Genomic DNA, 57,671 nt, shown 5'->3' with positions numbered 1-57,671 from the left:
GCCAAAGCAATGTACACGCGATTTGAGCAACTCAAGATAGATGCAAAGCCTGCTTTGGTGATGCTCGAGCCTGATTCAACGAACACGGTAGAAAACGTTGAGAACGCCGCACTGAAGATGATTAATTCGAATAGATTCAACCTTAATGAGTGCTTAGACGTCTTTTTCGTGAGTAATGATTATCACCTAGAGCGAATTTTCCAAATCCAAACATTGATGGACGAGCAGGGGCTACTAAAGGTGTTGCGCGATCGCTGCCTAAAGGCGGGGCTATCTCTAAAAATTTCGCCAGATCTGTTTGCGCACGGCCTAGTGCCATATCCTCATAAGAATGATGCCGGAATTCGGTTTCTGGCGATTGATGAGCTCACGGTTTACAGAGTCTACTTAGAGGGGGTAGTGCAGGGCGCGTTTAATCGTTCGTTAGCAGAGGTAAGAGCCGAGCCTTATTGCATTGCGAAACTTGCGCTCGAAAAGCTGGCACAATCACTCGAATGCAAACATGACCTAGCGCTGGTCAACGAGCTATCTAATATAGTGGAGTCGACGACCGAGCAATGCCCAGTGGAAACTGTACGCACTCAACTTGCTCGGTTTCATCAAATATTGACAGGTTTGAATCGAAAGTACGACCCTGAGAGCCTTCAATAGAGACTATGAATCGCTCTCTTTAGTGTGGTTGTTGCGATAGTACTCCCACTGTTCGACGCGATCCTTGTTTGGAAGTAGACAGTAGGTCACGCGTTGATCATTTTCACTGACGGTTTCTAGCTCTCCGCCCTGTTGAACGCAATACACCGCTGCTGGATTCGCCAACGACGTGTATTCTTTTACTTCATATTCATCAGGTTCACTTGCACAACCAGCCAACAATAACGAACTTGCGATTGCGCACAAGAGTGGTGTTTTATTCATTCTAATTCTCCAATGGGAACAACAACTCGATTTGGAGTATAGGATAAGCGTGAAAAAACATTGTCTTAAGTTTGTTAAAACAAAGACTAATACTAAAATAATAAGAGACCGATCATACTTACCGATTGTTTTATTGATGAATGATTAGTACTGGTTATGGTAGGGTAATCAGTATAACTAAACGTGTATTAGCATAGGACGTGCAAGATGTCGGAGCAAAAACATCGACTTGTAACCCGCAGTGATTTTGATGGCCTCGTTTGTGCCGTGTTACTCAAACAACTAAACCTTATTGATGACATTAAGTTTGTCCACCCGAAAGACATGCAAGATGGTGTTGTCGAGATTACTTCTAGAGATATTGTCACCAACCTTCCTTATGTGGCGGATGCGCATCTTGTATTTGACCACCACCTTTCAGAGACGATTCGCAATGAGGGCGAGCGTGAGAATCATATTATCGATCCGAATGCACCATCAGCTGCACGCGTCGTTTGGGAGCATTATGGTGGTGAAGCAACGTTCCCATCTCAATGGCTTGATATGATGGAAGCGGTGGATAAGGGGGATTCAGCGCAGTTCACCCGTGATGAAGTATTAGATTCTAACGGCTGGAACTTGCTGAACTTCTTGATGGATGCACGCACTGGGTTGGGGCGTTTCCGTAACTTCCGCATTTCGAACTACAACTTAATGATGGATTTGATTGAGTACTGCAAAAACCACACAATCGATGAAATCCTTCAGCTTGATGACGTCAAAGAACGCATCAATTTATACCGAGAGCATGAAGTGTTGTTCAAAGACCAGATTCAACGTTGTGCAACGGTTCATGGTAATCTGGTACTGCTCGATTTAACCAACGAAGAAACCATTTATGCGGGCAACCGTTTTATGATTTACGCGTTGTTCCCTCAATGCAACATCTCTATTCATAAGATGTGGGGTTTCCAAAAACAGAACACCGTATTTGCAACCGGAAAATCCATTTTTGATCGTAGTTCTAAAACGAACGTTGGGGAACTGATGCTCAAGTACGGTGGTGGTGGTCACAAAGCTGCGGGAACCTGTCAAATTGATAATGACAAAGCTGAGCAAGTACAGCAGGAGCTTATCGCGACCATTACTGCTGATGGCTAGTAAGAGATTTCATTAGATTCAAAGTAAAAGCCCTAGCATTTTGTGCTAGGGCTTTTTAGATCGAATGAGCGCTATAACGGCATAACTCTATTTCTGCCGAGTTGCTTGGCTTCGTAGAGCAGTTTATCTGCTCTCTCGATCAAAGACTCTGCACTTTCATTTTCTTCAAGCTCAGCCACTCCAAATGACGCCGTAATATTTGCGACCAAGCTTCCGGAACGTTTGTCTTTAATCGACAGTTTTTCAATAGAACGACGCAAGCTATCAGCGTACTGGCGAGCAATTCGTAACTGCTTGTTTGGAACGATTAGGGCAAACTCTTCTCCACCAAAACGGTAAGCATGAACGCCATCACGTGCGTTGATATGGAGTCGTTTGGCAATGCCTTTGATGACCGCATCACCAAATAGGTGGCCATAGTTGTCGTTATAGCTCTTGAAGTGATCAATATCTGCCAATACTAGGCAGATTTTTTGTCCTGTTTGGCAGAGCGTTTGAATATCGTTGTCGAAAGAGCGGCGGTTATACAAACTGGTCAGGCTATCAAACAGCGCGTCTTGTTGCACTTCAGCGAGCTCAGTCTTTAGGCGCTGAATTTCTTCACTCGCGGATTCCAACTGGTTGTTTAAAAACTTGGTGGAGTGGCGAATTTCTTTTGATTCGTCGACAAGCTGGCGCACAACCGTCATCACTTCTTCCAACGACATGTTGTCGTCATTTACTTTCTCTAAACTAGAGAAGCTCTTGTCAATCATGCTTGAGAAAGTGGAGGTGTCGGCGAGCGTATCGGTAACCGATGAAGCAACTTGGCCAACCAACAGTTCGATGTTTGCTCGAAGATCGCTGATGTTGGTTTCTGCACGTGAGGCAACGTAGTTTTTATACAACTGCTCTCCCGAAGCTGGTGGACAGACACCATAGCTTTCCAGCACAGTGTCGAGCTCCCTATTAAGCTGCGGGATCGCGTTATCAACGTAGGTGTACCATAGCGCATAGTTTGCAGGTGTGGCCGCTACGTGATTTTTCATCATTAGAGGGACGGCTTTTTTTAAATTTGCCGTCGATCTTTTGTAATCGTCGTCGGTCATTCGTTATTAGGATCTTAATGTACTTACCAATTAACTTAAGATTAGCGGATTTGCTAACGAGATGCTTGAGTTAATATCAATTAAATACGAATTATTGATGATTATTATGTGCTTAAGCGATTAATTGAACAATTAAGTAGCAATTATTCATACTAAGCCTAAAGTTTAGGCATGTAACCGATGACTCCATATCGTTTTCAGTCTGCTTTAAGCTAAACATCAACTTCTATTCGCTCTGTAATATTCGTGCCTTCTTCAAGTTTACTTGCTCCCCTCAACATTGCTTTGATTAGGTCACCAGCGTTGAACTTTTCTAGTGCTTCATGGGCACCGACTTGCTGAGCACGGTCTACACATATCTCACTCGACAAGGAGGTGTGCAAGATGATGTAGGCGTTGCTCAATCGACTGTCACTTTGAGTTTCAAAAGCGAGCTCATAGCCGTCTAGACCAGGCATCTCGATGTCACTCACTAGCAAGTCAATAGTCGTATTGTTATCGGCTTGATCTCGCATCGCTTGTAAGGCATCGAGTCCATTATTGCGAATCTGATAGGGGATGTTGATGCTGTCTAATGCGTCAGAGAGTTGTTTACGAGCGATGGACGAATCGTCAACCAAGAGAATGTTCAGAGCCTTGAGCTTTTCACGCTCGATGTCAGTCAACATAGGGATGTTTGTTGATTCGTATTGCGGATAAATTTTGGAGAGCAGCAATTCTACATCGAGCATTTGCACAATTTTATCTTCAAATCGTGTGATACCAGTAACAAACACATTATTACCCGCTGAACGAGGCGCAGATTCGATCGCTTTCCAGTCACACTCGATGATTTTCTCTATCGAACGTACCATAAAGGCGACAACCGTTCTTAAGCAGTCTGTCACGATCAAGTAGCAAGAGTCGTACTCTTCAGGTTGGATTGGTCTAAAGCCAATCGCGGCCGGCATGTTGATTACGGGTATGGTCATATTTCGTATCGTCACCGTACCTACGACGTGATGATGCGAATAGGGAATCTGCGTGGTGGGCATGAAGGGTACGATTTCGCGAACTTTTAAGGTTCCGATAGCAAACAGCTGTTGCTTTGCTGTTAACGTAAACATCAACATGCCTTGCGATTGATTAGCTTTGCTTGCGATTTTTGCCATGGGGTATCCAACTGCACATAAACTTAAGGGTTATTTTTATAGTAACGAAATTAGCGTGTTGTTCAATTAGGATAGTCCAAATCTACCGTTAATAGCCTAGATAATCGTCAGTCAATCTCGATTAGATCAATTGCTGGGATGAACAATAAGGGTGTTTCGGCTACAATCCCGTCAAATTCAGGTTTCGAGGTTTACACTATGGCAAACACCGCAGCTGCTCTCCACATTCTGGTTAAGCATAAAGAGCAGGCAGAAGACATTATTAAACAGCTCAAGAAAGGGGCGAAATTCCAAACGTTAGCGAAGAAATATTCGACGTGCCCTTCGGGTAAAAAGGGCGGTGATTTAGGTGAATTTCGCCGCGGTCAAATGGTGCCTCAGTTTGACAAGGTCTGTTTCTCAGGTGAGACCCTCGTACCACATCTTGTAAAAACCAAGTTTGGTTGGCACGTTGTGAAAGTGCTCTACCGTACCTAACTAGGTTGTTCGGATTTATGCTAACTAAAGCAAATGCCTGTTCGCCTATTTTACGCGGATGGACTTAGGTGGTTTTGAAAAATGGCCAAGGCAATTTCCTTGGCCATTTTATTAGCGCTTAGTTTGAGCGTGGTGTGAAGGTTTGGGTACTGCGGTCTTCTTCTGCAACCGCTTCGATCTTCTCACCATTTGCAGCCAGATCACGAACATAATCGATAAAGGTCTCTGTGTAGAGCTTCAGCGTGTTTTCGTACTTTGACTTATCAGCAGAGACTTTTCCAAAAGTAATATAGCCATCCTTGCCACCAGCAATGTAATCGTTGGTAACGACGATCAACTCTCTGTCGTCGCTCAGTTTAGACCAACTGCCGTCGCCTTTCGCTTTAACTTCGACATTGTGAACTCGTTGTCCCTCTGGGCGATTGAAATCAACGTCATAACGAATTCCCGCAGCGTAAGGGTAGGCTCCGTCAGAGCCTTTCGCACTATTTTCGACATATTCGGCGTAGGCTTTGTCCACCGCTTCATTGAGCACTTTCTTAACTTGTGCTCCTGTCATTTGCAGATTGACCATAGTGTTGCTAAATGGGAGCACCTTTGTCGCTCCCGCAACAGTGAATTTGCCTTGAGTGATGTTTGCACGTGCACCACCACCGTTTTGAATCGCGACATCCGCACGTTTGGTTTGTGCTAGGAACGCTTGTGCAACTAGGTCTGCAACTTGAGAACCGTGAAGATTAGTATGCGTATCACAGCCATCTGCACCATTGTGTTTTTGCTGACCCGGAACGCGCTCGTAACAAAGTAGTTCTGAAGATTGTGCGATCTCTTGATCTTTCATCACATCAAGCTTTTGGGTAAACGCTGACAAAGTTTCTTGTGTCGCAGGGTCTGGTGTCACTTGAACAAGGTTAGGTTGTGCTTCCACATCGGCCAAAACGGCGGCCAGTTCTGCACCTTCTAGAGTCTGCTTTTTACCATTTTCGTCTTTGCGTTTGAACTCTGAACCAATCAATAGATGAGGCGTACCGTTACATGCCGCGACTTTGCCGTTGCCATCGAAAGAAACAGACAGTTCTCCAAGGATTTGCGAGTATTGCCAAGCTTGAGCGACACACACTTGATCGCCATCTTCGTTCTTCATCAGTGTTGGGTAAGCACCTTCACTCTTTAACCCTACAGCTTCGAAATCGCCCAGTAGGGTATGCGAGTCACCGCCGATGATCACATCAACGTCGGTCAGCGCTTGAGCGAGTTGTAGATCATTCGAGTATTGGTAGTGTGTCAACAAAACGATATTAGGAACACCTTTAGCAACCAACTCATCGATGTATTTTTGTGCCGTTTCAACTTCGTTCAAGAACTGAGTCGTTTCATCTGGATTTGATGAGTTCATGGTTTTGTCAGCAATATCAATACCAATGATACCGATTTGATGTTGACCGTATTGCTTTACAGTATATGGCTTGAAGTAGTCGTTGGCAGAGTTCATTGCAAGAGGTGAGACGCCTTGTTTCGGAATTACGTTAGCCGCTAGTACTTCAGTCTCTTTCGAACATTCACCTTCGTTCATCCAATCTAAGAATTGCGCTAATCCAGCATCTCCGTCATCAAACTCATGGTTGCCCAGTGCAAAAGCATCAAAGCAAGCATGATTCATCATTGCGGCATCCGCTTCTCCTTTGAATAGTGCATAGTACAGAGTGCCAGAGATGGCGTCACCAGCATGAAGCTTTAACACGTTCTCATTCGCTTTAGTGCGCTGATTTAGAGCAGTAACCAGTGATGGAAATCCACCCACTTCGGTGTATGTCGATTGACCTGCGAGTTTGAGCTTTTGTGTGGAGGGCTCCAAATGAGAGTGATGGTCGTTGATGTGTAAGATGGTTAGATCGAATGGTGCTAAATTCGACGTTTGCGTTGTACATCCTGAAGCAACCACTGCTGACAGGAGGGCTAGTGCGATTGGGCTATATTTCATCGTTCATCCCTATAAATGAGTGTATTGGAAGAAAACTTGATCTTTGGCTTACGATTATAGGAATTAAATGAAATACATCTTATCTTGCATGAAATTATGCGAATGATATCGTTTGGTTATGTTATAACGTATCAATATTCGTGACATTCATCATTATTGCGTTTCTCTGAGTCGCATCATTGGTTCGCGTAGTACGCGGCAATATCTTTTAAATCTTGCTCATTGAGTCGAGATAGCTGCGCGGCCATCATTTCAGCAAGTGGACCAGAACGATTACCACTTTTGTAATCCAGCATCGATTGATACAGATATTGTGCGTTTTGGCCGTTGAGGTTGGGATAACTCTTATTTACCGCAACGCCGGTTGCGCCATGGCAAAACACACAGCTTGGTGATTTGATCTTACCCTGCTCGGGATCGCCAAATTGAGTCGCATGTAAGTGAGAAGCAAAAAGCAGGGCAAATAAGGTAAGTACTGGCTTCATCGCGTGGAATTGAGTTGTTGAAATTAGCCTAAAGAATAAAGCTTCCCCTAAGGGGAAGCTCAATGGTCCAGAACAACAAATCGTGATGCGTTACAAGTACGCGCTGATTTTCTCGATCAAAGTATCGATATCTTGCTTGGTGATATCTTTGTGTGTCACGAAGCGGATCGGATTTCCGGGTGTAATGGTAATGCCGTCTTGGGCGAGTTGCTTGGCAATACCATGAATATCAACGCTCTCATCCAATTTCGCGAATACGATATTGGTCTGTACAAATTCAGTTGCCACAGTAAATCCATCCAACTTATTCAACTTTTCAGCTAGATGCTTTGCGTTTTGGTGGTCGACTTTCAATTGTTCTACTTGCTCTGTTAGTGCCAGTTTACCCGCAGCAGCAAGAATCCCGGCTTGACGCATACCACCGCCAACCATTTTACGCAGACGACGCGCTCTTTCGATAAAGGCTTTGTCACCAAGGAGTAAAGAGCCAATAGGGGCAGCGAGTCCTTTTGACAAACAAATTGTCATCGAGTCAAAGTATTGAGCGATCTCTTTAACATCAATCTCAAGTGCCACCGCTGCGTTGTAGACGCGTGCGCCATCAAGGTGAAGCAATAGGTCGTTTTGGTCAACAAACTCACGAGCTTGTTTAAGATACGCCATCGGTAACACTTTGCCATTGATGGTGTTTTCCAAGCTCAGCAGCTTCGTTCTGGCAAAGTGGGAGTCATCTGGCTTAATTGCGGCCTTAAGTTTGGCGAAGTCGAGTGTACCGTCTGGATTGTTTTCGATAGGCTGAGGTTGAATCGAGCCCAAAACCGCAGCGCCACCGGCTTCATATTTATAGTTGTGGGCTTGCTGACCGCACAAGTACTCATCACCGCGCTGACAATGTGCCATTAGCCCTAGCAAATTGGCTTGCGTACCAGAGGTTGTAAATAGCGCTGCTTCGAAACCATGACGCTGCGCGACCCATTGCTCAAGTTCATTGACGGTCGGGTCATCACCGTAGACGTCATCACCCACAGGGGCTTCTGCCATTGCTTTTCGCATCGCAACAGTTGGTTTAGTCACGGTATCTGAACGAAAATCCATTTTATTATCTCCTAGAGGTATCCACATAATTTCGCTTTGCTAAGACACGCTATGGTTTTCGCATCGCTCACTTCGCCACGAATGATCTTTTGTTCTAATTCTTCAATGGTTAGGGTAATGACTTCGATTACTTCATCGTCATCACATTCGTATCGGCAGGTTTTGTCCAACTCCTTTGCGACAAACAGGTACTGTATCTCGTCACAAAATCCAGCCAAAGGGGTCACTTGGCCGAGCGAGATCATTTGTTTTGCGCTGTATCCCGTCTCTTCTTCTAACTCTCTTCTGGCACACTCTTCGATCTCTTCCGCGTTTTCAATGGTGCCTGCTGGAAGCTCTAATAACCACTTCTTTAGCGAAGGACGAAACTGATTGATAAGAATGATATGACCATCTTGAGTTATCGGTAAGATCACCGTCGCTCCGGGGTGAACAATCGTTGTGTGTTGAATATTTTTGCCATTTGGGAGGGTGACGGACTCTTCGACCAAAGAGATTCGTTTCCAGCTATGGAGGGTTTTACTTGTTTCGGAAGGTATCATGATTATTTTCTTTACAACTAACGCTGACGTTACCTTATCCGCTTCTTCTCTCGAATGAAAGAATTAACCTGTTATCGTTTGCGTCTCGCTGAAGCATTTTTGCGACTCAAGCTACATTAATGCAAACATTGATTTCAATGGCTTACAGACAACCCTGATTTGATATAAAGATTTGCCCTATCTACAAAATGCACTTGTAACAAAGTGATAACAAATGTATAAACTTATACATAAGTCTGCTCATAATCAGAGGTAAGCATGATAAACCCAACAAGAGCCTCCCACTCACAAAAAGCATTACTCTCTGAAAGGATCAATAAGCTAGCTCAAGCCTTATCTGACGGGGTATACGAGCGAGAAGAAACTATTAAACTTTGCCTGTTAGCCGCCCTGTCTGGGGAGAGCGTTTTCCTACTTGGCCCCCCTGGTATTGCAAAAAGTTTAATCGCCAAGCGCCTGATCCAGGCATTTGACAATTCCTCTTATTTCGAATACCTGATGACTCGCTTCTCAACACCTGAAGAAGTGTTTGGTCCGCTTAGTATCCAAGAATTGAAAGATAACGGCCGCTACGTCCGTCTAACGGAAGGGTATTTGCCAACCGCACAAGTCGTCTTCCTCGATGAAATTTGGAAGGCTGGACCTGCGATACTCAACACGCTTCTCACTGTGGTGAATGAAAAAACCTTTAAAAACGGCAATGAAATTGAGCGCGTCCCGATGCGCTTGTTGGTTTCTGCATCTAACGAGTTGCCAGATGAAGACAGCGGTTTGGAAGCGCTCTATGACCGAATGCTGGTGCGTGTGTTTGTCAATCGTATTCAAAATAAGCAGAATTTTAAGTCTATGCTCACTGTGGGAACGCCACAAGAAGCAAAACTCCCTGAGGGTTTGGCCATTACGGATGAAGAGTATCACCAGTGGCAATCACAGCTAGATACGCTAGAGCTATCTGATTCTGTGTTTGAAAAACTCTACGAACTCAAAACCATGTTGGAAAACGCAGCGCAAGAGTCAACGGGCGTCGACATTGCTGATACCGACATGTATGTCTCTGACCGTCGCTGGAAGAAAGCCGTCCGATTGCTGAAAGCGAGCGCATTTTTCAATGGCCGTGATGAAATCAACCCGCTCGATCTGTTACTGCTACAAGACTGTTTGTGGAACAGTCCAGATTCACGTGAGGTGGTTCGTAAGGTCATCAAAGAGTTTGCCTTGATGCGAGCGTTTGATCAGCAAGACGTTGAGCAGCAAATTACCCTGTGCCGTGAAGAACTTGCAGAGATTCAAGAAGAACTCGAATCTGAGTTTGGCGTGATGCTTTCAATGGAATCAACAACGGGTCTACTCAAGAAGCAGATCCACAGCTACGACATCTCCGATGCGAAAAGCTATCAGGTGGGCAGCGCTTACGACCTCGTTAAATTGGTCTTACTCCAAAGTAACATGTCAGTCACTGAGTCTGAAAAAGGTGACAGTCGCTGGGTATACGTCCCTAAGAACGAACTAGAGCGAGTGATCAAAGAAGGTCACGGTGACGTTTATGGATACGTGAACACCAATACAAATCTGGTTAGATTGCGTTTTGATGTCGATGGTGCGAACAACTTGGTGATCAAAGACATCGCTAATCGTGCCGTCTTAGTTTCCATCGTGACCAACAAAGGCCTAGATCAAACGCTTTATCAAGAGTGGTTTGCGAAAGCTGAGAAAGCAATGGCGCAGCTAGAACATGCTGAACACCACTTGCTGAGAGTGCGTTCGAATTTCCACGGAGCCTTGCCACATAGCTTTGTCGAACAAGAAATTCCAAGGGCAATGGAAGCGAGCTTACAACACCTTCAACAAGTACTGGAATCGACCAAAACCGAGTGTGAACGTACGGTTTTCCGTTTCAAGACCTTAAATCAATTCTTTGAATAGGAGAAATGAATGTTAGGCGCAGATGGATTAAACCTCGCACTGATGATTGCCGACTCTGGCATCATAGACACGGCTGTGAACGACTTAATGGCTCGCTCTCAGATGATGGCGGTAGCGGAAAACCGCGGCGTTAAGTCCTCGGTAAAAAACCATCTATTGAAATGGCGTGGAAGCGTTAAGAAGCGCATAACTAAGGTGTGTGAGACGGAACGTTTTCAACAAGAACTCGCGCTCTACCAAGAGGTGATCTATTGGGATGAAGCGCAGTTTTTTGAGCAGATACCAGAAGTCATCAAAAAGCTAGAATGGCACTCTGCGTTTTACTTGCAGGCACGTCGCTTAATGGAGAAGAACAAAGGGGTAAACAACCCAATGTTCCCGCACTATTTCTGTGATCAATGGTATGAGAGCCTTTCCGACGCCATTCGACAAGCGCAATTGACCGAGCTTGAAGCCAACAAAGAGAAAGTGCTCAAAGATCTTTACCAACGCATGGAAACCATGAAGAACATGGATAAAGTGACGGAAGAGGGAGATGAAGGCAGTGTTGGCCGTCTGTGGGACATGGCGTCTGCTCGATTGAGCAAAACTGATCTTACCGTAATGAAGCGCCATGCAGAGTTTTTGAAAAAGAACCAAGGCCTTCAAGAGATCGCAGAGAAGCTTGGCCGAATGGCGAGCCAAGTTGACGACCCTGATTTGAACAAAGCGCCTTTGGAAGAGCCTCAAATTGTTGAAGAAAAATCTGACAAAGCCACCGACGATATCGTTGGTATTCATGAAGGCGACGATCTCAATAAGCTGTTACCCAACGAAACCATGTTCTTGGCGTATCCTGAACTCGAAGTGGTGTTCTACAAGCACCTAGTTGATAAGCGTCTCATGAACTACAAAATGCAAGGTAAGTCCCGCACTTTGCGCAAAGTACGCGCGCAAAAGCCAGACAATGCCCAAGTTGATGTAGAGAAAGGGCCATTTATCATTTGTGTCGATGCATCTGGTTCAATGAGTGGCTTTCCTGAGCAGTGTGCCAAAGCGATGGCGTATGCGCTGATGCAAATAGCGCTGGCTGAAGATCGTGACTGTTATGTCATTCTCTTTTCTTCAGAGCAAATTACCTATGAGCTGACGAAGCAAGATGGCTTAAGAGAAGCGAGTGATTTTCTCACCTACAGCTTTCACGGTGGGACAGATTTAGAGCCCGTGCTTATGAAGTCAATCGACTTAATGACCGGAGACAAATACCGAAACGCGGATATGGTGGTGATCTCGGACTTTATTGCGCCTAAACAGTCAGAAGAGATGATCGCCAAGGTTGATGAACTGAAAGAGCATAAAAACCGCTTTCATGCGATCAGCCTGTCTAAATATGGCAATCCTGAGTTAATGACAATGTTCGATCACTGCTGGTCTTATCATCCCAACCTGATGGGACGAATCATGAAAAAATGGTAGTGGAAAGACAAAGAAAAGGAGCTCAGTGAGCTCCTTTGTTTTAGATAGCCAATGGCATTTGATCATTAGATTGGTCGTGTTTACGGTAAACGCGAATAAGACCAATCAGCGCGAGTAATGACATGATCAACATCAATGCACCTAAAGGCATCTGATTGGTGGTTGGAATCATGGATGCTCCTAACGTTGCTAAGCCAGCACCGAGGTTTTGCATGCCACCAAGAACCGCACCGCCAGTCCCTGCATGATAGGGCAGTGGAGAGAGCGCACCTGTCGTGGCCGCAGGGAAAAGAATGCCCGCACCCAAGAAATAAATGGTTGCTCCGCCGACTAATGTCAACGCTGTAGTTTGCCCCATCAAACCAGGAATCAATACAATCAAAGAGCCAGCCATAATGGCAAACAAACCGAACATCAGCGCACTTTTTTCGTTCTTCTTCGCAGCAATAATGCTTGAAAGTGCGGCACCGACCAAGTAACCCGGAATTGGCATTACAAATAGTAAACTGACGGTGGTTGCCGGAAGTTGTAACACCCCACCGAGCAGCACACCTGCCGCCGCTTCAAAAATAGCGACACCAGAAAACGTTGCCACCAAGCAAATTAGGTAGCCTTGGAAGCGTCGGTCCGACAATACGTAGCGATAGCTGTCGGTGACTTTCTCATAGCGACGTTTCTCTTTTGGCAGTGTTTCCATAAAGCTTGTCATCATGGTAATAACGACCGCGATACCAAATAGCGCGAGGAACATGTAGCTAGAACGCCAACCGAACACTTCTGTGAGATAGCCTCCTAGAACAGGTGCGATAAGAGGCGAAAAAATCACACACATGCTGATTAAGCTATTGACCTTATGGAGCTCTGCGCCCGAGAACACGTCTCTCGTTAAGGTGCGTGACATAGCGCCACCACAGCCTATACCAAGACCTTGAATAAAGCTTCCCGCTAAGAACCATTCATATTGATGGGCAAACAACGCCATGATTGTACCTAGGATATAAATCACCAATCCAACAATGATGATGGGTTTACGGCCTAAGCGATCGGAAAGAGGCCCATAAATGAATTGAGAAAAACCATAGGGGATTAAGTAACAAGCCATGACCGCCTGCAATGCTGCCGGTGAGACTAAGAACTCATTCGCCATGTGACCGATTGACGCTACGTACATGGTTTGAGTCATTTGGCCAACAGCGGTCAAAATCGCAATTAAAAACGTGAGTTTAATAACTTGTGAAGACGCGGACATTTCCTATTTTACCTAAATTCAAAACGCAAGAAACCAATAGCTTTGCCGTAGCTAAGCTAATTTAAATAACGAGAAAGGGAACTTTCAGGCGCGAGATATTAGAGCGAGTTAGAAGAGCGAGCAACGAAAAAGTGTGATCTTAAGCAAGATAAAAATCTATGATTTGGATTAGAAAATCTAATCCAAATTATAATCTATGAAAACAAGAATTTTTATGCGATGGGTAAGTTTGTTAGGCAAGAACGGCATAGGCAAGAATCGTTACTCTGTAGTGAGCTTGTATCGCGTCTTTCCAAACTAAAGCACCAACATGTGGCCTTGCCTTCACTAAGATCGCAGCTTGCTGGTTTACCGCATTGAGGACACTGATGGGTTGATGTCTTGCCACGTAAACGCTCCATTACAGACTCTCTTTGCTCATCGGTCATCATTCGCCACGTTGCGATCTCTTCAACAGTGCGATGACACCCAAGGCATATTCCACCTTCATTTTTACATGCAGCGATACACGGTGTTTTCACAAACTTATTCCAACAATGATTTAGAGCCGATGACTATAAAGGTTTTAGCAGAGAACCACCATAGTAAAGAACACACACAAATTTCTTGCTATTAATTGCAAATGACAATCATTATCATTATCATAGTTTGCAGTTGAATAAAAAATAATGTTTACAATGATTCCTTCTCTTGCTGCCGGAGTCTTTATTGCCGCGTTGGGTAAGAAGATCCATTTACAAAACGTTGAACTGCTGGTCTGGCTTATCTGGTTAGTCGTGCTCGAAACATGGCTTTCACACGGTGCAGTCTCGTTACTTATCGCACTTTTTGTGTTGGCTCCCTTCATCATTAAATGCAAGCCTTATGCAAAACCACTGTTCCGCGCTGCTATCGTTGCCAGTTCTCTAATGATTTATTTGAACTTTGGTGGTTGGTAGAGCATGGAGCTATCTTGCTTCATAAAAATATTGCTCGCGATAAGGCTACCAATACAAATCAGCGACAGAGCCACCCAACCAAGAAGTGAAGGCTGCTCATTGAAGATTGGGATGGCTAAAAATGTCGCTATTGCTGGCGTTGCTGCGCCAAATGCAGCTGTTCTTTCTGCGCCCAGAACGGAAATAGCATGTAGATAAGTAAAGGCGGCAATCACGCCTGCACCAATCCCTTGTAGCATGATGTGACCAATTAGTTCTTTCCATGGCCATTCATTTACCGCTGTGGTGGCTAAGTGGCTAGGCAACCAGCCAAGATGAATCGAAAGTGCGAGTGTGAATGTCGAGAGGAGTGATATAAAGCCCGCCGTTACCAACGGATTTAGGCTCGATACGCGAGCACAAATAGTGAACATTGCCCACATGATACTTCCCGTTAGGAACAGCAGATGCCCTTGCATACGCTCACCGTTGAGCTCCATCAAGTTGTGCGACATAAAAGCGGCAATACCAATGATGACCAATACCAAACCAGCAATCCGATGCTGGCTTAACGGCTGCTTAAACAGTAAAACAGCAATCCCAGAGACAAATAGGGGCAGTGTGCCTGGTATCAAGGCGCTGCCATCAGAAACCGGTGCAAACTGCATCCCTGAGCCTGCAACTAGCAAATAAGGCAGACCGCAGCCAATGAACATGCCAAGTAAATAGCGTGGCGGAACTGCTTTAATGCTCAGCCGAGATCGAATCACGAGTGGAAGTAAAATCAGACAAGGGATGACGAAGCGTGTCAAAGCGATATCAGCGGTGGTGAGATCGGAATGCGCGCCGCTTCTCAGCGATAGAAAAAAACCAGACCAGAGCAGTAACGTGGCAATCATTGCCAAATATCCTGAAATCATAATGATGTTATCAAGTTGTATTTGTTTGCGTTAATTATGAGTCGTAACCGTTGGCGTTATATGGCAAACTTCGCTAAGTTTTTCTCATTGCTTGGTGGAACGCATCAAATCTATCGTAATAATTGATAGAAAAAGTTAAGGATAAGTATGGATAGAATTGATAAGCATATTCTGTCGCTACTGCAGAAGGATGCAAGGTTATCCACTGCGGACATTGCGGATAGGGTTGGACTTTCGGCTTCACCGTGTGCGCGGCGAATCAAAAAATTGGAAGAAGAAGGTGTGATCGCAGGATACCAAGCCAAATTGAGCAAACCTGCGATTGGAGTCGGGATGACGGTTTTTGTTGAAGTGAGTTTAAACAACCACCAAGCCGCGTCTATTGATGCATTTGAACAGGCGATTTTGGAAATGGGCGAGGTGACAAACTGCCACGTTGTGTCAGGTGCCTATGACTACTTGTTGGAGGTTGTTAGCCAAGATCTCACCGGATATGAATCGTTTACTCGAAAGTTACAGAGGTTGGATAATGTCAAAGACATTCATACCCACCTTGCAATCCGTCAAGTGAAAGAGTCGAGTGAGCTGCCTGTTTTCACTTAACGGTTTGTTTGCCAGACTCTTTTTGATAATCAACATCTTCATATTGAGAAAGCGTCGAGTCGCAGTAGACAGAAACCCGATTTCGACCAAGCGATTTGGCTTGATACAAGGCTAAATCGGCACGCTTGATCCAAGCTTGGCTTGTTTCAAAGGGTACCGATTCAGCGACGCCACAACTGAGCGTGACTTTAACATCATGTGGGTAGGCTTGCTCTGAGATATTCCTTCCGATCAGATTCATAATCGTTTCTACCGCATACTTATCGACACCGTGAAACAGCAACAAAAACTCGTCTCCTCCGACTCTAAAGAGCAAGTCATTCGCTCTGGTGTTACTGTTGATGGTTGCAACCGCTTGTTTGAGGACCGTGTCGCCCATGTCATGCCCATAGTTGTCATTAATGGTCTTAAAATTATCGACATCGATCATCACAATGGTTGAGTAGCCATACTGCTCAATGGCTCTGTCGAGGTAACTATGCAGTTGATGGCGATTTAATGCCCCCGTCATCGCGTCTCTTTCTAGCAGGTGTCTTAGTTCACTTTGCAATTTATGCACTTCCTTGACCACCACATGGACAATCGTAAGGGTTGCAACAAGGGAAAACGTGTATCGAGCGGTCACTTCCGGATCTTGCTGAGGGTAAATCGCAGCGGTCACACCGATAATGATGAGCACGTTTGACAAAAGAGCCGCTCGCTCTGAAAACAAGAAGACAATTGCTATCACGATAGGGAACACCCAGTAGGTCGCGAGTGTACCGAAAATGTCAATTGCCATAATGATTGAGGTGCCGAGCAATGTCAGTGGGATCAAATTGCCGATTACTCGTTGTTCATTGTAAATGATGGCAGCGACTTCAAGCAGTAAGGTGATTTCGAAAGCAAGTAGGACGATGGCAAGGACAGTTTCACCAATGAGGATGTTTTTAACCGCTAGCGGAACAAAAATAACCAGCGTGATGATGGCGATAAGTTTGAGGACACGCTTCTTTTGGTTGACGTCTAGAATGGTATCGTCTGAGTGGAGTTCAAAACTTGTCTTTTTAACCATCCGACCCCTTTGCACTGGTTAATCAAAGTAGCTTTTGCGCGACGAAAAGCTACTAAGACGCGTTGTTTCACTTATTACAACTTTAGACCAATGCCCGGATAGTTCAATTCAGATGAGGTTATTCAGGTTTAGTGATGCTGCCCAGTTCAAGCACTGGCGCCACTTCAATATCTTCAGCGTTCATCATAGATGAAATACGTTGTACCGACGATAGCAGCAGAGATTGCTCCCACTCTTCGAGCCTTTGAAACTTATTGATGAAATTCTGTTGCAGAGGCATAGGAGCTTGGCTTAGCACCTCTAAACCTTTATCAGTGATGTACGCATGAACTTTACGTTTGTCTTGATTACTGCGCACACGCTTAACAAGCTCGTTTCTTTCTAAGCGGTCAAGGATTGTGGTCGCAGTTGCTTGACTCATATTGGTGTGATTCGACAACTCGCGTATGGTCACTTCACCTAACTCTTTGATTGAACGCATTAGAATCAACTGAGGGCCTGTTAAACCAGACTCTTTGCTCAAGCGTTTGGAGTGTAAATCGATCGCGCGAATTATTTGGCGAATTGAAACGAGGACTTCTTCGTGCTTTTCCAATGTTCATCCTTAGTCAGCAAGCGTTTTAAGGCGTGAAAATACATGATATTGACGCCTAATTGAAGAGCAAAAATAAATAACAAGCTCATTTAGAGATGCGGGTTGTTTAATTATGTTAGAAGACGGGTGAATAATTGCACATCTAATGTTTAGAATTCAAAGTTAATGGCGCTTTGAGTTGAGCGCGATCACAGTTAATTTTTAAACAAAACAGCCTTTTTGTGGTGGATTTGTGAGCGGTTAAGCGCGTTTTACTGGCAACTTACACTGGAAGGCGTACAATAATGCCGGTTCGATCAAGTCTTGAAATAAGATAAAATTACTTTCATCACTAATGAATTTTAGTTTTAGACTTTGATTAGGGAAAGATAATTATCGAGAGAGGAAAAATGACGAAAGGTATCGATAAGTACAGTATCGACAGTACCGATTACACCATCGGTCAAGATAACGTACAAAAGTGGGGGTTCGATGTTCATAACCCTGTCTTTGGAGTCAGTGCAGGATTTATCGCCCTGTTCCTAATTGGCGCTCTAGTTATGGATGCGGAAACGGCTAAATCCGCGTTAGATGGCCTGAAGTGGCAGATCATTGGAAGCTTCGATTGGCTGTTTATCTGGTCTGGCAACATCTTTGTTGTCTTCTGCTTAGCGCTTATCGTATCGCCTTTGGGTAAAATTCGCCTTGGCGGTCAAGATGCTACCGCAGATTACTCATTCATCTCTTGGCTCTCTATGCTTTTTGCCGCCGGTATGGGTATCGGCTTGATGTTCTGGAGTGTGGCTGAACCTGTCGCTTACTTTACTGGTTGGTATGAGACTCCGCTCGGCGTTGAAGCCAATACCGCAGAAGCGGCGAAACTGGCCATGGGCGCCACGATGTTCCACTGGGGTCTTCACCCGTGGGCTATTTACGGTGTTGTAGCGCTATCGCTCGCGTTTTTTGCATACAACAAAGGCTTGCCTCTATCTATCCGTTCCATTTTCTATCCGCTACTAGGCGATCGCGCTTGGGGCTGGGCTGGGCACATCGTTGATATCTTGGCTGTTGTAGCAACCCTGTTTGGTCTTGCGACGTCTCTAGGTTTAGGCGCGCAACAAGCGGCGAGTGGTATTCAACATGTGTTTGGCATCGATGCAGGCTTAGGTTTGCAAGTGGTTGTGATTACTGTCGTAACTTTACTTGCGGTAGTCTCTGTTATTCGTGGTATTGATGGTGGCGTTAAGGTCATCAGTAACATCAACATGGTGGTCGCATTCGTTCTGCTGATCCTAGTTGCGTTGATTGGTTACGCTGTGACTTTTGGTAATATCGGCACTACCTTAATGGCGTATGTTGAAAACATCATTCCTTTGAGTAACCCGCACGGTCGTGAAGATGAAGCATGGTTCCAAGGTTGGACTGTGTTCTACTGGGCATGGTGGATTTCATGGTCACCATTCGTAGGTATGTTCATTGCGCGCGTATCGAGAGGTCGAACAGTCAGAGAGTTTATGACTGCAGTACTGCTAGTCCCAACGGCAGTGACGCTTCTTTGGATGTCGGTGTTTGGCGGTATTGCGATTGATCAGGTCGTTAATAATATTGGTGAGCTGGGTGCAAACGGTCTGACTGACGTTTCTCTGGCGATGTTCCAAATGTTCGATGTTCTGCCAATGGGCACCTTGCTCTCTGTTATTGCTGTTGTATTGGTACTGGTGTTCTTTATTACCTCTTCGGATTCAGGTTCACTGGTTATCGATAGCATTACCGCAGGTGGTAAAGTCGATGCACCTGTCCTACAACGTGTTTTCTGGGCGTTTATGGAAGGGGCTATTGCGGTTGCTCTACTTTGGATTGGTGGTACAGAAGCGATTCAAGCGCTACAAGCAGGTGCTATCTCTACCGCACTGCCGTTTACCATCGTCTTGTTACTGATGTGTGTCAGCTTACTAATGGGCATGCGCACAGAGAAGTACCAAAATTAAGGTTACGTTTGTTGATTAAAAGGGCGCTCGGCGCCCTTTTTTTGTACCTGCTCTCGAATAAAAGTGAGTTTTGTGATCTGAGCAAGTTCGGTGGCAAAGCTCCACTGTGTATCTACTCAATAAGTTAAAATAACCTTTTTGTTATTAACGAAATTTCATCGAGTTTTTCTCCAAAATTCATAAAGTTCGTCACTATTAGCTGCTACATTTTTATTTATTAAAACTATCAAATTTATAAAAGTGCCGAATGCTTTCTTTCGAAGGTCTTGGCACTTGAACAATGTTTAGAGCTAGGGATCGGAATTATGAATATAGAAAGATTATCGAAGGTGTCCATTGCGACACGGGCTTGGTCAATATTAGCGTTGTTCGCAATAGGCTTGTTGTTGAACACCTATTTGAATATCGACAAATCGCGTGAGCACATGCGTGAAAACTACGAGCGCGGCGTCATGACGATAGTGGAGTCTGCGCACGGTGTTGTGGAGCACTATTACGATCTTTATCGTGCCGGTGAAATGAGCGAGAAAGAGGCGCAAGCGAGTGCCTTAAAAGCAGTTTCCGCTATGCGCTTTGACGGCGACAACTACATCTTTGTTGGTGACAATACGGGTATCCAACTCGCGACGGGTGTGAGCTCGTTGTTGGGCAAAAACATCATGGGATTGCAAGACAGTTCTGGGGAGTACTTTGTTCAGAGACTCTATCAAACTGCGCGCAGTGGAGGAGGGTTTGTTGACTATACTTGGCGCAATCCAGACAAAGGAACAACAGACCCTAAAACCAGTTATGCACTGATGTTTCAGCCTTGGCGATGGATGATAGGTTCGGGAATGAATATGGTTGCGTTGCAAGCGGCGACTGAGCGTTCAGAAATGGCGTCACTCGGTTACGCGGTCGCAATTTTGTCGGTTCTCTCTCTCATGATTGCGTTCTTCATTAAAACCATTACGTCCCCCCTCAAACGCTCTGTGCGCGCGATGCAGGCGTTGTCGAAGGGCGAGGGAGATCTTACTCAGCGGTTACCCGAAGAGGGCAGCTCTGAGCTGATTCAGCTTGCGCGCTACTTCAACCAATTCGTCGCTTCTGTGCAGTCAATTATGCTGAACATTAGCGATGCGGGTAGCCAGGTATCGAGCGCGGCAAATCAGTTGTCGACGTCTGTTCACCATATTGATGACAGTTTGAATCAGCAGCAGTCTGATGTGGATATGCTGGCCACCGCGATGACACAAATGCTTGCAACGGTAGAGGAAGTGGCGAGCCGGACGGTTGAAGCGAATGATGCCAGCCGTCTAGCGGCCAATGAAACGAATAGCAGCCATCAGATCATAAGCCAAAACGTCAATGAAGCGAATCAACTAGCGCAGCAAATGGATTCGGCCAGTCATGTGGTTGAGCAGTTGGCGAGTGACGCAAAAAATGTCGACACTGTGCTGGAAGTGATTCGTGGGGTAGCTGAGCAAACTAACTTACTCGCGCTAAACGCTGCTATTGAAGCTGCACGGGCGGGTGAGCAAGGACGTGGATTCGCGGTGGTGGCTGATGAAGTGAGAAGCCTGTCGTTACGCACTCACGAATCGACGCTGGAAATTCAAAATATTGTTGAAAAGCTGCAAAATGGCGCCGGCAATATCGTTACGGTTATGGAGCAGGGCGCTGCCAAAGCCGTCAATGCGTCGAGCTTGTCTTCGCAAGCCGGTGAGGCGCTAACACGAATCAACAAAGAAGTTCACACGATTGAAGAGATGAATCAACACATCGCGACCGCCGCAGAGGAACAAACGGTCACGGTCAACGACATAAATCGAAATGTGGTGAGCTTAAATGACATGGCATCGAGTGTCTCCGAGGAATCAGCACAGATGGCGAGCGCCAGTAAAGAGCTGCGCAATGTGTCGGAAAACCTGATGTCGATGATCAACCGCTTCAAATTGGCGTAACTTGAGGAGACAGGGTGATGTGGTAGAATCGGCACAAATTTTTTTGCTGAGCTGTAAATGAGACATTTAAACACCACCGTTCACCCTGACATCGACCATCTAGACGATAAAGTCATCTATCAACGAAACGCGGCTCGTGCCATTGTGGTTGATGGAGAAGACATCTTACTGCTCTACACGGAGCGCTATCACGACTACACGATTCCAGGTGGCGGCTTGGATGATGGTGAAGACGTTATCGCAGGTATGGTTAGAGAGCTAGAGGAAGAGACCGGAGCGCAGAACATTCACTCTATCAAGCCTTACGGAATCTATGAAGAGTTTCGCCCTTGGTACAAAGACGATGCAGACATTGTCCATATGATCTCTTATTGCTATACCTGTAAAATTGACCGCCAGTTGGGTGAAACCTCATACGAGGATTATGAGATAAAAAACGGCATGAAAGCCGTATGGATGAACATCCATGACGCGATTGCTCATAATGAAAAAACAATGGCAGAGAGCCCGAAAAAAGGCATGAGCATAGAGCGAGAAACCTTTTTGCTCCATTTAGTCGCCAAAGAAATGCTCTAACAGTGAGTCCGCAAAATGCGGACTCTTTTTTAACCCAACCCTACTTGTTCTAGGAACACTTTCAGTGGCTTCGCGTACACTTTCCTTCAAGAACTGTTTTGCTTCACAATGATCCCCAGTCCTAACGAAATCGTTTACATAAACATTGTTCCGCTTCTATACTGATCCAAGTAATTGAATTATTAATATTAATTATTCGTACTGTAGAGCGTATAAACCAGATTATTAAAGGATGAGTATATGGGGAAAGTACGTCATTTCGCGGTGGGTTGCTCACTGCTGTTGTCTGCTCAAATGAGTTTCGCTGATGTGATTGAAACGCAAGTTCTTGTCGGGTTTGGCGAGGCGAAGTATGGGTCGGATTTTACGCACTTTGATTACGTTAATCCAGATGCACCAAAATACGGCTCGGTGACCTTTGGTCAGGTTGGCACCTATGACAGCTTTAACCGATTTGGGTCTCGAGGTGTTTCCGCGGCAGGCATTGGCGAAATCTACGATACCTTAATGTTTTCCCCAAGTGACGAAATAGACGCTTACTATCCCCTTATCGCGGAGCGAGTCCGCTACTCAGACGACTATCAGTGGATTGAAATCGATATCAATCCTAAAGCCAAGTTCCATGATGGTAAACCTATTACCGCGCATGATGTCGCGTTCACTTTCGACAAGTTTGTCAAAGAAGGTGTGCCGCAGTACAAAGTCTATTATCAAGATATAAAATCCGTCACGGCTAAAAATGATCGTACGGTTCGCGTAGACATGGTTAAGCCGAACCGAGAGAAAATGTTCCGCTTTGCGCAGAACACTCAAGTTTTACCCAAGCACTATTGGCAAGACAAAAACCTCGCAGAGCCGCTATCGACTCCGCCAGTGGGAAGCGCGGCTTACAAAGTGGTGGATTATAAGTCTGGGCAAAGCGTCACTTACCAACTTGTTGACGATTATTGGGCTAAAGATCTCCCGGTGAATGTAGGGCGAGATAATTTCAAAACCATCACCTACGATTACTATCGAGACGAAACCGTCATGCTTGAAGCGTTCAAAGCGGGCGAGTTTGATTTTCGGATTGAAAACGTAGCCAAGTTTTGGGCGAACTCCTACACAGGCGTCAATTTTGACAAAGGATTCATCGTCAAAGAAGAGATCGCTCACGAGCGTCCAGCCAATGCGCAAGCGTTTGTGTTTAACACTCAACAAGCCATTTTTAAAGACCCGAAAGTTCGTCAGGCGCTGAACTATGCGATGGACTTCGAGTGGATGAACAACAACCTGTTCTACAACCAATATACCCGTACTCGGAGCTATTTCCAAAACACGGAATATGAGGCCAAAGGTACGCCACAAGGCGATGAACTCGCCCTGCTGACCAAGTACAAAAATCAACTGCCTCCAAGTTTGTTTACTGAAGAGTTTCAGCCGCCAGTTACCGATGGCTCTGGTCGTATTCGTAGTCAGATGAGAAGTGCGTTCAAACTGCTCAAAGAAGCGGGGTGGGAGCTAAAAGACAAGGTGATGACCAGCACCGAAACCGGTGAACCGTTTAGCTTTGAGCTGCTGATTTATAGCCCGACCACAGAGCGGATTGCGATACCCGTACAGAAAAACTTAAAGCGAATGGGCATAGAGATGAAGATTCGAACGGTGGATACCACGCAATACATCAAACGACTTCGAGATCGTGATTTTGATATGGTCTCTTCATCCTATCGCGCGAATCCATACCCAGGACCAAACTTGCTGATCGTTTGGAACTCCAATTACATCGATTCCACCTACAACACGGCAGGAGTGATGGATCCGATTGTCGATGAGTTGACTGAGCAAATCGCGAAAAGCCAACAGAGCCCAGAAAAACTGCTTACGCTTGGTAAAGCGCTTGACCGTGTATTGCAATGGAACTACTACGTCATTCCACAGTGGCACTTAAGCAAATACCGCGTCGCGATGTGGGATAAGTTTGAGCGCCCGGCGATTATGCCGAAGTATGACCTTGGCCAAGACACTTGGTGGGTCTCTAAAGAGAAAGCGCAAAAACTGCCTGAGAAACGTCAATAGTGATTGTCTAATTCACATGGCTACTATGCTGTAGCGCTATCACAAGATGCGAACCAGAAGGTGACGCGTTACAGCAGTAATAGCTAAGAGACCAGAGCGCATTGCTTCGCGGCTCTGAAATACGCAGAGGGAAACATGGCTGCCTATATATTTCGCCGACTACTTTTGGTGATTCCCACCTTGTGGGCGATCATTACCATTAACTTCTTTATCATTCAGATTGCGCCCGGTGGGCCGGTAGAGCAAGCGATCGCCCAGATGGAAGGGCATACCTCTGGCATTATGGAGCGTTTTACTGGCGGTGGTGCCGAAGTGGAACTCGCTGACGACCAAAATGGTGCCTCTGGCTATAAAGGCTCGAGAGGTTTGGACCCAGAAGTGGTTGAGGCGATAAAAAAGCAGTTTGGTTTTGATAAGCCACTACTTGAGCGCTATGTAGAGATGCTCAAAAATTACGCTACATTCAACTTTGGTGAAAGCTTGTTCAAAGGCGGCAATGTCATTGACTTGATCGTTGAGCGCCTCCCTGTCTCCATCTCACTTGGCTTGTGGAGTACTCTGATTATCTATTTGATCTCCATCCCTCTTGGCATTTTAAAAGCAATCCATCATGGCTCTCGATTTGATGTCTGGTCGAGTGCGGTCGTGATCGTGGGTTACGCCATACCGGGGTTTCTCTTCGCGATCATTTTGATCATTCTGTTCGCCAGTGGCAACTATTTCAGTTGGTTTCCACTAAGGGGCTTGGTGTCGAGTAACTTTGAACAGTTAGTCTGGTATGAACAGGTGATGGACTACTTTTGGCATTTAACCTTGCCGATATTGGCGATGGTGATTGGTGGGTTTGCGACCTTAAGCATGCTGACCAAAAACTCCTTTCTGGATGAGATCAACAAACAGTATGTCGTGACCGCAAGAGCGAAAGGGCTCGATGAGCGCGCCATTCTCTACAAGCATGCGTTTCGCAACGCCATGTTGATTATAATCGCTGGCTTTCCAGCCGCTTTTATCAGTATCTTTTTTACCGGGTCAATGCTCATTGAAGTGATGTTTTCACTCGAAGGGATCGGGCTGCTTGGGTTTGAATCGACCATCCAGCGTGATTACCCCGTCGTATTCAGTTCTTTGTACATCATGACCTTACTCGGATTACTGCTCAGTATCATCTCCGACTTGACCTACACCTGGGTGGATCCACGCATTGATTTTGAGGCTCGTTAACTGTGATTGAAAAAAGACGCAACCCACTCAATCAAGCTCGTTGGTTACGATTTAAAGCCAATCGCCGCGGTTTTTGGTCGCTTTGGGTCTTTGCCTTGCTCTTCTTTATCAGCCTGTTTGCAGAACTGATCGCCAACGACAAACCGTTATGGATAACGTACGACAATCAATGGTATTTCCCGATCGTTTCGCAGTATGCAGAAACCGAGTTTGGCGGAGAGTTTGAAACAGAAGCCGATTACAAAGACCCGTTTGTGGTTGAACTCATTGAAGAAAAAGGAACCATTGTTTGGCCGCTCATTCCGTTTAGTTACGACACGATTAATTTTGATATTCAAGGCTCGGTTCCGTCGGCGCCTGATGCGGTGAACTGGCTCGGCACAGATGACAAAGGAAGAGATGTGTTGGCGCGAATTATTTACGGCTTTAGAATTTCGGTGTTGTTTGGTTTTGTATTGACCATTATCTCAAGCGTCATTGGCGTGGTTGTGGGGGCGACACAGGGCTACTACGGAGGTTGGCTTGATTTGCTTGGTCAGCGCTTTATCGAAGTGTGGTCTGGTATGCCTACCTTGTTTTTGTTGATTATCCTTTCCAGCTTCGTTGAGCCAAATTTCTGGTGGCTACTGGGTATTATGGTCGCATTTAGCTGGATGAGTCTGGTAGGGGTTGTTCGCGCTGAGTTTCTTCGTTGTCGTAATTTTGATTACGTACGAGCCGCGCTGGCAATGGGCGTCAGTGACAATCGCATTATGTTAAGGCACATGTTGCCCAATGCGATGGTAGCGTCACTTACCATGATGCCGTTTATCTTGTCGGGTTCGGTGACGACTTTAACCTCATTGGACTTTCTTGGCTTTGGTTTACCCGCGGGTTCACCGTCGTTAGGTGAACTCTTGGCGCAAGGAAAGGCAAACTTACAGGCGCCGTGGCTAGGGTTTTCGGCATTTATTGTCTTGTCACTCATGCTGACACTGCTCGTGTTTATCGGTGAAGCCGTGCGCGATGCTTTCGACCCGCATCATCAAGGGAGATAGCCATGACTCATCCGATACTAACCATGGAAAATCTGTCTGTTGGCTTTGGCCGACAGGCGAACATAGAACAGGTGACCCATCAGGTTTCGTTGTCGATTTGTAAGGGGGAAACATTAGCGCTTGTCGGCGAGAGTGGCTCTGGAAAGTCGGTGACTGCAAACTCAATTCTAAAGCTACTACCCAAAGGCTCCGCGCATTACTTGGAAGGTAAAATTACCTTTGATGATATCGACATACTGCAATGTTCTGAGCGGCAGCTGAGAGGCATCAGAGGGGGAAGAATCGGAATGATCTTTCAAGAGCCTATGGTCTCTTTAAACCCGCTGCATAAAATTGGCAAGCAGCTGGTGGAAACTCTCTCTATTCACCGTGGCGTTAGACAAAGTAAAGCGGAAACCATCGCCATCGAATGGTTGGAAAAAGTAGGTATTCGCCACCCAAGCGTCAAAATCAACGCCTATCCTCACGAGTTGTCAGGAGGCGAGCGGCAGCGCGTAATGATTGCGATGGCGTTGATTAATGAACCAGAGCTTCTGATTGCCGATGAGCCAACAACAGCGCTCGATGTGTCAGTTCAGGCGCAAATCCTCGACTTGCTCAAACAATTGCAGCAAGAGCTCGGTATGGCAATGCTGTTTATTACCCATGACTTAAGCATTGTGCGCCGTATCGCGGATCGCGTTGCCGTAATGCAAGAGGGGCATCTTGTCGAAGTGGGCGAGTGTCAACAAGTCTTCCAGTCACCTAGTCACGCTTATACCCAGTTACTCATTAATTCAGACCCTAGGGGGACACCGGTTGTTGTCAGTGAGCCGAGCGAACCAATACTGGATGTCGAGCAACTTAGGGTTTGGTTTCCAATCACTGGCGGCGTGTTCAAACGGGTGGTTTCGCACATAAAAGCTGTCACCGATATGCAAATCAGTTTGTCTCGTGGTCAATCCATCGGGTTAGTCGGAGAAAGCGGGTCTGGTAAGTCGACAACAGGTATGGCGATTCTCAAGTTGGTCAACTCCGAAGGGTCTATTCGCTACCAAGGTAATGAGCTTCAAGGACTTGACCGCAAGGCGATGCTGCCATATCGGCGTCGCATGCAAGTGGTGTTTCAAGACCCGTTTTCAGCACTTAACCCTAGGATGTCCGTTGCGCAAGTGATAGGGGAGGGATTGCGTGTTCATGAACAGCTGAGCGATGAAGAGATCGATGAAATGATTGTTAAAGTGATGCGAGAAGTGGACTTGGATCCGGATTCCCGCCATCGCTATCCAAATGAGTTCTCCGGAGGTCAGAGACAACGTATTGCGATTGCACGGGCGCTTATCCTAAAGCCTGAATTTATATTGCTCGATGAGCCAACCTCATCCTTAGATCGAACGGTTCAAGCGCAAGTGCTCGATTTGCTTAAATCCCTGCAACAGAAGTACGGGCTAAGTTATCTATTCATTAGCCATGACCTGAATGTCGTTAAGTCTTTGTGTCACTACACCATTGTGCTCAAGCAAGGAGAAATTGTGGAGCAAGGCGAAACGAAAGGGCTATTTACTGCTCCTCGGCACCCCTATACCAAGGAGCTTGTTACACTGTCGAGTCTATAGAAAAAGAAACGCCGTCTAAGTAGACGGCGTTTTCGATTCAATGAGTGCTAATTAGCTGTTTGGAATGATGATCAGCTCCATAGGGCTTTTCCACACGCTCTCAAACTCATTGCTGATGTCGTACTCGTTCATATGAGCGACATGGAAGTTCATTAGATCTAAGTCGTAAGAAGGGGAGGTGTAGACTCGGCCTTCATCGATCGCCTTAATCAACTGGTCAGCTTGGTGAGCGGTGTATGCCTCATCATGTGGGCGAGTTTGCCCCTCAAGCTCTTTGCGAAGTTGCGACACCACCATTTCGTACTCTACTTGGCTAAAACCGCTTGAGCGCGCACGGTTGATCTCTTGCTCGATGATTTGCTGTGCGGCTTTCGCCTGCTCGCTGTCTTCACTCGTGAGTGAAACTTGAGAAACCAAGCTAGATTGCGCCAAAATCTGATTTGAAACCTCGACTTTAACATCTTGATTAGCAAACGCTTCTTCCAAGCGTTTCTCTAGAATTTTGTTTGCAATTGTGACAGTAAGTAGCTTTTTGCGTTGTTGCTTACTGTTTGCCGTATCAACAAGTGGTGTGTGTGCAGAATAAGACACCGTTGGTTTTTCGGATTTAGGAGCGTCAGAAACACTTTTCGGCATTAGGCTTAGCTGAGCAGGTGCAGAAAACGCTTCGCTTGATTTCCAGTCAGAAAGATTGTCGCTAATTAACTCTGCCGCAGTACGGTTTTTAAAGTTGCCAGCAATAACCAAATCGGTTTGTGATGGCAAGAAAACCCCTTTCGCTTCCTCGCTCTTAAATAGCGCTGCGAGCTGCGAGATTGCCTCTGCTAAGGTTTCTTCTTTATTGTCAGCGAAGTCGCGTTTGAGCACACTTTTGCCATTAAATTCAACCAACTCCCAACCATTGTCTTGCGTCAACGTCTGAGCGACAGACGCATATTTAATTGGAAGGTCAGTCAAACGAACACGGATAGAAAGCGCTTGTGTATTGCGGCTAGTCGGTAACAACACGTAGCGCATGGCATTGCTAAGTTTACCTGCTTTCGTGCCTTTAGGTAGCGTGATGTCGCTTTGTTCAAACCAGTTAAAATGATTTTGCTCTGCACTTACTGATAGGGAGAAAAAAGGGGAAAGCAGTAAGCTCGCTGAAAGGGTTGCAGTGACGATTTGGCGTAATGGTTTAAACACAAAGTTCTCCTAAAACAAGTTTATTATGACTTTCCTTGTTTCAAGCGCTGTTGATGACGGTGTGTGATCTGACAGGCGGTAACGAATCGAATCCTTGATTGCGTTAATTTGAGAGGTTACACGGAGCTTTTGAATGCGTGTCATATCTCAAAAATCGTGCAAATTTTCTACAACTTAAGTGACATAGTCAATCACTAAATATTGATATGTTAAATATGTCTTATTTTTGAGAGGGTTAGATCGCAGTATAGTGGCTAGCACTTGCGAATGAAAGGGGTTTAGAGAACCAATACCCTTGTAAATAGGAGGCTCCGAGGTCAGTAAACGCTTGGGCCATTTGCGCGTTTTCTATGCCTTCTATGACAATATCAACATCGTAGGCTTGGCATAACTTAATCACGAAAGAGAGATACTCAAAGGTTGCAGGGTTGGTGAAAGATCGCCAAGCGATGGATTTGTCGATCTTAATTTGTTGTAGCGGAAAATCAAAAAAGCTGTTTAACGAGCTGTAACCCGCGCCAAAGTCATCCAAAGAAAGTTGAAACCCGAGCGCGCTGAGCTTGTTAAGTTGGTCGGCGGCGTTCTTGTTGCCATCCAAAATCATGGTTTCGGTTAACTCGAGTACGATGTGTTTTGGATCAATTAGGTATTCGTCAGCGACCTTTTTTACTCGCTCAGGAAAGGAATGATTGAGCAGTTGCAGCACAGACACATTGACGTTAACGCGTACCGAGTTGTTATGCGTGGCTTGATATTGCTGGATAAAATGACATGCTTTGGATAGCACCAGATAACCTAAATCAACGATAAGCCCTTTCTTTTCCGCAACAGAGATAAACTCGTCTGGAAATATTTCCCCCATATCTTTGCACTTCCAGCGTACCAGCGCTTCAAAGCTCGCAATGGCGTTTCGTTTGGTGCAAATAATCGGCTGAAACTTAATCGAGAGTAGGCCTTGTTTAATGGCGTTGCCTAACTCGCGTTCGATATAAAAATGGCGGTCTACGCGTGATTTGGTCTTACTGGCATAAACGCTGATGTGGCTGTCTTTTTGTTCGCTAGCGAACTGGCTAGTACGGCTTGCGATTTTTATCGCTTCTTCGGCGTCAAGCTCTGCTGGTATCGAAGGATAAATACCGATACTGATTTCGGTGCCATACAGATAGCCGAACGTTTTTACCGCTTCGTTATACTTCTCGGAGATGCGCTCACCAAGTTGCGTCAGTTGCTCGTCACTGCAATCCCCTTTAACCAAGATTGCGAAGTCATCTGAGCGTATACGATAGAAGTCAACCAAGTCTTCCGGGAAATGATTAAGCGCTTCAATGATGTGATTAAGCACATCACGCATGATTTGAGGACCATAGAGTGATAAGTAGGAACGAATATTAGCGACTTGGATGTAAAGCAAGCTATGCGGTTCACGAAGTGGGTCTATGTTGTCAATATCCATGACCAATCTGTGCTCGTTGGAAAGCCCAGACGCCCCATCTTTGAAAGAGGTTTGCTGTACAAACGCCTCCATCAGCTTTTTGTCGGAAATATCTTTGTGGCAACCAATCATAAACCGTTTACCGTTAACAGTTTTGGTTATCGCCGTTCCTTCTAGCCAAACGTATTGCCCATTGGTGCAACGTACACGATATTGGGTCGCCATTTTGAAATCGTCTTCGGCGATATGCTCGTCAACTTTGCTTTGCAGCATCAAACGATCCATCGGGTGAACGAGATCAAGCCATGTTTCTAGGCAGGTATGACCGGATTGGATGCCGAATCTTTGATAAAAGCTTGGGTTGTAGAAGCAAACATGCTCAGTATCAGACATATAAAAAATGCCATCGTTAAGCACATCGATCATATGCTTAAAATGGTCATCCATGAGCTCATCTAACTCTGCGCCAGTCAGAGAGTGAGCAAGGTCTTGTGGTACTGATTCGACCGCCACGCCACACTCTGAGACCAAAGTGATTTTAGGGCGAGGGACGATACTTTTAATAGTTTGCGACATAAGATTGGGACATACCTTAACAACGATCGGTAGGTCTATTATTCATCTCAATTATTACGACAATTCGTGCGACTTGTTAATGGGCTGCCGACTACTAAACGAAATTACGTCGGACATTTCAAACGTAATTAATGCTTATTGTGAGGTTTGTCGTTAAACGGTGATCAATAGTTGGAGGGCTATCAAACGTCTGACCCGATTCTTAACCGAAGTTAGGAGGCCAGCGACAATGAAATGCTTACTTTACGGGGTGTTATGCTAACAAAATGAGTATCTACTTGTTAATTTTGCGCATTCGTTGTTTCGCGTATGTTATTTGTAAGCATCTAAATAGTCGACAACAAGTCTGTCAATCGTGCCATCTTGCTTTAACCGTTTTAAATGGCGGTTGAACTGCGTAATGAAGTCTTGCTTATAGGGATAGAGCTCAGGCTGTTGGTTGGTAAACCCTAAGTAACCTTGCTCGCTACTCACCACGGAGCCGAGTTTCAATTGCCAATCTCGGTCAATCTGGCCATCTTTGATCATTTGATTGATGTACCATCGAATAGATATTCGGTCATTGATGTAACAATCTGTGCGCCGTTTGTATAGATTTAGCAAGCTGGATTCATTACCTTTTGACGGCCGCAGTGTCAATTTCCCTTGAGTTACGGCATCCCAGAATGCTTGCCCGCCTAATGCAAAACCTTCGTTAATACCAATCGTTAATCCCAGATAGTCGTCGGGCCAGGTATCAAGTTGACGATCCGCCACCTTGTCAGGGCGACAAAACACGACGACTTGCTCATCGAGAATCGGCTCTGAGTAGGGCGATATATAGAGTCGTTGATTGGCGTAGTAATAGGGCGGATAAAGTGCAAAGCCTTTACCTAACTCCAACATTTTTAATCCCCGCTTCCAAGGGATCGGTTTGATTTTGACGTCGTAATCCTCCATTTGGGCGAAAATGATTTGGAGTATTTCTGTGTAGATGCCCTTTGTTTCTCCATTGATCGCGTAGCTGTATGGCGGGTAGGAGTCATCCGCATACACAGTGACAGGTGTAGGTGGCTCGTATGCATTGGCATAGCTTGACCATAGGGCAATAGCGGCGAGTAGCCATCGAAACACATTGATACCTTTGGAGTTAGAACACTTATTAGTAACTTTAGTTTATTTCTATACTTATTGGCATTAGACTCTCCGAATTGACAAAACACACTACAGAGTTCGTTATGACTGAAGAGTACCAAGAAGGCGAAGAGATCGAGATTGAAGCGATTGGTATCGAAGTGTCTTCTCATCCCATTGAGTTATATAAGGTATTCAAAATCGCTAACTTGGTTGGCGGTGGTGGAGAAGCAAAACACCTGATTGCCGAAGGATATGTCGCTGTTAACGGTGAGTTGGAAACACGAAAACGTCGCAAAATGTATGATGGTGACTTTTTTGAGTTCAATCAGGAATATTACGTTGTCGTTTGTGATGCGCCAGTGACAGAGCCAGAAGAGAAAGCGGTAAAATCAAAGGCCAAAGAGCGCTCAAACGCAAATCAACCTAAGCGCGACAACCGTTCTTCGTCATCTAAAAAGGGCAAGTCGAAGAAGAGTAGTGAAGCGAAGGGTAAGGAATCTAAACCATCGCAAGGCAGTAAAAACAAAAGTAACGGCCGATCTTCCATCGATTTCTTCTAACTACAAGCTGGGGCTATGGTCCCAGCGATCTTTTTCTCTTCTCACTTTTCTTCCCATCCTCTTAATACAAACGCCAACTTCCTCCGAGTCAACTGATTACAAGATCATCACTTAGCCACATTTTTATTGTTTGAATAGTGACAATAATACAAATCTAAATGATAATGCGTTGCATTAAAACATCGAGGATGGACAAAATGAAACGTAAAGTTGTGGCACTAGCACTGGCGATGACCGCTCTTAATGCGAATGCAAAAATCATCGAAATTGAACATGCACAAGGGAAGACAGCGTTAGAGAGCAAGCCCGAGCGTGTTGTGGTCATTGGATTAGGGCCTTTGGATACCGTTAAGGCGCTTGGCATTGAGCCGGTTGCAGTCTCGACAGTAAGTATGTTCCCTGACTATCTGTCACAATACCGAAGCGGTGAGTTTGTCTCGGCAGGCAGCTTATTTGAACCAGATTTTGAGACTATCTACAGCCAAAAACCGGATTTGATCATCGTAGGTCCTCGTGGCGCCGAGAAATACAAAGAGCTTTCTGAAATTGCTCCAACCATTGTATATGCGCTAGATAAGAGCAAAGGGTACTGGGAAGCGACTCAGGAGGAGTGGCGCAAGTTAGGTGAAGTATTCGAGAAGCAAGATTTTGTTGAAGAGAAAATCGCGCAGGTAGATAAAGACTTCAAACAAGTTCAAAGCTACAACCAAACAAACAATGTTGATGCGCTGACAGTGATGAGTGCCGGTGGCAACATTACAACGTTTGGGGCCAAGTCACGTTTTGGCTCCATTTACAAAGATTTCGGGTTCTCTGAAACGGTGAAAGGCATCAAAGAGAGTCGACATGGTGATCTAATTTCTTATGAGTTTATTCGCGAACATAACCCATCAACCTTGCTGATCGTCGATAAAGATATCTTGATCAACAAAGGCAAAGGCAGCACGGTTCAGCGCGATTTTGAGAACGATTTGGTGAAGGCGACCAGTGCTTACCAAAACAAAAAAATGGCGTACTTAGACATCAACGCTTGGTACCTGTCTATCGCGGGCATGCGTGCGACTGAACAAATGTTGAGTGACGTTAAGTCGGCTACAGGCCTTAACTAATTATTGAGTAAGTATGAAGAACCTCAAGTTCACGCTTGAGGTTTTTTAGGTTCAAGAGGTTATAGACTTTTGAAGATGTTATCTTGGGTGCTCTTAGTTTTGAGTGTCTTGTCTCTATTTGTTGGTATTGGTCAGCTTAATGTCGCACAACTGTTGGCTGGCGATCCTCAAAGTTGGGATCTGTTATTTACCAGTCGCATTCCCCGTTTAGCGGCCGTGCTCTTAGCTGGCGCAGGCCTTAGTATCGCTGGTCTTATCATGCAGCAAATCAGTCAAAACCGATTTGCTTCTCCATCGACATCGGGAACAATTGAGTGCGCGATGTTAGGCTATGTTTTGAGTTTGGTTTTGTTTGGCAACGGCAACCAACTTTGGCTGATATTTTCAGTTTCTATGCTAGGCACGCTGGCGTTCGTTCAGTTTATCAATCGTATTCAATTTAAAAACGCGGTGTTTGTCCCTCTGGTTGGGATCATTTTTGGCAATGTGGTGCAATCGGTCGCGACGTTCTTCGCTTACAAATACGATGCAATCCAAAACTTGTCGAGCTGGGCAGTGGCGAATTTCGCTAACTTGTTGCAAGGCGATTACGAACTGCTCTATGTTGCGATTCCGTTTGCCATTTTCAGCTTGTTGTACGCAACACGTATTTCAGCGGTGGGATTGGGAAAAGATTTTGCGGTCAACTTGGGATTAAACTACCAGCAAGTGTTGGTTGTTGGGGTGTTGCTGGTTTCGGTCATGTCAGCATCTGTTGTGATGATTGTTGGTAAGCTCCCTTTTTTAGGATTGATTGTTCCTAACCTCGTGAGTCGTTTTTATGGCGACAACTTAAGGCGCAACATCCCGCTTACCGCGCTCCTTGGGGCGCTCATCGTCTTAGTCTGCGACCTGGCAGGACGTTTAATTATCTTCCCGTATGAGCTGCCGATTTCAAACATCATCAGCTTACTGGGTGGTGCAGTGTTCATTTACTTCATTCTACAAGGTGAGAAAAATGCACGATCGTCATAAGTTGGTTTGTTTGGCGTTGGTGTCTGTCGTTTTTGCTGGTCTCTTCATCGGTATTGGGCTTAATGCGGATAACTACGAGTACTTCTTGTCTCGCCGCGTACCAAAAGTTCTTGCGATGGTTATAGCGGGCGTCGCGATTGGTTTGTCGTCGCTTTCATTTCAGACCATTACCCACAATCGGATATTAACACCAAGTATCATGGGCTTTGACTCGCTCTACTTGTTCACCAAGGTTCTGATGGTGGTGATGTTTGGTGGGTTAAGCGGCATTGCGATGAACAGCTACTTCAACTTTACTGTTTCAGTGACGGCAATGTTGGGCTTTTCTGTGCTGCTGTTTGGCTTCTACTTCCGTGGCGCACGACAAAACTTGCTTGTGCTGTTGTTGCTCGGCGTCATATTAGGGCAGGTTTTTGATAGTGGTTCATCATTTTTGATTATGCTCATGGACCCTAACGACTTTGCGACTGTTCAGGCAAACATGTTTGCGAGCTTCAACAACATCAATGTAGATTTGGTCTATTTGAGCGCGCCGTTACTGTGTTTCATTTCGTGGCGACTCTACACCCTTCATCGACTGCTGGACGTCTTCTGGCTGGATAAAGACAACGCCATCAGCTTAGGGGTTGATGTGAAAAGCGTGACCTTGCAGATCTTACTGCTGTCTGCGGTTTTGATTTCGATCTCGACGGCATTGATCGGGCCTCTGCTGTTCTTTGGCTTGCTCGTAACGAACTTAACGAGAGAAATGTTTGCCAGTTATCGCCACAAAGTTCTCTTTGGTGCGGTGTCGCTGTTATCTATTGCTTCGCTGCTGGCAGGGCAATGGATTGTTGAGAATCTGTTTGGTTTTACGACGACGCTCAGTGTCGTGATTAACTTTGTCGGTGGTATGTACTTCTTGTCGATGCTGCTGCGCAATAAGATTATTTAGGTTGAATATGATTACTTTAAAAAGCCTTAACAAGGTATTTGGCCAATCTGCGGTTGTTGATAATGCGAGCGCAGAGTTCGAGAAAGGCAAAGTGACCGCAATCATTGGGCCAAATGGAGCGGGCAAGAGTACGCTTCTCTCTATGGCGAGCCGCCTAGTTTCTCGTGACTCAGGGGAAGTCTACATTGATTGCCAAGAGCTTTCTGAGTGGGATAACAAAGAACTCGCGAAACGACTTGCGGTGCTTCGCCAAGCTAACACCATTACGATGCGTTTTACCGTGCGTGAAATGGTCTCATTTGGCCGATTCCCTTATTCACAAGGTAACCTAGATGACAACGACCAATCGGTGATCGATATGGCGATCCGCTATTTGGACCTCGACTCTATTCAACACAAATATCTGGATGAGTTGAGTGGCGGACAGCGTCAACTTGCCTTTATTGCGATGGTGATGGCACAAGATACCGACTACGTTTTTTTAGACGAGCCGTTGAATAATCTGGACATCAAACACTCGTTACAGATTATGCGAAATGTCGGCAAACTGGCCCATGAAATGAACAAAGCCGTTGTGGTTGTTATCCATGACATCAACTTCGCGGCTTGTTATTCGGATAAGATCATCGCGTTGAAAAAGGGAAAAGTGGTTGCGCAAGGCAGTGTTGAAGCGGTGATTCAAGCGGATATTCTTGAGAGTATCTACGAAACGCCGTTTAACATCGTTGAAGTGGACGGAAAGCGCATGTGTACCTACTACTAGCACCCAGAAGTGAGTGAAGCCGCCACTGGATGGCTTCACTCACTACAGCGTTTACTTTGTGAGATCCTCGATGATAGGGCATTTGCTCCCTTCATCACCTGGGCAAGTTGACACCCATTGCTTCAATTGCTTTTCAATCTCTTTGAGTTCGCGAAGTTTAATTTCAACTTCAAGGAGTTTTTCTTGTGCTTTCGCTTTGACTTCACGGCTCTTTCGGTTTGGGTTTTGCGCGAGTTCGACAAACTCTTTGCATTCAAGTAAGGAAAATCCGGCGTTCTTAGCCCGCGAGATTAGATTGAGCTCTTGAACATGCTGATCGCTGTATTCTCGGTATCCCGCATCGCTGCGACAAGGCGGCGTGATTAAGCCTTTTTCCTCGTATAAGCGAATAGATTTACTAGACAAATTTGTCAATTTAGCGACCGCACCTATGTTCATGTTTTCCTCACTCCTAACGTCTGAGTGTTATCTCCGTTTGTCGTTAAAGATGTTTTACTACTTTTGCTGGTGGAACGCCAAACTCTTTTTTAAACGCATTGGTAAAGTTCGCAGGGTGGTTGTAGCCTGCCTCGTAGGCGGCTTCTGTCACCGTCAGCACACCGCGTTCTAATCCAGTTTTGGCGACGTGAAGCCGTCTCTGGCGAATGTAGCTCTTTACGGTAACGCCTAACTCATCTTTAAAAACGCGCTGCAGGTTGGATGTACTCATCGAGAAACGGGCAGCCAAGCCATCTAAGCTCATCGGCGCGTCGAGGTGGGTTTCAATAAAATGCAAAATGCGTTTGATGCGTTCAGATTGCGGCGTGTCTTTTGACGCTTTGTGTGTAGAGGTGTTTCGATCAACCAGCGCAAACATTTTCTGAATAAGCTGCAAAGAGAGCGATTCAAGCGCTAGGCGACCCAATAGATCGCTTGGTTGCTCGCAGCTGAGGATGCGTTTAATGACTTCGAGAGTATCGCTATTAATCGGTTGTCTTAAGTAATTGAGATGAGATTGAACAAATTGGTTGGGACATTCGTTTTGATTAAGGCGAGCTTTAAGCCAGTTTGGCGAGATAACAAGGTTCACTTTGGTGAGTTGGTTGTCTTTTTCAATACTGCGATGAAAACTCACTGGATGTGTTAGGTTGACCATAAGAACTTCGGCGCACCGCGAGCCATCCAACTGAAACTCTAGATCGTCATAGCCAAAAGTGAGCGTGCCTTCCAAAACGATAGTCAAAACAACGCAGGGTTTGATTGACGAAACCACGTGTGTATTGACTAACTCATGGCTCGTCCCGGCATACAGAGTGTAGGCATCAGGCGCCTCGTAATGGAGGAGTTTACCCTCAAGGATTGGGGAGTTTGCAAACCGGTTTTGGCTAAAGATAACCCTTCGATTTTCTTCTATCACAGTTTTTGTGAGTACCACCTTAGGGATAGAGATAGGAGTGCGTGAACCCGGTTCCATGGTAGCGATTCCTCATAACCGTTATGCGATTTGGCATAACCGTAAATTCTTCACGTTAATAAAATTGACACTTATCATACATGCGAATTGTTTTCATTACCAACTAGAGCAGTCTCCGATACCAGGCGGCTTGAACCACCACGATTTTAATAAACTGCGCCATTTGCTGAGAATAACAATGGAAAAAAAGACTACGATTTACTCCGAACACGCGAGCAAGTATATAACAGTATTATGTCGCCACTTTGCACGAAAAGTAGACGCCGAGTGGGATGAAGTGAGTGGCCATGTGACCTTTCCCATGGGAGAGGCAAGGATGCAAGTTGAGCCATCAAACTCCGCTCTCACCATTTATTGTTGTGCTGATGAGGAAGAAAAACTCCAAACCATCATGGCAATCATAGAATCCCATGTTCACCTTTTTGCCCGCCGTGAGCCCATTGAGCTAGTGTGGGAGCCCTAATTCGCTAGTTCGTCAATCAGCGGTGGGTTGTGGTTTAGCGTCCATAAAATCGCGTCTTCTAGCGGCATTGCCGGACTGTAATAAAAACCCTGAATGTAATCGCAGCCATATTTATTTAAAATGTGCAAAATCTCTTGTTGTTCAACGCCTTCTGCAACAACGCTATAGCCCAGTCCATGCGCTAATGAGATCGCGTTAGACACAATAGAGCGGTTACGTTCATTTCTCTCTAATTGATATAAGAACGAGCGGTCGATTTTGATTTGATCAACAGGAAGATCTCGAAGCAATGACAGCGAAGAGTAGCCGGTACCAAAATCGTCCAAGCTTATTTTAAATCCAAGCGATTTTAATGCCTCTAGACGCTTCTCTGGGCTGCGTAATCGGTTAATTGCAGTGCTTTCTGTTATTTCCAACACAATAGAGTCAGTTAATGATGGTGTTCGTGTTGCTAAGGCAACGAGTTGATTTTCTAGGCTTCTACCCATGAGATCTTTCGCTGACAAGTTGACGTGCACAGGGCAATGAATTCCGTGTTGATGAAACGCCTCAATATCTGCGACGACATGGTCAAGTAACCACTCGGTGATGGAGGTGATCTTATTGCTTTGCTCCGCGACGGGGATAAAATCAACCGGGCTGATGGTGGTTCCATCGGGTTTGACCCAACGCATCAATGCTTCATATCCACAAACTAGGTTGAGTTTACTGCACACGATGGGTTGATAGTAAATTCTGAACTGCTGTTCCTCTAGAGCTTCATCAATGGCGCGTGAAATTTCCAGTTTTTGCCGAGCACCTTGGTTCATGGAGGGATCGAACTTAGCGCTCTCCCTGCCACTGCGCTTCGCCCAATACATCGCCATATCAGCAGCGTTGATCACTTGCTCGGCATCTTTACCTTGCTCTGGGTATCGGCTGATGCCAACGATAGCACTGCTGGTGAGCTCGAAGCCATCGATAGAGAATGTCTTTTTCAGCTCAATGTTTATCGTATTCGCGAGTGACTGGATTGCTATATCATTCTGGTTAGGGCAAATGACAATAAACTCGTCCCCCCCAATTCTGGCGACAAAATCGCCGCGGCTTAGGTTGGAGGCGAGGCGTTGACCGATTTGAACCAGCAACTGATCACCACAAAAATGTCCCATGCCATCATTGATCTGCTTAAAATTGACCACGTCGACCATTAAAAGGTGAAAGGGGATTTGGCTTTCTGTTAAAGCGTTAATCGTTTCAATGCAGTGTTTCCGGTTTGGTAGAGAGGTTAGGGGATCATGAAGGGCGTTGTACTTTTCTTCTTCCGCCAAGTGGTGAAGTTTTTTGATGGTGTTGAGGCTGAAGGTGGTCACCATGTAAACAAACACACTGCCTGAAAAGAGAATAATGGATAAGCCGAACACCACATTGTTGATTTGCTGTGTCACCAGAAGAGACACCAAAACTGACGTATAACCAATCACAAACAAAGCAATTAACAAGCTGAGTGCTTGCCAACTTTTGTGTTGGGTTTTGGCGCAAATTTGGCGAGCAGGAACCAAGCCAAATAGTAGCAACAAGATGCCAGCAATGATGAGAAGAATGGCTAATGTATACAAGTTGACACCGTTGATCGTCTATAAACCCTTCAGGCTACTTTCAAAAGCAGATGCGCAAATGAAATCGTTTGCACTACGTATAGTGTAGAGCTTTCGAGACTGTTTATAAAACTCACATTAATTTTTACAGTCGAATTAAATTGACAGTTGCTTTAGATCAACAAAAGTTATTTGTTTTGTTTAATTTAGCTAAAGAAAGTTGAAAGATTCAAAAAAAATTGAATAATGGTATTCATAACGATATAAGCATAGTGCTTTCATTACACGGTCTGAAACAGGATACATCCCTCATGTCAAATTCGTATGTGCTGGTTATTAACTCAGGTAGCTCATCACTTAAGTTTGCTGTTATCGATTCTAAGTCGGGAGACGCGATTGTCTCTGGTCTTGGTGAGTGCTTCGGTCTTCCAGAAGCCGTCATCAGCTGGAAATACAATGGTGAGAAAACGGAAGAAGCAATCACTGCCCCAGATAACCACCATCAACATGCCATCAACCGTATTGTTGCTTTGATGGAAACACTAGGCTTCACACAAGATTTAGTTGCTGTGGGACACCGTATCGTTCACGGTGGTGAGAAGTTCACTTCAACGGTTCGTATTAATGATGAAGTGCTCGCAGAAATTGAAAACCTGTCTGACTTGGCTCCGCTCCACAACCCAGCAGGCGCAAAAGGTATCGAAGCTGCAATGCAAGCTTTCCCAAGCCTTCCTCAGTTCGCTGTATTTGATACTGCATTCCACCAAACAATGCCTCAAAAAGCATTCACTGGTGCAATCTCAAACGAATTGTACAAAGAGTACGGCATCCGTCGATACGGTTTCCACGGCACTAGCCATTACTTTGTTAGCCGCGAAGCAGCGAAAATGCTTAACAAGCCTGTTGAAGAGGCGAGCTTTATCTCTGTTCACTTGGGCAATGGCGCATCAGTGTGTGCGATCGAAAATGGTGAGTCAGTGGATACGTCCATGGGCTTCACACCGTTAGCGGGTCTAATGATGGGCACACGCTCTGGTGACCTAGATCCAGGTGTGATTGAGTTTCTAATCAAAAAAGGTTGGACGACAGAGCAAGTCTTCGAAACGTTGAATAAGAAATCAGGTTTCTTAGGTGTATCAGGTCTGACGTCAGACGCTCGTGGCATCTTAGAAGCGATGGAAGAAGGTCACGAGGGCGCAAAACTGGCGTTCGAAGTCTTTACTTACCGAGTGGCGAAGTACATTGGTTCTTACCTAATCCCACTTAGCAACCTAGATGCGATTATCTTTACTGGTGGTATCGGTGAAAACTCACTGCCGATTCGCCGCGAAATCTTAAACAACCTTAAATTACTGGGCTTCGTTGAAGATGAAAAAGGCAACGAAGATGCACGTTTTGGTAACGCAGGCATCATCGCGAAGTCATCAATTCTTGATGCTGTCGCTATGGTTATCCCAACCAACGAAGAGTTCGTAATCGCTCAGCAGTCAGTAGAACTTCTGTAATAGATTCTAAGAAAATCAAATAATGAAAAGCGAGCCTAAGTGGCTCGCTTTTTGTGTTTTACATTTTGCAAAAACCATCGTACAGACTTGTCTAAACAACCATTACGAGTAAACAGTCTGTAGAAAGGATGTAATCGCTTCTATAGCTGCTGACCTAACTCGATAGTAGAGCAACTAAAGCACTCGATTTATACAACCGAGTGACTAATGTCATTAATTTATTGCTTTTACAATAGCTCTTGCCATTGATTCTTCTTGGTTCTCACCATCACCAGTTGCAAACCAAGCAACGACAGTATTTGTTGATGGAGAGATGTAGAGACCTTGGCCACCTACACCCGCTTTATACATGTCACCTTCAGACGTAACAGCATCCCATTGATAGCGGTTAGTAATGTTGCCTGCATCGTCTGCAAAGTTTTTGGTGAGTTTTTTACCAAGGTAGCCATCTGGATATTGGTCGATGTATGTGCGGTCGTGGATCTTAGCCAAGATTTTGTCAGAGATAACTTTTTCACCAGCAATTTGTTCAGAGCTTGGTGTAAATGCCATACCAAAACGTGCTAGGTCTCTAAGAGTTGAATTTACCCCCATAAAACCGATAGTGTTTCCTGATGGGCTAGCCAAATAGTAAGCATCATGCTCCATTCCCATCTTGCTCCAAATACGCTCTGCAAAAAGCTCTGAAAGTGGTCTGCCTGTAACGTGCTCTACAATTCGATTCACTACAAAGGTATTAATTGAGTTGTATTCAAATTTTTGGTGACCCGGTGTTTTACGCTCCATAGAGCTCAATACATCCACCCAGCTTTCATTGCGCTCACGTACGTCGGGTAAAACACCGATAGATGGAGTCGCCGCCCAGCGGAACCAAATTTGGTCAGGGTTGGTGCGCGAGTCAGGTGTTGGTTCATCGTGTTCTGTACCGTTTAGACCTGAAGCCATATCCAGTGATTCTTCGACCTTGACAGTGTCCCAGACTGAACCTTTAAGCTCAGGAAGGTAATGACTAACAGGTTTTTGCACATCTATTTTGCCTTCTTGCTCAAGCATTGCCAAAATAGTCGACCCTGTGACTTTTGATACAGACATCCACAGATGCTTGTCTTGAGGACGCATCGTTTTATAACGTTCAAAAACAATTCTCCCATCTTTAACAACCACCATTGCGTCAATTGGCTTACTATCGAAATGCTCGTCAACCGAGATTTCTTTGTCTGAACGGTAGTTCATGTACTTAACGTTGTTGATGTCGGCATTGATCGCGTAAGGAAGTTCAGATACCTCACCACTTCTTGGTACTTGGACTGTAGGATAGAATTTTGACATATTCACCCAAGCAAATTCAGTTTCAGCGGAAGGGAATTGAATCTTTACTTTGTTTTCTGGTTGGTTGAAAAAAAGGCTGATGTCATTGATTTCATTTACTGAAATAGATGTACTTAACTCACTTGTCACACCTAACGTAGGACCGGTTAGGTTAATCTCAGCATTCGAGAATGCGAGAGAAGAAAATGCGATCGTACTACCGATAGCAATTGCTGCGGATATTTTTTTTAGTTTAAAACATGTCATAAATTACTCACTTATTCATTGTTTAGTGGTTATTCGTAATAACTTAGTAGTTTAAAAATCGTAATTGACAGAAAAAATTAAACGATGGTTGTCTCGGTCTTCACTTTTTGATCTGTCGTATCTCGTGTAGTTATATTCCACACCTAACGTAAGACTTTCACGCGCAGTCCATTTCAAATTAGCTAAGCCAAATTGGGTTTTCGTGAACGTATCAGATTGCCATTCGAGCTCTTGAGCTTGCCATGCACCATAGCCAATTGTTGACTTCAGCGTGTCTGTCCATGAATGCCCAATGGCTCCCCAGAACGAATGAGACTCTCGTAAATGGAGCTCGCCAGAATCGGGGGTAAATAAGGGACCAGTTTGACTCACACCTAGCACATAGCGATCGTTGCCATGGCTATTAAAATAGGACAGTTGAAAATGATCTTTTTCGTTGAACTTGATGCCCCCAGAGAGTTGGAACGCCCAGCCGTTGTCGTTATATGTCTGGTTAATGGATACGTTTTTGGTGGTAATCTTATTAACAAGACCAGATAAGCGAAGCCAATATTTGTCGGTGTTTTGTTGTATACCGAAAATGAAATCTGGTGAACTTGCGGCGTTGTCCAGTGTGGTTTCTGAGTCTTCAGTCATGACGCGATTAGACCCACTTTCTAGCGCTAGGTCGTAGCGGAAAGTGCCAAACGATTGTGACCAGCGAACCATAGGTTGGCGGGTAAAAACCACCCCCGAAATGGTTGGTTCTAACAGAGTATCTGGAAAGCGATTTAAGTCCATCAATGTGGACCAAGTCTGGCCTACAGTGAGCTCACCGTTGCCTAAACCCCAGCTAACGTACGCTTCGCGCATGCGCAAATCCATCTTACCGCTGTTACTACCGTTGAAGTCGAGCGAGACAAATGACTTGAGTGACTCATTATCTTTCAGGTCGGTATGGGTACCAAAGTTGAATCGAGTCAACGTGGTATCAATTGCAATATTACCTTCGTCACTGTTTCCAAATAACCCATTGGATAGGTTATTGCTACCAATACCAGAAACATCACTATCTGCAATTAGCGCTCCAGTAATTTTTCCTGAGAATTCGCCTTGTGTGCGTTCTGATAGTTCGAACCCATTAGCTAAGGAACTTGTTGAGAAAACACATACAGTAATTGTGAGTAATCGTTTTTTAAAAACAAGATTTTGTTTGTTCATAGAGTAAGGCTTCTAGTCGCTGTTTATTCTGAGATAAGCGAGCTCCCCCCTCTGTAATAAGAAGAAACTCAATTCAACAGTTAGATGGAGTGACTTCCCCTTCACGAATGGAAGGGGAGTATTAGGTTATTTGCCTGCCAGTTCTTTAGCTGCTTGGCGTAGATAGCCAGGTACTAAATCGGGTGTTAGATACACTGGTGATGTTGAGAAAGCAACACCCACAACATCGCGATCAGGATCGACGTAGATGCTCTGGTATAAATTACCATGCTTGAACAATGCACCATCTTCCCAAGCCGCATCCCATTGATGAGTATTGTAGATTGGCATATCTTTACCAAATGATGCTTTTACCCATGAGTGCTCAGTAAAGTCGCCCGCTAAATAAGCTTGGTGATTACCACCTTTTTGCATTTTCTCTATCACTTCGTTAGAAACAACTTGCTCTTTCGACACCTTGTTCCAGCTTGGTGTAAATTGCAGGGCATAGCGTGCTAAATCATCTAGGCGGGTGTTGATCAGACCATAGGAGATCGCATGACCAGCAGGAGATACGTTGACCTGTGCTGAAGCGCGTGCACCTATCTTAGACCAAATACGATCTTCAAATACTTGGGTAAATGGTTGTTGAGTGATGTTCTCAATAGCAACGCCTAGTACTTTGGTCACTGTAGAGCTATAGCGTGCCACTTCACCAGAAGGTTCACCTTCAAGTGGTACGACATCGCGTAGCACTTTCATCTCATCTTCTTTAACACCATCGGCATTAGTAACATGAAAATCAGCAGAAAGCATACGTTGGAATACTGAACGAGGATTGAGCGTATTTGCCGCATTTTCACTAATGTCGAGACCTGATGCCATATTCATAGCGTCAAGCATGATTACATTGTCCCACTCTGTGCCTTTAAGTTCAGGTACGTATTCAGTAATAGGCTTGCTCATGTCGACTTTGCCCTCGACTTCAAGCATAGTGAGTAAAGTACCCACTGAAGTTTTAGCTACTGATGCCCATAGGTGAGTATCGCTCGGGTCCATGCCTGGAAACTCTTCGTATACCACTTCACCACTTTTAAGGATCATGATCCCTTGTACTCGAGTTTTTTTGTCGTTGATGTAGTCCTTTAAAGTAACCGATTCGCTTCCATCCCCCATGGTAAAGGTTAACTCGTTAAGAGAATCATCGATATTTCGTTTCAATACGCTCACTTGGCCATGTGGCATTGCTAATTCTGCCGGTATGTATTTAGTCATATTGATGGCGTAGTAGAGTGCGTGATCTCCGCCCATTTGCATGTGGAAGTTCCCAAAGGAACGGTTAGCCTGATCAATAAACTCTTTTTCAAACCCTTCTTTTACTTGAGTAACCGGAATAATGGGCTGGGCTCCAGGCTCTGAAAGTGCTTTGTCGAGAGCGGACTCTGCATTGGCAACACCTGCCGCTAATGTTGTAGCAATAAGCAAAGCAATATTGTGTACTTTGAATTTATTTTTCATGTAGATACCTTGATTAATTAATTTGTGGACGATGATGATCGTGAAAATTAGAAATAGAACTTGTAGTTAGCCCATACCACGGTGTCGTTCACTTTTTCGTCAATAAAGCCGTTCTTGATCGTGGTGTTCGTGTTGGTAATCTTAATTTGACCCCAGCGCGTTCTATCGTTATTAAATGGTGTAGACATCAGGAAGTTAGTGTTTAAAACAGACATATCTACATCACCAGAAAGGTAATTATATTCAGGGTATAAACCGAAATAGGTACCGTCGTTACCTGCGGTATAAAACATATATAAAGCGGCTGAACCACCGATAGCTGAGTTATCAGAAATGTTTGTTGCTGCCATCACTTCTTCAGAAAACTCACCACCTAACACGCCAACGCGCGGAAAGATGTTGAAGCCTTTAACGCCAGAATTGATTGCTAAAGTGACACCAGGTGATGCTGATGTGAATAAAGCGTTGTCTAGAATATCAAGTGACGCAGCTACTTTAGGTACAGCTGTGTTTTCGGTATTGAAAACGTGAAAATATTGAACGCGACTATCCGTATAATCCCCCGTGTTATCCATAGCGGCTTCTACTGTAAGCATCCCTTCTTGACCATTGGCAAACTTCATGTTTCCAGAAATTGAACCTTTAACACCGCCTTTGTTACTCATACCAACATAAGCTGAGGTACTCGTTTCAGTTAAATCCGAAGGGTCAGGAGCCTTCTCTTGAGCGAAGGTCGGTAAAGAAGTTGCTAAAGCAAGCAATACCGTTATTGATTTCGTATGTGTCATCGTCAGATCTCTTGGTTATCGATGTAAGTAATACAAAATCCGTTTGCAAGTACCTCAGCAGCTAACAGACTGCTAACGTGCTAAGGCAAAAGTTCCTTTCGATGAGAGAATATTAAGACGATACGATAGTTATATAGAGGTCATTTACGGACATTTAAGAGGTCATTTGTGGACATTTTGTCAATTCTTAGTGGAAGAAGGGGAGGATGACTTCCACCATTTGCGTGGGGAACAAGTATCTTGGAAGGAGTTTACTCGTTAGAGTTTTGTCGAAAGGCGAGTCTTACTTTAGCGGGGGTGCTTCCGCACATCGCTTTGATTGCACGATTAAAGTTAGATACATCATCGTAACCCATTTGGTAAGCTATGTTACTCACAGGCTCATCAGTGTCTTGAAGAAGCTGTTTGCTGCGATTTAGTACTGCGCTTTTCTTAATCTCTTTAAATGATGTGTCATGATCTTTGAAATAGCGATAGAGCGTTTTACTCGTAACACCAAATAAACTCGCCAGCCAGTCCAACGTAAAATGAGGTAAATGGCAGTAACTCTCTGCCAGTAAGCGTACCTCACCGATATCTCTGGACTTCAATGAACGGTTTGTCATTGGTTCGAGCTCTTGAACACTAGTCAACTCAAAACTCATGAATGGTTGGTTGTAACGGATCTGAGTGTGAGGGAGTAGCATTTCTCCAAAATTTTCACCTTGTTTCCTATCCGTCATTACGTTCAAACTAGCTGGAGCCCAGTCATCTCCTAACTTGCTTCGACATAGCTGTAAAATAAATGCGACTCGAAACCACTCGTTAATATAGGCGCCTGGAAAAGAGGGTTTAAGAACACTTCGGTTACATAAACACCACTCTCCAGATATTCGTTCTAACCAAAAGGTATTTTGACGACTAAAGCGATGTTCATTGAACATAAAAACTTGAACTATTTGTTTAAAATCTGAATCTTTCTCGATAAGGTCCCATTTCCCATCAATTAGTTTTTGAGCTACGTTCTGACCGACTATTAGCGGCATCCTTTCTTCACACAGAGTGGCCATTTTACTGAGAAAAAGCGAGAAATCCTTCATTGGTATCCATGTATTCGGGCGCAAGTTGTCCGTTGGTAAACGAAACTCATTAGCAACCTCTCTCCAACGAATGCCTTTACTATCAAAGTATGGGGTATAGTAAAACAGTGAATCACTCGACGTTAGTATGAGGGGGGAGAGTACTCTAGGCATAAGTTTTGTGTGTGTGATTATCGAGTTATTTCAAATATAGCAAATCACCTTGCTGCTTCCCACATCAATGAACTTTGGTTTGACTTGTTTTTACTTCATTAACTTGATGCTTTGATTTAAGTGATACTAATAGATTACCAACTAACGAAGAGTTCGTAATCGCTCAGCAGTCAGTAGAACTACTGCAATAGATTCCAATCAATAGAAAAAGCGAGCCAAGTGCTCGCTTTTTGAGTTTTAAAATCTGGGGTGTATATGCTTAGTCCATTCGAGCACTAAAGGTTTGCTCGTCATTCACAATGCCGCCGTGATAGATAAACACGCGACCGCGCTCTTCAACGAGACAGGCAAGCTGAGGGTTCAAACCTTCCATCTCCTTGCTTTCAAAAATTCCCCTATTGGTGATAACGCCACTAAGCTTAGGCAGCTGTCCGTAAGCGCGCTTGGCTTGATCAATCAGGCTTAACTCGCTGGTGGTAGAAAAGTGTGAGGGGATGGCATCCGCTATCCAGATAGTAAACAGATTCCACCACCTCAGAGTCTAAATGCGAAGTCGCTTCATAAGCAAATCAGATAGTTAAGCGTATAGAATAAATTACGTGACCGTGAATTCACAGAGTGCAGCCACTAGTTGATCGGATGTAAACGGCTTCTCCAAATAGGCATTCACTCCGACGGCTTCACACCTCGGCCAAGCTTCATGTTTGGTATCAGCTGATAAAACGATGATAGGCAGTTCCTGATTCACGGAAGAAGCTCGTACTTGCTTCGTTAACTCTAGTCCTCCTTGTATAGGCATATGTAAATCTGTAATGATCACATCGACTTGCGTATGCCCCAGTACTTCCATCGCTTGCTGCGCACTAGTGACGGTGATTAACTCAACGGATGTGGGAGACAACATTGCTTTAAGTAAAACAAGATTCATTGGCGTGTCGTCCACAGCGAGTATGGTTTTCCCCGCCAAGCTGTTTTTTAGGGGAGGTATGTCCGGCGATGAATGGCGTTTATAAGCCTCAATCTTTGCCTCTACGGAGGAGGGGATAATTATGGAAAATTTGGAACCTACTCCAATGCTTGACTGAACTTCAAGCTTACAGCCTAAGGTTTCAACGATTTCTTTTGAGATGCTTAAACCGAGCCCAGTGGACGTCGCATCATCGTATTTATCACTGACGTCTTTTGAGAAAAAAGGTTTGTAGATTGCTGAGAGGTCATCGATACCTTGACCAGAGTCACACACATCAACCCGTATTCCTTGTGCGTGTTTCTCTAAAACAACTGATATCGAACCCGAAGAGGTGAATTTGATGGCGTTAGAGATAAGGTTAATCAGTACTTGAAACATTCGCGAGCGGTCAGATAAAAGGTAACATTGCGCTGAATCCAGTCGATTGATGAAATCAAACTTCAGTCCTTTTTCTTCTGCTCTGTGAGAGAATAAATCGTATGCATCTTTTAATAAGGTGACCAAGTCATACTCACTGTGCTTAATGTTCAACGAGGTGTGTTGTAAACGGCTCGCGTCGAGTATGTTATTCACCACATTCAATAGGTGAAAACCTGACTCACTGACGATTTTCAGCTTTTCCTGAATATCATCGGCTTTGGGATCGTTTTGCACGACTTCCAACAACCCAAGCATTGCATGGAGAGGAGCTCGCAATTCATGTGACATAGACGAGAAAAATCGCTCTTTCGCTTTGGTCGCCAATAATGCATCAAATTCGGCGCTTTTTAGCGCAGTCATATCCGCGTGGGTGCCGGTGAAACGTAGCGCATTTCCTTCACTGTCTCGCTCTACCACTCTACCGCGATCCAATATATACACCCAGCTCCCATCAGCATGCCTCATTCGATGCATATTCTCATAGAAGTCGGTTTTACCTTCGAGATGAGCCTTAATGTCGGCAAGGCAGGAATCCATATCGTCTGGATGAACGCGGGAGGACCAATCATCCAAAGTCATGGAAAGATCGCTCATCTTTAAACCCAACATGTTAGCCCAGTTAAAGTCAAACACGACTTGATTGGTCACTGGAGACCAATCCCACATACCAAGTCGAGTGCTATCTAAAACCAGTTGTAATCTCTCGGGGGTGTTTTCAGTATTAAGTACTATTTTTTTCATGCTGAACGCTATCCCTGTTTCCCCACCATCGCTTCATCTGAGTATAGCCAACAACGCTAAATAGCCAGTTTTTCCCATTTGTATAGTGGTTTAGTGCACGTGCTAGTGAGATAACTGAGGAGGAGGCAAAGCACAAAGAAAGAGGCATTTAGGCACATCGTTTGCCTGATAAATAGATGGAAGTTAGCTGATCGTCTCACTGAGTTGCTGCGTACAGAGAGGCTAAAAAGGAATAAAAATACTATGGCCTTCGTTTATGTCAGTATCGGCAGCAACATTAACCGCGAATATCACGTTACAGAATCGCTAAAAGCATTAGATCGACATTTTGCCCCCCTAACCGTATCAAATTGCTACGATTGCGAGCCCGTAGGTTTCAAGGGAGATAATTTTCTGAACCTAGTTGTTGGTTTCGATTGTGACCTTCCTGTCGCAAAGTTGGCTGAAGTTCTAAACCAAATCGAATTTGATAATGGTCGTCAGCGTGAGACCAAAGAATACGCTTCACGCACGCTAGACATCGATATTCTTCTTTATGGCGATAAAGTAGGAATCATCGACGGAGTAGAGCTGCCACGAGGTGAGATCACTGAGTACGCGTTTGTTCTTCGCCCGCTAGTCGACTTAGCGCCTCAAGAGCGCCATCCAATCTTAGGCATTTCCTTTCAGCAGTTATGGGATAGCTTCGATCAGCAGAGCCAAAAGACTGACGTTATACCGTTCACGGTCAGCTTACCTTCGGCCATTGCAGTGCCTTCAAAATAACGAATGGCGTCTTAATCGCACGCACTTTATTGATCTTTTGTTACACCAAGCACGTACGTGACTTCACCTTCTAGGGAGAGAAACCGTCATGAATAACAACGCCATTATTACGATCACTAATCTCAGACTAAGAACCTTCATAGGTTTCAACGAAGAAGAGAAAACAAAGCAGCAAGATATTGTTATAAACGCAGAAATCCATTACCCCGCCAACAATCTCTGCCTCGCCGATGATGTAGATAACGCTCTCAACTACAAAAACATCTGCAAGACAATTATTCACCATGTCGAATCTGGCAGATTTCTGTTGTTGGAGAAACTGACCAGTGATGTGCTCGGAATCTGCATTGACCATCCATGGGTGCAGTACGCGCAAGTAAGAATCGACAAACCTCATGCGTTACGTTTCGCTGACTCCGTATCGCTAACCTTGAGCTATCAAGCAGACCAAGATACTAATTCATAAGGATTGAGCCAATGTTGACCAAAGAAGCTGAAAAAGTACGAAATGCTCTACTCTCCAGAGGGCTTGAAACTCCGATGACAACAAGCGAAATGAGCAGTGATCAAAAGTACAATCGCATCAAAGGACTATTAACGGAAGTTGTGAGTACGCTTGGGTTGGACTTAACCGATGACAGTCTCGCTGAAACGCCTCACCGGATTGCGAAAATGTATGTCCATGAGATTTTTTCAGGGCTTGATTACGACAACTTCCCTAAAATCAGTGTCATCGATAACAAGATGTCCGTAGACGAAATGGTCAAGGTTTCGGACATAGATTTAACCTCAACCTGCGAGCACCACTTCATCACGATCGACGGTCTAGCACAAGTTGCCTATATACCGGAATCTAAGATACTTGGGCTATCGAAAATTAACCGAATCGTTCGATTTTTCGCCCAGCGACCTCAGGTCCAAGAGCGTTTAACTCAACAAATATTGGTGGCGATACAGACGCTGGTCGAGACGGAAAACGTCGCCGTGACCATTAAAGCGACTCATTATTGCGTCAAATCAAGAGGAGTCATGGATGCAAACTCTGAAACCTCAACAACGGCGCTCGGGGGCATTTTCAAGACCAACCCTCAAACCAGAGCAGAGTTTTTAAGATGAGTGAGACAATTTTAATAACCGGAGTGGGAAAACGTCTTGGCTTTGCGTTGGCGCAGAAGTTGTTGTCTGATGGATACCGCGTGATCGGTACTTACCGAAGCGATTATCCTCAGCTGCAACGATTGCGTGACGATGGGGCAGACCTGCAGCAGGTAGACTTTTATCAACATAGCAGCGTTGAGCGTTTTCTTGATTATGTCGGTCAGGAGTATAAGTCGCTGAGGGCCATCATACACAATGCGTCTGACTGGAAGGCGGAGAACAAAGAGAACCCGAGCGAGAATGCGTCGCAAATTATGACCCAGATGATGACGGTTCATGTTAGCGTACCGTACCTGATCAATTTGACACTCAAAGATCAACTCATATCTGGCGACAACACTTCAGACATCATCCACATCAGTGACTACGTGGCAGAGAAAGGCAGTAAGAAACACATTGCGTACGCTGCAAGTAAAGCTGCTCTCAATAACTTGACGCTTTCCTTCTCCGCGATGTTGGCGCCAAAAGTGAAAGTGAACACGCTTTCTCCAGCCTTGATCAAATTCAATGACCATGATGATGACGCATACAAAGCCAAGGCGTTACAAAAAGCGTTGCTCCCAAGAGAGGCAGGTTTTGAAGAAGTGATCGATGGGATTGAATTTGTCCTAGGTAGCCACTATATGACTGGAAGAATTATGCATCTTGACGGTGGGAGACACTTGAAGTGAAAGTCTTGCCATGAAAACGGTGCTTACCGTTTTCTATGCTAACTGACTCTTAATGCGTGTATTAGTTATTGCCAAAAGCGAGCCTAGCGCTCGCTTTTGAGTTCTATACGCTAGGGTGTGCAGTGCCTAATCCATCCGGGTGATAAAGGTTTGCTCGTCATCAACAAAAGCGACAAAGCCACCGTGATAGATAAACACCCGACCGCGCCCCTCAACCAGACAGGCAAGCTGAGGATTCAAATCTTCTTCGATATCCTTGCTTTGAAATGTGCCCGTATCAGTGATCACACCACTGAGTTTAGGCAGATATCCATAAGCGCGCCTGGCTTGATCAATCAAGCTCAACTCGCTGGTGGTAGAAAAGTAAGAGGGAATGGCACCGGCTTCTTCTATGAAAAGAGGCTTCAGCTCTTCAAAAGCGGTAATCACTAGCCAGTCGATATCGTTTACGCGATGAATAAACATAGAGTGTCTCAATAATTCTGATGGTGCGATTTTATCACTATAAGGTGAGCTAAGAACAGTTTCGTCAATAGGGGAGTGAATAAAATCCTCCGCCCAATTTTGTTCAAGACAATGTAGACTTGGACCCTTTCAAAGTTTAAATACGGAGTTTTCTTTATGCGTAAATCAGATAAGAAGGTAGAGAACCTCATTCGAGAGGTGCTGACCGACGTTTGTGAAGATACATTAAAGGGCTACGATGGCTTTCTATGGGTGACTCATACCGTCAAACACGCTGCGTTTCCGCAAAGCCTAGAAATCGTCTGCGTATTTGAATCTGACCAAGACCGAGCCAGTTTTCTCTCGGGCGAGGGCCAACAGCATGTCTCCACAACTATCCAAAACGCATTTAGTAAAGCTGGTGTGCAACTAACAAACGCGAGCAAGCATATTCGCTACGATGTCCAGCAAAGCCGCAATGGCCGCCGATAAAGAAAGTGAATGAAGTGTTGTTGGGGGAACTTGTTATTGCCCAAAACACTTTTAGCTTTAAGAGGACTAGATGATAGGTGTAACCATAGATCGGTTGGTTTTGATTTAAAATCAGTTTCGCGGAACCAAAAATAAGGGCTTTGAGATTGCTGAAAACTAACAGTCCACCTAACATGAGGTGGACCATGGTGTGATAACTCACTATTTTACAGAAAGGGAGAAGCTATTATTGAGCAGCCCAACCACCACTCACACTAAATACTTGGCCAGTAGTGTACATATTGTTTCCATCCAATAGAGAGGCAGCTAGGTGAGCCGCTTCCTTCGGTTCGCCCAATCTATGAACCGGAATTTGGCTAAGTACTTTTTCAAATGTCTCTGGGTCATCAGCACCTACCGATTCTCTAAATCCAGGGTAGTTCATAAAGTTTGTACCCATAGCGTTAACCGTTATTCCCTCTCGTGCAACAGTGTATGCCGCATCTTGGATAATCATGTTAGCGCCCGCTCTAGTTGAGCCATAAGCCACAGCAATCGGCATTGGTCGTTGTGCTGATGCACTAGTCTCAATCAGTATTTGCCCTGCGCGCCCTTTATCTTGTAAGTCAGTGAGTAGCGCTTTAAGAGCGTAACTAACCGATAACATGTTCCCTTTGAAAGCGTCTTCGAATTCTTTGTCAGTGACTTCAAATATGTTACCAGTTACATGTAGACCAGGGCGAATGAATGCTGAGTCAAACCCACCAAAATTAGCATCAGCGGCTTTTACAAGCTTGCTAACCGCTCCTTTATCGTTGATGTTATCGATGCCTTTTACATTGATAACTTTAGCCCCTTTTTTCTCCAATTCATCCACTAAACCCTCTCGTGGCTGTGTAAGGACAATGTCATGGCCTCTGTCGGCTAGAATCAAAGCAAGCTCAGGCCCAAGGTGTAGAGAGGCATCAGCGATAATGGCAACTCTTCTGTCATCAGCTACAGCTTGGGTAGAAAGTGTTAAAAACAATATTGATAAAGAAACGATTTTTTTAATCATGGTCGTGCCCTCTGCTTATTTAGTTGGTAATGGTGTAGGTTGGCTTTGCACAGTTAATGTGTCTTCAAGTGCTTTTATTCTTAATCCATTGATCGTGTGCATCTCGTCAGATTGATATACTTGATGCATGGCTTCCTGCGAAGGGAATTTAAACGTTACAAAGTGATCCCAGTATTCTTCCGAAACAATTGGCATCTCTGCATTTGAAGATAAAACAACGGAACCGCCATGCTCAGTTAAGATTTTTTCAAATTGCTGGGCGTACTCTCGATAAATCTCTTTGCCATCTTTATTGAATCGTAATAACTGAGAGACCATAACGGTATCGTCTTCCACTTGAATTCTCATCTTCTCGTTGTGGAGTTGCTCAACGGTATGGTCAGCGTTGTAAAAGGATTCACCATCAGAAATGACATATAACAACCTTTCGTAAGTACCCGCGACTCGGTCTGAGATACCTTCTTGGTAAGTTTGGCTGCGTTGCAGTTGCGTGTAAGAAGAGCGTCTTGGATACAGAACAAATGCAATGCCGTCCCACTCATCCGACTGCTCAAAGATTTTGTTTTCACTTGTGTCTAGGTGACCGTGAAGAACAATGTCTCCGCCCATTGATAGAATTTCAGGGCCAGCGACTGCGCCATACTTGTCGTAAGTCGTGCTATCACCTCTTGGTCGATATTTAAGAAGGTTAAGATTAATGATTGGAGTAGTATCTGCCTGCTTGGACAATGCTTCAAAGAAAACTGGGCTAGCGTTAATTTTTTCAACACGTTCTGCGAAGCTTGTAGGCTCAGACTTTGAGACGATACCTGCTGGTAAATCGCTAGCCAATGCGTTTGCAGATAGAAGTAAAGTAAGTATTAAAGTACTGTTTTTATTCATGGTAGTCTCTCCAGTAGTAGGGGCTCAGTATTCAGGAATATGTGCCGCTGAATCATTTCGTTGGGGCTAATTTACTTCTATTCACGAAAATGATGTAATCAGTATGTGTGGTAAAATCCCACACATAGAATGAGCATCACCGCAAAGTAGATCACTCGAGATTGTCTGCTTGTCTCCAGATGGCTAAACAATCAAGTCAATGGCGTTTGATTTATCCTCTTCTAGAAGCAGCAAGGTATTTGTCTATGAGAATTAGTTTCAACCAAATAGAAGCGTTTGTTTCGGTTGCCGAAACGGGCAGCTTCAGTTCCGCCGCAAAGAAACTCAATAAAGACCGCTCTACGCTGAGCCAGATGATTGCTAATTTTGAGATCGACTTGGGATATGACTTATTTGATCGGGAAGGGAGGTACCCTAGCTTGACCGAGGAAGGGCTTTCGCTTTATGAATATGCCAAGAGGTTACATACTGAAGCTACCTACTTTGAAGGTGTCACTGAAAGGGTATTTGATGGGGTTGAGGAAGAGATAAAAATAGCAGTGAGTGGTTTGATTCCGACTCATTGGCTAACCCAAACTATGACCGTATTGAGAACGCGATACCCGAAAGTCAAAGTGCATTGGTCTCAAAGTACGACGGAGGTAGTGAAGCAACAAGTACTAGAGGGGGAGGTCGATTTAGCCATTGTCATTGTTAATACTGGAGAAGGACATATCTCAATCAAATCGACGTTGTTAGCGAACCTTGATATATGCGCTGTTAAGGCTGTGGTGAGTGACGTCCCTGCACATGCAGATGTCAATCGCCTCTCTCAATATCGCCAAATAATGACCAAGGATTTGTCTCATATAAGTAAAAAACGCCTCTATTCGATCTCGAGGGAGATACAGTACGTTGATTGCATGCACTTGTTATTGTCTTTGGTTATGTCCGGAGAGGGTTGGGCCTTTCTTCCCAAGCAACTGGTACAACCGCTTTTGGATTCAAAGCAGCTGGAGCTTATTGAAATAAAAGAGGCGAAAGTGAATACGACTATTAAGGTGTCAGCATGGACATTGCCAAATATTGCCCACACACCTGTTCAAAATATGCTGTTAGACACTTTGCAGGATATTGTGAGTAAAAGCTAACTAGAAGTCTTGCCAAACTTTCAGGTAATCCATTAAGTTCTAATCTAAAAAACGTGTAGCTCATTTATATCCAGAGGTGAGTTGACGGGGCACGGATCTGTCCCTTTTCTGTTTAGATTTATTACTCATAACATTTCTGAATAATCCCCTTTGAACAAATATTGCTAATGCTTATAAAATGCAACTAACCACATAAAGGATAGTCCGCCTCACTCCCAATATGGCTTCAAATGAGCCATGATGTAGGTGCGAGCAAACATCAAACAGAATGAGCCGAACCATGACTAATCATAACGTAAAATTTCCCGTTGCGGTGCTAGGAGTTGATTTAGCAAAAAATAGCTTTCAACTTTATGGCGTTGATAGCAAGGGCGTAACAATACTTAGAAAGAAATTAGCTAGGAAAAGTTAACCCAACAATGAACTCTTCCCAATCCATGATCTGCTTGTAATTGGGGTTGTAGACAATTAGTTCTGACGTAAATGTTACGCTTTTCTTACCAGTAAATTCACGCCATGCCTTGTGAAAGGTTTTGTTACTGCCAGTTCTCACTTCAGTGAAGTTTTCATACGCCCTATGTAAGCTTATTTATCAAAAGCATTAGGTGTCAATACGCTGAATATGGTCCTGATAGATTAGTGAAAAAGTGCTTTGGCGTGTTCGGTAATTATTGATTCTAAGAGTAGGATCTCTTGGTAGCCTTCCAATTCAGGAGAGCAATAATAGGAGAGTGGAATTCTCAGTGAGTTAGCCACCTCTACCACTGGCAACTCTTTCAAGACTCCGTTTGAAACCAATGGCTCGGCGACAGTTTGATTGAGTATCGCCCAACCATCGTCCCGAAGCAGTTCAAGTAGTACCTCATTGTTACTAATCAACCTTAAATCCGTCGAGATTGAGAACAGCTTAGAGTTACTGTTGTGATGGCTCTCACTGATATACTGGGTTTCTATCTCTAGCTCATCGAGATGAACGCTACTGAGCTTGGCTAAGGC

At 44.8% G+C, this 57,671-nt stretch carries 55 protein-coding genes and 1 pseudogene (1 of these 56 running past the window's edge); 27 read left to right on the top strand and 29 right to left on the bottom strand.

The features are described 5' to 3' along the window. Positions 1 to 651: the 3' portion of a YdcF family protein gene (locus OH458_RS15200; RefSeq protein ID WP_269978947.1), read on the top strand. Its footprint begins 192 nt before the window's first position; only the last 651 of its 843 coding nucleotides appear in the window; its start codon lies off the left edge, out of view; the stop codon is at positions 649 to 651. A 3-nt stretch (positions 652 to 654) separates the two neighbouring features. Here the strand turns inward: OH458_RS15200 and OH458_RS15195 are convergent, their stop codons facing one another. Continuing rightward, complete coding sequence (locus OH458_RS15195) at positions 655 to 915, bottom strand: putative hemolysin (protein WP_269978946.1); 261 nt, start codon at positions 913 to 915, stop codon at positions 655 to 657. 207 nt (positions 916 to 1,122) lie between these two features. Here OH458_RS15195 and OH458_RS15190 point away from each other — a divergent pair, with 207 nt between their 5' ends. After that, a complete protein-coding gene (locus OH458_RS15190) occupies positions 1,123 to 2,055 on the top strand; it encodes an exopolyphosphatase (protein ID WP_269978945.1) in 933 nt (310 codons plus the stop codon). A 71-nt stretch (positions 2,056 to 2,126) separates the two neighbouring features. Here the strand turns inward: OH458_RS15190 and OH458_RS15185 are convergent, their stop codons facing one another. Both OH458_RS15185 and OH458_RS15180 read right to left on the bottom strand, forming a co-directional pair. Beyond that, positions 2,127 to 3,143 (bottom strand): GGDEF domain-containing protein, encoded by a 1,017-nt coding sequence (locus OH458_RS15185; RefSeq protein ID WP_269978944.1) that lies wholly within the window; start codon positions 3,141 to 3,143, stop codon positions 2,127 to 2,129. 212 nt (positions 3,144 to 3,355) lie between these two features. After that, positions 3,356 to 4,294, bottom strand: coding sequence for a chemotaxis protein (locus OH458_RS15180; RefSeq protein ID WP_269978943.1), 939 nt, complete (start codon positions 4,292 to 4,294; stop codon positions 3,356 to 3,358). Positions 4,295 to 4,492: 198 nt separating this feature from the next. Here OH458_RS15180 and ppiC point away from each other — a divergent pair, with 198 nt between their 5' ends. Further along, positions 4,493 to 4,771, top strand: coding sequence for a peptidylprolyl isomerase PpiC (ppiC, locus tag OH458_RS15175; protein ID WP_005472248.1), 279 nt, complete (start codon positions 4,493 to 4,495; stop codon positions 4,769 to 4,771). Positions 4,772 to 4,889: 118 nt separating this feature from the next. Here the strand turns inward: ppiC and OH458_RS15170 are convergent, their stop codons facing one another. The 4 genes from OH458_RS15170 to OH458_RS15155 all read right to left on the bottom strand — a co-directional run bounded on the left by OH458_RS15170 (position 4,890) and on the right by OH458_RS15155 (position 8,874). After that, the gene (locus tag OH458_RS15170; protein ID WP_269978942.1) at positions 4,890 to 6,752 is read right to left on the bottom strand and encodes a 5'-nucleotidase C-terminal domain-containing protein; all 1,863 of its coding nucleotides are present in this window, start codon (positions 6,750 to 6,752) and stop codon (positions 4,890 to 4,892) included. A gap of 176 nt (positions 6,753 to 6,928) precedes the next feature. After that, positions 6,929 to 7,237 carry a c-type cytochrome gene (locus tag OH458_RS15165; RefSeq protein ID WP_269978941.1) on the bottom strand — a complete coding sequence of 103 codons (309 nt, stop codon included), beginning with the start codon at positions 7,235 to 7,237 and terminating at the stop codon, positions 6,929 to 6,931. Positions 7,238 to 7,327: 90 nt separating this feature from the next. Then, positions 7,328 to 8,332, bottom strand: coding sequence for a low-specificity L-threonine aldolase (ltaE, locus tag OH458_RS15160; protein ID WP_269978940.1), 1,005 nt, complete (start codon positions 8,330 to 8,332; stop codon positions 7,328 to 7,330). 11 nt (positions 8,333 to 8,343) lie between these two features. Further along, a complete protein-coding gene (locus OH458_RS15155) occupies positions 8,344 to 8,874 on the bottom strand; it encodes an NUDIX hydrolase (RefSeq protein WP_269978939.1) in 531 nt (176 codons plus the stop codon). 258 nt (positions 8,875 to 9,132) lie between these two features. Between OH458_RS15155 and OH458_RS15150 the strand changes: the two genes are divergently transcribed. Then, positions 9,133 to 10,797 carry an ATPase RavA domain-containing protein gene (locus tag OH458_RS15150; protein ID WP_269978938.1) on the top strand — a complete coding sequence of 555 codons (1,665 nt, stop codon included), beginning with the start codon at positions 9,133 to 9,135 and terminating at the stop codon, positions 10,795 to 10,797. A 9-nt stretch (positions 10,798 to 10,806) separates the two neighbouring features. Beyond that, positions 10,807 to 12,252 carry an ATPase RavA stimulator ViaA gene (viaA, locus tag OH458_RS15145; RefSeq protein WP_005472173.1) on the top strand — a complete coding sequence of 482 codons (1,446 nt, stop codon included), beginning with the start codon at positions 10,807 to 10,809 and terminating at the stop codon, positions 12,250 to 12,252. Positions 12,253 to 12,292: 40 nt separating this feature from the next. On the opposite strand, the gene emrD is transcribed toward viaA, so the two are convergent. After that, the gene (gene emrD / locus OH458_RS15140; RefSeq protein WP_269978937.1) at positions 12,293 to 13,501 is read right to left on the bottom strand and encodes a multidrug efflux MFS transporter EmrD; all 1,209 of its coding nucleotides are present in this window, start codon (positions 13,499 to 13,501) and stop codon (positions 12,293 to 12,295) included. A gap of 212 nt (positions 13,502 to 13,713) precedes the next feature. Further along, on the bottom strand, positions 13,714 to 14,022 hold the full coding sequence (locus tag OH458_RS15135; RefSeq protein ID WP_269978936.1) for a cysteine-rich CWC family protein: 309 nt from the start codon (positions 14,020 to 14,022) through the stop codon (positions 13,714 to 13,716). Positions 14,023 to 14,169: 147 nt separating this feature from the next. On the opposite strand from OH458_RS15135, the gene OH458_RS15130 reads away from it, so the two are divergent. Then, positions 14,170 to 14,439, top strand: a complete 270-nt coding sequence (locus OH458_RS15130) for a hypothetical protein (protein ID WP_269978935.1) — start codon at positions 14,170 to 14,172, stop codon at positions 14,437 to 14,439. On the opposite strand, the gene OH458_RS15125 is transcribed toward OH458_RS15130, so the two are convergent. After that, a complete protein-coding gene (locus tag OH458_RS15125; RefSeq protein WP_005472271.1) occupies positions 14,415 to 15,338 on the bottom strand; it encodes a DMT family transporter in 924 nt (307 codons plus the stop codon). The two genes, OH458_RS15130 and OH458_RS15125, sit on opposite strands and share 25 nt — an antisense overlap. A gap of 147 nt (positions 15,339 to 15,485) precedes the next feature. On the opposite strand from OH458_RS15125, the gene OH458_RS15120 reads away from it, so the two are divergent. Beyond that, positions 15,486 to 15,941, top strand: coding sequence for an Lrp/AsnC family transcriptional regulator (locus OH458_RS15120; protein ID WP_038137243.1), 456 nt, complete (start codon positions 15,486 to 15,488; stop codon positions 15,939 to 15,941). On the opposite strand, the gene OH458_RS15115 is transcribed toward OH458_RS15120, so the two are convergent. Together OH458_RS15115 and OH458_RS15110 are read right to left on the bottom strand one after the other, a co-directional pair. Next, positions 15,934 to 16,995, bottom strand: a complete 1,062-nt coding sequence (locus tag OH458_RS15115; protein ID WP_269978934.1) for a GGDEF domain-containing protein — start codon at positions 16,993 to 16,995, stop codon at positions 15,934 to 15,936. The two genes, OH458_RS15120 and OH458_RS15115, sit on opposite strands and share 8 nt — an antisense overlap. Positions 16,996 to 17,113: 118 nt before the next feature. Continuing rightward, on the bottom strand, positions 17,114 to 17,590 hold the full coding sequence (locus OH458_RS15110; protein WP_038137240.1) for a MarR family winged helix-turn-helix transcriptional regulator: 477 nt from the start codon (positions 17,588 to 17,590) through the stop codon (positions 17,114 to 17,116). A 389-nt stretch (positions 17,591 to 17,979) separates the two neighbouring features. Here OH458_RS15110 and OH458_RS15105 point away from each other — a divergent pair, with 389 nt between their 5' ends. From OH458_RS15105 to OH458_RS15075, 7 genes are all read left to right on the top strand, one after another. Next, the gene (locus OH458_RS15105) at positions 17,980 to 19,557 is read left to right on the top strand and encodes a BCCT family transporter (RefSeq protein ID WP_269978933.1); all 1,578 of its coding nucleotides are present in this window, start codon (positions 17,980 to 17,982) and stop codon (positions 19,555 to 19,557) included. Between the two features lie 305 nt (positions 19,558 to 19,862). Then, entirely contained in the window at positions 19,863 to 21,500 is a 1,638-nt protein-coding gene (locus OH458_RS15100; protein ID WP_269978932.1) for a methyl-accepting chemotaxis protein, read from the top strand. A 57-nt stretch (positions 21,501 to 21,557) separates the two neighbouring features. Next, positions 21,558 to 22,076, top strand: a complete 519-nt coding sequence (locus OH458_RS15095; protein WP_039480241.1) for an NUDIX hydrolase — start codon at positions 21,558 to 21,560, stop codon at positions 22,074 to 22,076. Between the two features lie 294 nt (positions 22,077 to 22,370). Further along, positions 22,371 to 24,134, top strand: a complete 1,764-nt coding sequence (locus tag OH458_RS15090; protein WP_269979056.1) for an extracellular solute-binding protein — start codon at positions 22,371 to 22,373, stop codon at positions 24,132 to 24,134. Positions 24,135 to 24,269: 135 nt separating this feature from the next. Continuing rightward, positions 24,270 to 25,355: a microcin C ABC transporter permease YejB gene (locus OH458_RS15085; protein WP_269978931.1), complete on the top strand. Its 1,086-nt coding sequence runs from the start codon at positions 24,270 to 24,272 to the stop codon at positions 25,353 to 25,355. A gap of 2 nt (positions 25,356 to 25,357) precedes the next feature. Then, the gene (locus tag OH458_RS15080; protein WP_269978930.1) at positions 25,358 to 26,392 is read left to right on the top strand and encodes an ABC transporter permease; all 1,035 of its coding nucleotides are present in this window, start codon (positions 25,358 to 25,360) and stop codon (positions 26,390 to 26,392) included. A gap of 2 nt (positions 26,393 to 26,394) precedes the next feature. Beyond that, entirely contained in the window at positions 26,395 to 27,987 is a 1,593-nt protein-coding gene (locus tag OH458_RS15075) for an ABC transporter ATP-binding protein (protein WP_269978929.1), read from the top strand. Between the two features lie 51 nt (positions 27,988 to 28,038). Here OH458_RS15075 and OH458_RS15070 read toward each other — a convergent pair whose 3' ends face one another. From OH458_RS15070 to OH458_RS15060, 3 genes are all read right to left on the bottom strand, one after another. Then, on the bottom strand, positions 28,039 to 29,172 hold the full coding sequence (locus tag OH458_RS15070; RefSeq protein ID WP_269978928.1) for an insulinase family protein: 1,134 nt from the start codon (positions 29,170 to 29,172) through the stop codon (positions 28,039 to 28,041). 235 nt (positions 29,173 to 29,407) lie between these two features. Further along, positions 29,408 to 31,180, bottom strand: coding sequence for an EAL domain-containing protein (locus OH458_RS15065; protein ID WP_269978927.1), 1,773 nt, complete (start codon positions 31,178 to 31,180; stop codon positions 29,408 to 29,410). 312 nt (positions 31,181 to 31,492) lie between these two features. Further along, entirely contained in the window at positions 31,493 to 32,293 is an 801-nt protein-coding gene (locus OH458_RS15060; protein WP_269978926.1) for a substrate-binding periplasmic protein, read from the bottom strand. Positions 32,294 to 32,397: 104 nt separating this feature from the next. On the opposite strand from OH458_RS15060, the gene OH458_RS15055 reads away from it, so the two are divergent. From OH458_RS15055 to vctC, 5 genes are all read left to right on the top strand, one after another. Further along, on the top strand, positions 32,398 to 32,856 hold the full coding sequence (locus OH458_RS15055; protein ID WP_269978925.1) for an RNA-binding S4 domain-containing protein: 459 nt from the start codon (positions 32,398 to 32,400) through the stop codon (positions 32,854 to 32,856). Positions 32,857 to 33,053: 197 nt separating this feature from the next. Further along, positions 33,054 to 33,965: a siderophore ABC transporter substrate-binding protein gene (locus OH458_RS15050; protein ID WP_038137209.1), complete on the top strand. Its 912-nt coding sequence runs from the start codon at positions 33,054 to 33,056 to the stop codon at positions 33,963 to 33,965. A gap of 69 nt (positions 33,966 to 34,034) precedes the next feature. Next, a complete protein-coding gene (gene vctD, locus OH458_RS15045) occupies positions 34,035 to 34,979 on the top strand; it encodes an iron chelate uptake ABC transporter permease subunit VctD (RefSeq protein WP_039480271.1) in 945 nt (314 codons plus the stop codon). Further along, a complete protein-coding gene (vctG, locus tag OH458_RS15040; RefSeq protein WP_269978924.1) occupies positions 34,963 to 35,913 on the top strand; it encodes an iron chelate uptake ABC transporter permease subunit VctG in 951 nt (316 codons plus the stop codon). The genes vctD and vctG overlap by 17 nt, the downstream gene beginning before the upstream one ends. A gap of 7 nt (positions 35,914 to 35,920) precedes the next feature. Next, complete coding sequence (gene vctC / locus OH458_RS15035) at positions 35,921 to 36,676, top strand: iron chelate ABC transporter ATP-binding protein VctC (protein WP_269978923.1); 756 nt, start codon at positions 35,921 to 35,923, stop codon at positions 36,674 to 36,676. A 51-nt stretch (positions 36,677 to 36,727) separates the two neighbouring features. Here the strand turns inward: vctC and cueR are convergent, their stop codons facing one another. Beyond that, a complete protein-coding gene (gene cueR, locus OH458_RS15030; protein ID WP_038137199.1) occupies positions 36,728 to 37,114 on the bottom strand; it encodes a Cu(I)-responsive transcriptional regulator in 387 nt (128 codons plus the stop codon). 43 nt (positions 37,115 to 37,157) lie between these two features. Continuing rightward, positions 37,158 to 38,129, bottom strand: a complete 972-nt coding sequence (locus OH458_RS15025; protein WP_269978922.1) for a helix-turn-helix domain-containing protein — start codon at positions 38,127 to 38,129, stop codon at positions 37,158 to 37,160. A 178-nt stretch (positions 38,130 to 38,307) separates the two neighbouring features. On the opposite strand from OH458_RS15025, the gene OH458_RS15020 reads away from it, so the two are divergent. Next, positions 38,308 to 38,592, top strand: a complete 285-nt coding sequence (locus OH458_RS15020; RefSeq protein ID WP_269978921.1) for a DUF2218 domain-containing protein — start codon at positions 38,308 to 38,310, stop codon at positions 38,590 to 38,592. Here OH458_RS15020 and OH458_RS15015 read toward each other — a convergent pair. Further along, a complete protein-coding gene (locus OH458_RS15015) occupies positions 38,589 to 40,190 on the bottom strand; it encodes a putative bifunctional diguanylate cyclase/phosphodiesterase (RefSeq protein ID WP_269978920.1) in 1,602 nt (533 codons plus the stop codon). The genes OH458_RS15020 and OH458_RS15015 overlap by 4 nt on opposite strands. A gap of 290 nt (positions 40,191 to 40,480) precedes the next feature. Between OH458_RS15015 and OH458_RS15010 the strand changes: the two genes are divergently transcribed. Next, entirely contained in the window at positions 40,481 to 41,674 is a 1,194-nt protein-coding gene (locus OH458_RS15010) for an acetate/propionate family kinase (protein WP_269978919.1), read from the top strand. Between the two features lie 213 nt (positions 41,675 to 41,887). Here the strand turns inward: OH458_RS15010 and OH458_RS15005 are convergent, their stop codons facing one another. From OH458_RS15005 to OH458_RS14975, 7 genes are all read right to left on the bottom strand, one after another. Then, positions 41,888 to 43,249 (bottom strand): serine hydrolase domain-containing protein, encoded by a 1,362-nt coding sequence (locus OH458_RS15005; protein ID WP_269978918.1) that lies wholly within the window; start codon positions 43,247 to 43,249, stop codon positions 41,888 to 41,890. A gap of 51 nt (positions 43,250 to 43,300) precedes the next feature. Then, positions 43,301 to 44,449 carry a DcaP family trimeric outer membrane transporter gene (locus tag OH458_RS15000; RefSeq protein WP_269978917.1) on the bottom strand — a complete coding sequence of 383 codons (1,149 nt, stop codon included), beginning with the start codon at positions 44,447 to 44,449 and terminating at the stop codon, positions 43,301 to 43,303. A 126-nt stretch (positions 44,450 to 44,575) separates the two neighbouring features. Continuing rightward, the gene (locus tag OH458_RS14995; protein ID WP_269978916.1) at positions 44,576 to 45,946 is read right to left on the bottom strand and encodes a serine hydrolase domain-containing protein; all 1,371 of its coding nucleotides are present in this window, start codon (positions 45,944 to 45,946) and stop codon (positions 44,576 to 44,578) included. 47 nt (positions 45,947 to 45,993) lie between these two features. Next, entirely contained in the window at positions 45,994 to 46,734 is a 741-nt protein-coding gene (locus tag OH458_RS14990; protein ID WP_269978915.1) for a hypothetical protein, read from the bottom strand. A 251-nt stretch (positions 46,735 to 46,985) separates the two neighbouring features. Further along, positions 46,986 to 47,456, bottom strand: coding sequence for a helix-turn-helix domain-containing protein (locus OH458_RS14985; RefSeq protein ID WP_269978914.1), 471 nt, complete (start codon positions 47,454 to 47,456; stop codon positions 46,986 to 46,988). A gap of 769 nt (positions 47,457 to 48,225) precedes the next feature. Beyond that, on the bottom strand, positions 48,226 to 48,504 hold the full coding sequence (locus tag OH458_RS14980; protein WP_269979055.1) for a cytosolic protein: 279 nt from the start codon (positions 48,502 to 48,504) through the stop codon (positions 48,226 to 48,228). A 57-nt stretch (positions 48,505 to 48,561) separates the two neighbouring features. Then, on the bottom strand, positions 48,562 to 50,097 hold the full coding sequence (locus OH458_RS14975; RefSeq protein ID WP_269978913.1) for a PAS domain-containing hybrid sensor histidine kinase/response regulator: 1,536 nt from the start codon (positions 50,095 to 50,097) through the stop codon (positions 48,562 to 48,564). Between the two features lie 243 nt (positions 50,098 to 50,340). Between OH458_RS14975 and folK the strand changes: the two genes are divergently transcribed. The 4 genes from folK to folM all read left to right on the top strand — a co-directional run bounded on the left by folK (position 50,341) and on the right by folM (position 52,691). After that, positions 50,341 to 50,862, top strand: a complete 522-nt coding sequence (gene folK, locus OH458_RS14970) for a 2-amino-4-hydroxy-6-hydroxymethyldihydropteridine diphosphokinase (protein ID WP_269978912.1) — start codon at positions 50,341 to 50,343, stop codon at positions 50,860 to 50,862. An 88-nt stretch (positions 50,863 to 50,950) separates the two neighbouring features. Further along, positions 50,951 to 51,328, top strand: a complete 378-nt coding sequence (gene folX / locus OH458_RS14965; RefSeq protein WP_043886789.1) for a dihydroneopterin triphosphate 2'-epimerase — start codon at positions 50,951 to 50,953, stop codon at positions 51,326 to 51,328. 11 nt (positions 51,329 to 51,339) lie between these two features. Continuing rightward, positions 51,340 to 51,978, top strand: a complete 639-nt coding sequence (gene folE / locus OH458_RS14960) for a GTP cyclohydrolase I FolE (RefSeq protein ID WP_269978911.1) — start codon at positions 51,340 to 51,342, stop codon at positions 51,976 to 51,978. Continuing rightward, positions 51,975 to 52,691, top strand: coding sequence for a dihydromonapterin reductase (gene folM / locus OH458_RS14955; protein WP_269978910.1), 717 nt, complete (start codon positions 51,975 to 51,977; stop codon positions 52,689 to 52,691). The genes folE and folM overlap by 4 nt, the downstream gene beginning before the upstream one ends. A gap of 126 nt (positions 52,692 to 52,817) precedes the next feature. On the opposite strand, the gene OH458_RS14950 is transcribed toward folM, so the two are convergent. Beyond that, positions 52,818 to 53,156, bottom strand: coding sequence for a cytosolic protein (locus tag OH458_RS14950; protein ID WP_269978909.1), 339 nt, complete (start codon positions 53,154 to 53,156; stop codon positions 52,818 to 52,820). A gap of 156 nt (positions 53,157 to 53,312) precedes the next feature. Between OH458_RS14950 and OH458_RS14945 the strand changes: the two genes are divergently transcribed. Then, positions 53,313 to 53,627 (top strand): Fis family transcriptional regulator, encoded by a 315-nt coding sequence (locus tag OH458_RS14945; protein ID WP_269978908.1) that lies wholly within the window; start codon positions 53,313 to 53,315, stop codon positions 53,625 to 53,627. Positions 53,628 to 53,853: 226 nt separating this feature from the next. On the opposite strand, the gene OH458_RS14940 is transcribed toward OH458_RS14945, so the two are convergent. Together OH458_RS14940 and OH458_RS14935 are read right to left on the bottom strand one after the other, a co-directional pair. Beyond that, positions 53,854 to 54,663 (bottom strand): SDR family NAD(P)-dependent oxidoreductase, encoded by an 810-nt coding sequence (locus tag OH458_RS14940; protein ID WP_269978907.1) that lies wholly within the window; start codon positions 54,661 to 54,663, stop codon positions 53,854 to 53,856. A 15-nt stretch (positions 54,664 to 54,678) separates the two neighbouring features. Further along, entirely contained in the window at positions 54,679 to 55,545 is an 867-nt protein-coding gene (locus tag OH458_RS14935; protein ID WP_269978906.1) for a DUF1330 domain-containing protein, read from the bottom strand. Between the two features lie 179 nt (positions 55,546 to 55,724). Between OH458_RS14935 and OH458_RS14930 the strand changes: the two genes are divergently transcribed. Beyond that, complete coding sequence (locus OH458_RS14930; RefSeq protein WP_269978905.1) at positions 55,725 to 56,675, top strand: LysR family transcriptional regulator; 951 nt, start codon at positions 55,725 to 55,727, stop codon at positions 56,673 to 56,675. Between the two features lie 636 nt (positions 56,676 to 57,311). Here OH458_RS14930 and OH458_RS14925 read toward each other — a convergent pair. After that, positions 57,312 to 57,671, bottom strand: a pseudogene (locus OH458_RS14925) (LysR family transcriptional regulator); the annotation flags it as partial.

It is taken from the genome of Vibrio sp. MarTm2, assembly GCF_027587055.1.
GTDB classification, from domain to species: Bacteria; Pseudomonadota; Gammaproteobacteria; order Enterobacterales; family Vibrionaceae; genus Vibrio; species Vibrio sinaloensis_D.
The sequence above is the reverse complement of the archived record's forward strand: the minus strand, read 5'-3'. Positions and strand labels throughout refer to the sequence as shown.

Bases quoted from the DNA above. Each gene is read 5' to 3' on its own strand.
- folX (WP_043886789.1), top strand. From the start codon at position 50,951: ATGAATAACAACGCCATTATTACGATCACTAATCTCAGACTAAGAACC.
- OH458_RS15075 (WP_269978929.1), top strand. From the start codon at position 26,395: ATGACTCATCCGATACTAACCATGGAAAATCTGTCTGTTGGCTTTGGC.
- OH458_RS15090 (WP_269979056.1), top strand. From the start codon at position 22,371: ATGAGTTTCGCTGATGTGATTGAAACGCAAGTTCTTGTCGGGTTTGGC.
- folK (WP_269978912.1), top strand. From the start codon at position 50,341: ATGGCCTTCGTTTATGTCAGTATCGGCAGCAACATTAACCGCGAATAT.
- vctC (WP_269978923.1), top strand. From the start codon at position 35,921: ATGATTACTTTAAAAAGCCTTAACAAGGTATTTGGCCAATCTGCGGTT.
- OH458_RS15115 (WP_269978934.1), bottom strand. From the start codon at position 16,995: ATGGTTAAAAAGACAAGTTTTGAACTCCACTCAGACGATACCATTCTA.
- OH458_RS14995 (WP_269978916.1), bottom strand. From the start codon at position 45,946: ATGAAAAATAAATTCAAAGTACACAATATTGCTTTGCTTATTGCTACA.
- OH458_RS15100 (WP_269978932.1), top strand. From the start codon at position 19,863: ATGAATATAGAAAGATTATCGAAGGTGTCCATTGCGACACGGGCTTGG.
- OH458_RS15020 (WP_269978921.1), top strand. From the start codon at position 38,308: ATGGAAAAAAAGACTACGATTTACTCCGAACACGCGAGCAAGTATATA.
- OH458_RS15130 (WP_269978935.1), top strand. From the start codon at position 14,170: ATGTTTACAATGATTCCTTCTCTTGCTGCCGGAGTCTTTATTGCCGCG.
- OH458_RS15025 (WP_269978922.1), bottom strand. From the start codon at position 38,129: ATGGAACCGGGTTCACGCACTCCTATCTCTATCCCTAAGGTGGTACTC.
- OH458_RS14950 (WP_269978909.1), bottom strand. From the start codon at position 53,156: ATGTTTATTCATCGCGTAAACGATATCGACTGGCTAGTGATTACCGCT.
- ltaE (WP_269978940.1), bottom strand. From the start codon at position 8,332: ATGGATTTTCGTTCAGATACCGTGACTAAACCAACTGTTGCGATGCGA.
- OH458_RS15000 (WP_269978917.1), bottom strand. From the start codon at position 44,449: ATGAACAAACAAAATCTTGTTTTTAAAAAACGATTACTCACAATTACT.
- cueR (WP_038137199.1), bottom strand. From the start codon at position 37,114: ATGAACATAGGTGCGGTCGCTAAATTGACAAATTTGTCTAGTAAATCT.
- OH458_RS15150 (WP_269978938.1), top strand. From the start codon at position 9,133: ATGATAAACCCAACAAGAGCCTCCCACTCACAAAAAGCATTACTCTCT.
- ppiC (WP_005472248.1), top strand. From the start codon at position 4,493: ATGGCAAACACCGCAGCTGCTCTCCACATTCTGGTTAAGCATAAAGAG.
- OH458_RS14990 (WP_269978915.1), bottom strand. From the start codon at position 46,734: ATGACACATACGAAATCAATAACGGTATTGCTTGCTTTAGCAACTTCT.
- OH458_RS15165 (WP_269978941.1), bottom strand. From the start codon at position 7,237: ATGAAGCCAGTACTTACCTTATTTGCCCTGCTTTTTGCTTCTCACTTA.
- OH458_RS15095 (WP_039480241.1), top strand. From the start codon at position 21,558: ATGAGACATTTAAACACCACCGTTCACCCTGACATCGACCATCTAGAC.
- folM (WP_269978910.1), top strand. From the start codon at position 51,975: ATGAGTGAGACAATTTTAATAACCGGAGTGGGAAAACGTCTTGGCTTT.
- OH458_RS15155 (WP_269978939.1), bottom strand. From the start codon at position 8,874: ATGATACCTTCCGAAACAAGTAAAACCCTCCATAGCTGGAAACGAATC.
- OH458_RS15195 (WP_269978946.1), bottom strand. From the start codon at position 915: ATGAATAAAACACCACTCTTGTGCGCAATCGCAAGTTCGTTATTGTTG.
- vctG (WP_269978924.1), top strand. From the start codon at position 34,963: ATGCACGATCGTCATAAGTTGGTTTGTTTGGCGTTGGTGTCTGTCGTT.
- OH458_RS15010 (WP_269978919.1), top strand. From the start codon at position 40,481: ATGTCAAATTCGTATGTGCTGGTTATTAACTCAGGTAGCTCATCACTT.
- OH458_RS15185 (WP_269978944.1), bottom strand. From the start codon at position 3,143: ATGACCGACGACGATTACAAAAGATCGACGGCAAATTTAAAAAAAGCC.
- OH458_RS14935 (WP_269978906.1), bottom strand. From the start codon at position 55,545: ATGAATAAAAACAGTACTTTAATACTTACTTTACTTCTATCTGCAAAC.
- OH458_RS14975 (WP_269978913.1), bottom strand. From the start codon at position 50,097: ATGAAAAAAATAGTACTTAATACTGAAAACACCCCCGAGAGATTACAA.
- OH458_RS15105 (WP_269978933.1), top strand. From the start codon at position 17,980: ATGACGAAAGGTATCGATAAGTACAGTATCGACAGTACCGATTACACC.
- OH458_RS14930 (WP_269978905.1), top strand. From the start codon at position 55,725: ATGGCTAAACAATCAAGTCAATGGCGTTTGATTTATCCTCTTCTAGAA.
- OH458_RS15180 (WP_269978943.1), bottom strand. From the start codon at position 4,294: ATGGCAAAAATCGCAAGCAAAGCTAATCAATCGCAAGGCATGTTGATG.
- viaA (WP_005472173.1), top strand. From the start codon at position 10,807: ATGTTAGGCGCAGATGGATTAAACCTCGCACTGATGATTGCCGACTCT.
- folE (WP_269978911.1), top strand. From the start codon at position 51,340: ATGTTGACCAAAGAAGCTGAAAAAGTACGAAATGCTCTACTCTCCAGA.
- emrD (WP_269978937.1), bottom strand. From the start codon at position 13,501: ATGTCCGCGTCTTCACAAGTTATTAAACTCACGTTTTTAATTGCGATT.
- OH458_RS15050 (WP_038137209.1), top strand. From the start codon at position 33,054: ATGAAACGTAAAGTTGTGGCACTAGCACTGGCGATGACCGCTCTTAAT.
- OH458_RS15085 (WP_269978931.1), top strand. From the start codon at position 24,270: ATGGCTGCCTATATATTTCGCCGACTACTTTTGGTGATTCCCACCTTG.
- OH458_RS15170 (WP_269978942.1), bottom strand. From the start codon at position 6,752: ATGAAATATAGCCCAATCGCACTAGCCCTCCTGTCAGCAGTGGTTGCT.
- OH458_RS15065 (WP_269978927.1), bottom strand. From the start codon at position 31,180: ATGTCGCAAACTATTAAAAGTATCGTCCCTCGCCCTAAAATCACTTTG.
- OH458_RS14940 (WP_269978907.1), bottom strand. From the start codon at position 54,663: ATGATTAAAAAAATCGTTTCTTTATCAATATTGTTTTTAACACTTTCT.
- OH458_RS15005 (WP_269978918.1), bottom strand. From the start codon at position 43,249: ATGACATGTTTTAAACTAAAAAAAATATCCGCAGCAATTGCTATCGGT.
- OH458_RS15190 (WP_269978945.1), top strand. From the start codon at position 1,123: ATGTCGGAGCAAAAACATCGACTTGTAACCCGCAGTGATTTTGATGGC.
- OH458_RS15055 (WP_269978925.1), top strand. From the start codon at position 32,398: ATGACTGAAGAGTACCAAGAAGGCGAAGAGATCGAGATTGAAGCGATT.
- OH458_RS14945 (WP_269978908.1), top strand. From the start codon at position 53,313: ATGCGTAAATCAGATAAGAAGGTAGAGAACCTCATTCGAGAGGTGCTG.
- OH458_RS15125 (WP_005472271.1), bottom strand. From the start codon at position 15,338: ATGATTTCAGGATATTTGGCAATGATTGCCACGTTACTGCTCTGGTCT.
- OH458_RS14985 (WP_269978914.1), bottom strand. From the start codon at position 47,456: ATGACGGATAGGAAACAAGGTGAAAATTTTGGAGAAATGCTACTCCCT.
- OH458_RS15120 (WP_038137243.1), top strand. From the start codon at position 15,486: ATGGATAGAATTGATAAGCATATTCTGTCGCTACTGCAGAAGGATGCA.